This window comes from Labilibaculum sp. DW002, from assembly GCF_029029525.1.
In the GTDB taxonomy this organism is placed as follows: domain Bacteria; phylum Bacteroidota; class Bacteroidia; order Bacteroidales; family Marinifilaceae; genus Paralabilibaculum; species Paralabilibaculum antarcticum.
This window is the reverse complement of sequence record NZ_JAKJSC010000006.1, coordinates 115,343-173,013: the sequence shown is the minus strand read 5'-3', so window position 1 is coordinate 173,013 and position 57,671 is coordinate 115,343. Positions and strand designations below refer to the sequence as shown.

Here is a 57,671-nt window from a genome sequence, read left to right as displayed (position 1 = left end):
TTCTGCTTTTAATATTGCATGAGCACAGGATTCAAGTGTTGAACCTGTTGTAACCACATCATCAACCAATAAAATATGTTTGTTTTCCAATAAAGTTGGATCCATAAGTTCAAAGATACTCTCCACATTCTGCCAGCGCTCTAGTTTGTTTTTCTTCGTTTGCGAATCGGTATGAACCAAGCGAATCAAATTAGCTGTTTGAACAGGTTTTTGCATTGATTTACTTAGGCCTATTGCTACCAAATTAGCTTGATTATATCCTCTTATTTTTTCCTTTTTAGGATGAAGTGGTACAGGTATAATCAAATCAATATCTTTAAAAAATTCTGAATTTTTCAAACTTTCTCCAAAATGCCTTCCCAGTGCAATTCCAATTTCTTGCTTGTTATGGTATTTTAATTTGTGAATCAGATTTTGAAATTGGCTCCCTTTGCTAAAGGTATAATAGGATGCTGCATACTTAATTTTAACTCTTCCCCAGAACAATATGGAAACAGGGTTGTTTTTTTCCAAATGAAAATCGGTTTTTGGCAAATGGAACAAACACCTGGTACAAATACACACCTCACTTTTAAACAGGTAATTACTGCACGATTCACATAAACGTGGATAAAATAAATTTATGAATGCGCTGAACCATGTTGAAATAGAATGTTTTTTACTCATGGTGTTCGATTTGTAATATTTCCTCAATAAAAAGTTAACGCTAAATTAAAAGTTTGATAAGTTTCTTCTAATTCAAATCAGTTCAAACTGATCTATTTTTGTTGGTGTAATAGAATGATAGTTGGTTTGACGAATCATTATATCACTAAAAGTAATAAAATTAAGTTAATTATTAAGGAGAAAAAAGGCATTCAGTTATTGCTAATACGAACTCCCAGTATTAAAATTGAAAATACTAAAAACATGAAAAAATTTGTATTCCTTTTTGCAGTACTACTTGTTTTAGGTCTTGAAAGTAAGGCAATTAAAGTAGTAACACCTGAGGGTGACAAAGAAATGGAAACTGCTGAAATGGCAGCAATTAACACCACAAGTTTATCTGGAGTTGTTTTGGATACTGAAACAGGTGAAACTCTTGCTGGAGTTGCAATTCGTTTCGAGGGTTCTAATGAAACAGTTTATACTGATTTCGATGGAAATTTTAAAATTAGCAATGTAGTTCCAGGTAATTACAATGTATTATCGAACTATATTTCTTATACCGATAATAAGCTGAAAAATGTAAATGTAAGCGGAGTAAACAATGTAATCCGTTTGGTACTAAAAAAGGACTAATTAAGCGTAATGATTAAAAACGTAAGCGTAATATTAGGTATTTTATTTTGTCTGTTGACTAACCATTCTTTTTCACAAGCAATTGAAGAAATCGAAGGATTATATTATACTACTGCAGGAGATCTTTATACGGGAACCTATACTGAATTTTATGAAAGTGGTACCAAAAGAATCGAAATGAACTTGGAAGAGGGAAAACGTAATGGGAAAATTACCCTTTTTTTTGAAAACGAAGAGGTTCAGGAAGTTCGTTCTTATGTAGCAGGCTTAATGGATGGAATGTGGATTACTTGGAATGATAAATCTGTTAAAATTGCTGAGGCAAATTACAAAGGGAATAGGAAACATGGCAAGTGGTATATCTGGGACGATAATGGTGTTAAAAGATATGAGATGGAATACAGTGAAGGAGACAAAATTGGAACCTGGTACATTTGGGATGCCGATGGAAACTTAATAAAAGAACGGAAGTTTTAGTAAATTCAATAATAAAAGTTCAAAAAAGTCGCTTACTTAATAGTTAAGCGGCTTTTTTTATGCGATACCTTTTGCAATAATATTATGGATACCCGAGAATTGTTAATAATTTTGTATTAGAATCGTTAATATTGCAAAACGAAATTAATAGAGGAAGAAAGAATGAATTCACTTGTTAGCATATTCAAGAATATATTTAAAGGTTTGCTTGCCTTTTTCGTATTCCTGTACCTTGAATTTATTGGTTTCTTAAAACGAAATAAATATGGTGTAATGGGCACTATTGCTTTCCATATGGTCGTTATAATTATGCTATTGGCTTTTCAATTAAGCACGAAAACAAAATTTTTGGAGACGGAAATATTTATTGACATCCCTGCAGAGCTGGCAGAGCAATTCTTAAAAGAGGAGCAAGAAAAAATTGAAGAAGCAATTGAAGAAAAAAATTCAGAAATAAGTAAAAGTGTAGACGAACTTCTTCGTTCAATAGCCGTAAACCAAAATGTTAAAAAGTCCGATTCTGACCCGAGAAAGAATTTGGATAAAATGATTGATGACATCCGAAAAGATTTGGAGCAATATGGTTCTGATGATGCGGCAGAAGGTTCTGGTGATTTAAATGAGTTTAAAAAAGATAGTATTTCTGCAGAAGAGGCAAGGGAAAAACAAAAGCTTTTGGATTCATTAGAAAGTATCGAATACAGTGGTCCAAGTAGTGTATATTACAATTTAGAGGGTCGTCATAAAATTTATCTTCCTATTCCTGTATTTAAATGCGAAGGAGAAGGATTAATTGTGGTTAGAATCGTGGTAAATAGAGCCGGTAGAGTTATTCAATCGAAGGTTTTAGAAACTGAATCGGGCGTACAAGATGATTGTTTGTATGATGCTGCTTTACAGGCTTCAAAAAGGACAAGATTTAATGTTAGTACTAGTAGTCCTGAACAACAAACCGGTAAAATTTCTTATCAGTTTGTTAAGCAATAAATCTGTTTTTAATAAAGCATAAAAATAGATTATTGATTATTAACCAATAATATTTAAATTGGGAACTCGTTTTTATCAAAAAAAATAAATTCACTATGGCCTTTTTTTTAGCATACAAACTTCGTAAAGCTTCTGATACTCTTAGTCTTGAAAAGAAAAGAGATGGATTGAAAAATGACTTTGAAGAGTTTAAAGCTTTTTCTAAATCAGAGGAATTAAAGGAATTTAATGAATTAGAGACCTTTGTCTTGTCAGAAAACTTCAAGAAAAATCGAAAATCGATAGAAAGTAAAAGCTATAAAAAGAGCGATCTTTTTGCGGATGAAAAGAAATTTAAACGGTTTCAAAAGTCAAAACGATTCAAAACTTATTTTCGATTAAAAGATTCTTCTGAACTTTCAGCTTTCGAAATGACTAAAGAGTCAGAGGAGATTTCTCGATATCAAGAATTGGATAAGATTGTTCATGCTGCAGGTTTTAATAAAAAGGAACAAGCAGAGGAATTGAATGAATTCAAATTGATGAAGAATTCGCAACGAATTAAAGATTATTTCAAGTTTGAGAAATCGAAAGCGTTTAAAATTTATCAGGAAGTTGATGGTTCGAAAGATTTAAAAACCTATCTGGAATTGGAGGAAAAGATTGCCTCTGAAGAATTCCAAAAAGAGAAAAACTTTTTGTTGGATAAAAAGCGATTTGAAAAAACAGAAGAATTCGAAAAACTTCAGGAATATACAAGATTGAATGCTTCGGATAAGTTTAAAAAGTATTTTGCGCTTCAAAAGAAAAATTCTTTTGACGAACTAAAAAAATGGGAATTAAGCTTTTCGGAAGAATTTGATAACAAGCAGTTGGATTCTGAAAAGTGGATAAATAAATATTTTTGGGCAGATGAACTTTTAAATAAATCTTACAGTTTAGAATCTGACTTGCATATTTTTACGGATGGAAAGAATATTGAACATTCAGGTTCATCGATTGTTCTTCAAGCTCGAAAAGAAAAGAAAGAAGGTTTAATGTGGAATCCTAGCATGGGATTTGTTCCTAAGGAGTTTGATTACACATCTGCCATTATTAATACAGGAAAGTCATTTCGTCAAAAATATGGTCGTTTCGAGGCGAAAATTAAACTTTCAAACCCAAATCAAGTTGATCATTCATTCTGGATGGTATCCGACAAGAAAACACCGCATGTCGATGTTTTAAAGACCTCTCCTGATGGAAAATTACTCATGGGTAATTATTGGGGCAAGGACACTCAACCGAGCTTAAAACAGTTTAAAATAAAAGGTGTTGATACCTCGAAAGGATATTTTATTTATACTTTGGATTGGAGTCAAAATGAATTGGTTTGGAAAATAAATGATGTTGTAGTTAAGACACAAACAGAAGGAGTTCCACAGGAACCAATGTATTTGAATTTTAGTCTTGGTGTTACTAAAGAGCAACAAAGTGTTAACGCAGCCCTCGAAATAGATTGGGTTAGATGTTACAAAAAAACCGAATAAAAAAAGTGCCCTTTCTCAGGGCACTTTTTTAATTTAATGAGGTTCCTACATTAAATACACTAAAATAATTATCGATTGAATCGGCGAGTTGTGATTTTAAATCATCCAATTCTTCTTTTTCCATTTCGTCTTCATCCCAATAGGTAAGAATGATATTTAGGTAATCTTTAATTAGTGCAGGAGAAGTTTCTAAACCTAAATCCTCTCGTAGTAACAGATTGAATTCTGAAAACCAAAGCAATGCAATTTTATGCTCGTGCACGGTACCTTCTACAAATGAGCTTAAAGATTTAAACTCTAAAAATTTCTTAATGGTTCGTTCTGACGCCAAATAATACAATCTAGTACCCAATTCAAGGAACTCTTTCTGAAGTTTCTTAAAATTACTCTTACTCTTCTTTTCGCATAATATTTTCATGAAAAAAGCATTAATTCGAAGGAATTCTTCCCGTTTTTCATTGTTATTATTTGCAGAAGCAGGGATCTCAGAGCTTGTTTTTTCAACATCCTTTTCGCTGTTATCCCTTATGGTATTTTTCTTATCTTGAATAAAATAAGAAATTAGGAAAGCAAGTGCCGCTAGGGTAATAATCTGTAATATGATTGAGGCGATTTCCATGGTTAAGAGTTTTATTAATATGGTTAATATGGTTGAACGGTAGTAACAATCTAGTATTTAAAAATTTACGAAATATTATGTTCCTGCGCAAAACCTTGGTATCTGTTTTTATTTATCGTCTTATTTTCTAGATTAAACGATCCTTTTTCATGACTAAAATTCGATTTTAATTTTTTATAAATATAGTACTAAAATCAATAAAATCAGCAGGTTAAGATTTATGTTAAAAATAGCAAGTTTTTTTTTATAATTAAACGATTCAAGTTTTATTTCAGATATTAATTTGAGACCTATGTTAATTTAAGGGAAAGTCTGTAAAAAAAGCCGGTAATTATTACCGGCTTTTTTTAGATCTAAATTATTTTTTATTTCTAGAGAATAGATTGTAAAATCGATGCTCTATTTGAGTCGAAATTCTAAACATGACTGGTGCAACAATTAATGTTAAGAATGTTGCTACAGTTAATCCAAAGATTACTGTCCACGACATTGGTCCCCAGAAAGCCGTACTATCACTACCAAATGAAAGTTGTGGATCGAATTCAGTAAATAATGTTAGAAAGTTGAAGTTCATACCAACAGCTAAAGGCAATAAGCCTAATACCGTGGTAATAGCTGTAAGCAATACAGGACGTAAACGTGTTTTTCCTGCTTGAGCGATACAATCAATTTCTTGTTGCGGAGTCAGATATTTTCTTCCTTGTAAATCTGTATTAGCCTTTTTTTCTTTTCTAAGTAAATCGATATAATCGACCAGAACAATACCATTATTTACAACAATACCTGCGAGGGATATAATACCAATACCTGTCATTAAAATAACGAATGGCATTTGGAAAGTACCTAATCCAAGGAAAACACCAATAGTACTAAATAGTACGGTTATCATGATAATAAGTGGCTTAACTGCAGAGTTAAATTGAGTTACCAGAATCAGGGTTATCAATGCAAGTGCAATTAATAAAGCTTGTGTTAAAAAGGCCGATGTTTCTTCCTGTTCTTCCTGCTCTCCTGTTAGTTTGTGTGTATAACCTTTAGGCATTTCGAAATCGGCTAAGGCCTCTCTAATTTTTGTGTTGATTTCATTTGCGTTAAAGCCTTCTTCTACATTTGAATAAACCGTAACAACACGAGTATTCTCAATTCTATTGATTCTCTCATATGTAGAACCGTAGCTGTAAGTTGTGACTGCCGAGATTGGTAATTGAACCATTTGATTGCTTACCGGACTCATTACATTCAGTTTTTGATTCATAAGTGCAGGCACATCATATCGATATTTGTCGCTTAATCGAAGCATAATATCATATTCATCTTCTCCATCTTTAAATTTAGAAACTTCTAAACCATAAAGAGAATTACGAAGTGCACTGGCAACTTGATTTGTTGATAAGCCAAAACGACGAACTTTATCTCTATCAATATTGATTAGCATTTCTGGTTTACCTTGATCCAAATCTAATTTTAGTTCTTCAACACCAGGAATTCTTTCTTCGTCTAATTTTTGTTTTAAACGATTTGCCTGGATTAATAATTTCTCAAAATCATCACCCGAAACCTCTATGTTAATTGGATATCCAACAGGTGGGCCATCAGAGTTCTTTTCAATGAAAATTTTCGCCCCAACAAATCCTTTAAACTTACCAGTCAGTTCTTTCATTAATTCCGAAGTACTCACTCCACCCCTTTCTTTAAACTCAACAAAGGAGATTGTAGTTAAGGATTTGTTTGCTGCACGAGATGCTTCGAACATACCACCTTTACCAGAACCAACATTAGTTGCAACTGAACGGATAATATCATTATAAGGCTCAAGTGTTTTCTTAACAATTTTTTCAACTCTGCTTGAAACTTCATCTGTTTTATGAATATCAGTACCTAATGGTAATTCCATAGTCACATAAACCGATTTTGGATCGTTATCCGGGAAAGAAAACAACTGATGGATTTCCTCCAAAATAAAACATTATTGAACCAATCATTAATAAGAAGGTTGCAAGGAAAAACACTAATGGTCTAATTCCTTTAAGAGCATATCTTAGGGTCTTTTCGTATGAATTTTCTAATACAACCAAAAATGTTAGTTGAAACCAGCGCGCAAATGGTTTTAGTACCAATAAGTTTAAAAGTATTAGTAAACCAAGGCATGCCAATAGATTTGCCATTAAAAAGGTATCTAAACCTCCTGAAATTTTAAAGGCATAAAATGGAATAGAGGCGATTAAAAAAGCTCCTGAAATAATCCCAAATTTCTTTGCATCCATTTTTTTAGACACATCATCAATCTTAACAAAAGTTGCTGTAAATACTGGATTTAGAATTAAGGCAACAAAAAGTGATGATGTTAATACAATAATCAGGGTAATTGGTAAATATTTCATGAACTCACCCATGATTCCACCCCACATAAGAAGAGGGAAAAAGGCTGCTACAGTTGTTGCTGTTGATGAAATAATCGGTCCTGCAATCTCACTTACACCTTTTTTAGTTGCTTCAAGAGGCGAATAACCTTCTTCGTGGAGTCGATAAACATTCTCGACGACGACAATGGCATTATCTACCAACATACCCAAAGCAAGAATCAGAGAGAACAGAATCATCTGATTAATGGTATAACCCATTTGATTAAGTACGATGAAGGAAATAAACATCGACATTGGAATAGCTAAACCTGAAAATAAGGCATTTCTTAATCCCATAAATAAGTATAGAATAAGAATAACCAGGATCATACCCATGATAATAGAATTCTCCAAGTCGCTAATCATACCACGAACATCTTCCGAAGTATCGTTGGTAACTGTTACGGTTAATCCCTCTGGTAAAAATCCACTTTCTTTAAGCTCATCAATAATTTTATAAATCTGATCGGTAGCTGCAAGAAGGTTTTCTCCTGATTTTTTACTTAATGAAAGAGATACAACCGGGTTATTATTTAATCGGGAAATAGAAGAAAGTTCTTCATATCCATCTTCAACTTCAGCTACATCTTTAAGATAAACAACCTTATTGTTTGTTACTTTTACAATGGTATTTTCGATTTGTTCCATTGATGTGTAATCAGCAGATGTACGAATACTTCTTCTGGTTTTGTCGGTAATTAAAGTACCAGCACTCATGGTGACATTTTCGTCAGCAATTGCTGTTTCTATATCTTTAAAAGCAATACCATTGGCTTCCATCTTATGAAGATCAGCGTTGATTTTAATCTCACGTTCATCGATACCTTTAATATCTGCTTCGGAAACTTCACTTAGTGATTCAAACTTATCTTGTAATTCTTCGGCAAAATGCTTCAAATCATTCAAACCATAGTCACCTGATAAATTCACATTAAGAATAGGAAAATCGGCCATATCAATATCCTCAACAATAGGATCATTGGGCAAATCATCAGGTAATTCGCTTAATGCTTTATCAACCTTATCTTTTGTGTCTTGTAGTGCTTGTTTAACCTCGATATCAGTTTCGAACTCGACAATAATTAAACTCATATCTTCGTATGAAGCAGAAGATAACTTCTTGACATTCTTTAAAGATTTCAACTCTTTTTCGATAGGTCTTGTTACCAGATTTTCTATATCGACAGGTGAGTTACCTGGGTAAGGTGTAGAAATTGAAATATTAGGAATAACAACTTCCGGGAATAATTCCCTTGGCATACCGACGTATGAAAATAAGCCGTACAAACATAAAAGTGCAGTCAGAATAAATATGGAATTCTTATTCTTTAAGGCTGCGAAAGTCGGCTTAAACTGCCGAGTAATTTCATTACCAGCAGGTTTTGTATCTTTAATTTCATCCATTTTTAACAAAATTATTTGGTGCTAATTAAAGCTCCGTTTACGACTTGTGAAAAACCTTCTGTAATAATTAAATCACCTAAAGTCAGCCCTGATTCAATCATAGAAAGGTTGTTGTAAGTTTTAGAAACATCAACATATACTTTTTCAGCAAGCATTTTTCCATTTTCCTTTTTAGCAATGTATAAATAGTTACCCTTAAAATCTTTTTTAATGATGATAGAAGGCACTACCATAGCATCTAAAACCTCATAATCTTTAATTTTCATTACCGAAATTAGGTTCGGCTTGATCATATGATTCGCATTGTTAAGGTTAATTCTAATCTTAAAGCTTCTGTTAGCCGGATTGATCACATTACTTGTGCGATTAATTTTTGCCTTTGTTTGAAAGTTAATTGCTGGAAAATCTAATTGTGCATTACCACCTGCCTTAATTGCATTTAAAAAAGTTTCAGAAACATCACCTTCAACATAAACACGATTGATATTGACCAATTGAGCTAATGGGGTAGAAGGACCAGCCATCTCACCTTTTTTCTGATGAATTTCATCTACAATACCACTAAAAGGTGCTGTGATGATAGCCATTTCTTTTTGAGCATTTAGTGCTGCTAGATTATTTTCAAGCGCTTCTTTTTTCGCTTTTGCTTCTAAATATTCAACTTCAGAACCAATTTTCTGATTCCATAAACGTTCTTGTCTTTCGAAGAGGATCGAGCTCAATTCAAGATTCGTTTTTATTTCATCAATCTGTTGTTGAATCTGCGAAGTATTTAGTGTTCCTAAAATATCTCCTTTATTTACTTTTTGCCCTTCAACTACATTAATAGAAATAATATTACCTCCAGTTTCAGGAGTTATCGTAATGTTTTTATCTGCTTCAACATTACCTGTAATTTGAATATAGTGCTCAAATTTAGATGTGGTCAATTTCTTAACTACCACATTTATTTTCTCTTCGTCTTGATTTGTATTGCGAATTTCTAATTCTAAATCGGATATTTTTGCTTTTAAAGCAGAAAGTTCCGTTTTGTAATTCTTCAGCTGTTCTGCCTTATTTACGTCTTTCTCCGATTCTTTTGCTGAACAAGCAAAGAGTAATGGAATTATGCAGGCAATTAGTATCTTTTTCATTGTATATATTTTTGTAGGATGTTAGTATTATAATTTACCCAAGGCCTTTTTAAAGGCTATTTTTGAATAAAGCAGATTAAATGTTGAATTAATATATGCTGAATGTGAGTCTAGATATTGTTGCTCGTTCTCAGATAATTCGGTACTTGTTGAAATACCTTCATTAAACTTGATAAGCGTTTTATCGTAAATTCGTTTTGCAATTTCTACAGCAACAACATCATTTTCATATTTTTCTTGTGCACTTAATAAATTTGAGAAAGACAAGGTCAAATCCTTTTTAAGATTCTGCTCAGTCATGAGTTTTGTATTTTCCAAACTTCTATAATTTAGTTTTTCCTGATTTACCTTAGACCTTCTTTTACCTGCCGAGAATATTGGCATTTTTACCTGCAAACCTACTACCGATGATTTAAACCATGGAACCGATGATTTAAATACATTTGAATAATCGGTACTTGTATTTTTACCATAGTTATAAAAAGCTGAAATAGTTGGTAAATAACCTGCTTTTTCATTTTTAAGAACCAAATTTTGAGCTTTTAATTGGGTGTCAATAATGCGGTAGTCAATATGGTTTATCGATTGATAATCCCCTATAACTGGTTCTTCCGAACGTATCGGATCAACAAGTTCCTTAAGATTTTCCGCTAATTGAATATTTTCATCGATGTCCATTCCTATAGAAAATTTAAGAATGGTGAAAGACGTGTGGATAGCTCTTTTGGCATCAGCTAATTTGTTTTTAGTTTGGTTTAAATTCAAACGAATCTGGTCAACATCTAGTTCTTCTCTAAAACCATTTTGATAGTAAGCATCGGTTTCTTTCAAAAGTTTTTGATTGATCAACAAGTTCTCTTTTATTGTTTTGAAGTTTTCTTCTGCTACCAAAACATTAAAATAGGCTTGTGCAACATCATCTTTAATCTGTATTTCAGATTTTTCTTTTTGATCTTTCGATAATTGAACAAAAACTTTTGCTGCCATCGTTCCAACAATATAGGAACCATCGAAAATTTTCTGACTCACGCTTATGCTTGCTGTACTACCATATTGTTGACCAAATTTTACGGGAGTGTAGCTTCCAGCTTCACCACCAAAAAATTCGGCTGGTAAAAGAGATACGGCAACATCTAGGTTGTTATTGTAATCAAAAGAGGCATCAACCTGTGGTAAACCATCGGCGATTGTTTCCCAGACTTTCTTTTTAGCAATTTGCAAATCATAATCCGTTCCTTTTACCGAATATGAATTTTCCAAAGCATATTCCTGTGCTTCGGCTAAAGTAAATTTCTTAGGACCATCAGTTTGTGCTTTTGTAGTGAAACTGGAACCAAGAAAAATTACCATCAGTGTTAGTAGGATGTTTTTCATTGTATCTATTTGAATTTATTTTTAAAATATTCTATTCCTTTATTTGTACATATCCCATGCAGATGATATCGAGTAAGTTCAAAATGCATATCAATATTAAATACTTCCTCCTCAGTAAATACTTGATACTCCGTGCTTGATAGGTTTAAATAAAAACTAACAAAGTTCTTACTAATAAAATTGATATTCAGTTCTTCGCGATAAAAACCTTCTTCAATTCCTTTTTGTAAGTTAAATAGTATTTCATTTTGAAAGGCTTTTATTTTTTCATCTTTAAATTTAGCCCATATTTCAGGATAGTACTTTTTTAAATCGTAGTCCATTGAATCGCACTTTTGCTTAATTTTTTCATTTACAAATTTGAAAAATCCAAAATATTGCTCCAATGCATTCAGCTCTTTCAATTCATTTGATTTAAACGAAAATTCTGGATTTGCCATTTCCCACTCGCATGCTTGATTTATCAATTCCTTCTTATTAGGAAAAAATTGATATAGCGTTTTTTTGGATATGCCCATTTTTGCAGCGATATCATCCATCGTTACACTTTTAACACCAAATTGGAAAAACATTTCCCAACTGACCGCTAAAATTTTATTTTTTTGCTCACTCATAGTGCAAATATAAAGCAATAATAAACCAGAGAAACTTTTAAAGTGTTAAAAGTTTCCAATTTTGGATTAATATTTGTTTCAAGATTATTATGCTTGAAGGTATCTGTCTATTAATCATTAGTAAAAGTATAACTCAGAGTTGCAATATCTATTTACAAATAGGTAATTGGGATGATTTTATCGGTAAATGGAGATTAAATATTATAAATTGTTAAATAAACACTTGTGAATCTAATATCTTTGTAATAAATAAATTCATTATGAGAGCAATTATAACTGTACTATTAATTTTTTGCATTGGGCATATAAAAGCTCAACAATCAGGAAAGATTAGTTTGCAATCTACTCAATCTACGGAAAACATAAGATATTCCCAACCGGGTGACCAAAGGGTAAATTATTACAGTGCCTGGACTGAACGGGGAGCTAAAGTAGTTCCTTACGGAGAAATTCATTTAAGTGCTCTTGCTGTTAGTAGGTATGGGAATTATCCTAAAACGGAAATAAATTCTCAGTTATTACTATTTCCTTTTGCTCCAAATGTTGGGTTTAAGCATGAATGGTTGGGTGAAAATACCATTTTGTCTACGCAGCATACTGTATATTATCCAAGTTTAGGATTAAAATGGGCTAGGAACAGTGGCTTTAAGGATCAAATACCTGAATCTGCTACGATTCCACATATTTTTACTTTTAGAAATGAGCTAATTGTAAGTCGAATATTGAACCCACAGCCTAAAGATTGTTTTGTAAAAATCCCGGAATTAATTCTTACTGGAAGGTTGGGTTTCGATTTTTCTCTTTCTTCAGGAGATTCTCAATTACCCCTACTCGACTATCATTTTCTATACCATCGAACTGCTTCGTATCATAAAAGTCAAAAGCTTTATTTCATGGGATTAGAATTAGCCGGGAATGCTTACAAAAATTTTAACTTCTCAATTAATGCCGATTACTACTCTATTAATTTTAATGGAGAATGGGCAATGGAAAGTCAGGGGAAGATTCATTGGCATAGAGATTCGAGGTTTTCAGTATCGGGAGGTTACAAATTAGCATACGTAAATACCGATTTTGGGACTCAATTTGTTACCATGCCGGTTATAGATTTAGTATTTAAGTTGAGGCATCAATCGAGATTACAGAATGGATTGTTTAAAAAATAAGAAAGAGCCATTCATATTGAATGGCTCCCTTGTTTATTCATGATACAAACTCGTGTATAAGTATCGCTTAATATTTCGCTTGGGGGTTTTTTCAAATTCTTCAGGAAAAAGAATAATACGTGACACATTCATATAAGCCGGCAAATCTTTATTTAATATTTTTCTATCGCTTTCAAATGCTTCCTCAATTTCATTTTTAGTTAAACCTTCAGCATCGCAAACTTCATAGTCGGGATAAAGCAAAGCAATTAGTTTATGGTCCTTATCATCGGTGACAATGGATTCTTGTATAAAAGGTAGATTATTTAGACGGGATTCAATTTCTTCCGGGTAAATATTTTGTCCGGAGGGGCCCAAAAGCATATTTTTACTTCTACCTTTAATATATATCGTATCATCTTTGTCAATAATTCCAAGATCACCTGTTCCCAACCAGCCATCTTTACTTAGACATTCCTTTGTGGCTTCTTTATTTTTGAAATAACCCGACATCACATTATCACCCTTTACTTGTATTTCGCCTACTATATTTAAAGGGTCTTTAGAATCGATTCTTACCTGCATACGATCTACCACCTGGCCACAGGAATGAGGACGAAACTGTCCACTTGGACTATAACTAACCAATGGGCCACATTCGGTCATGCCATAACCAACAGTAAATGGAAATTCAATCTTCTTTAGAAAATCTTCAACCTCTTTACTTAGGGCTGCCCCTCCAATGATAACCTCAATAAATTCACCACCAAAAGTTTCTATAAGTGAGTTGCGTATCTTCTTATACACCTTTTTTTCTAGCAAAGGAACCTTCAACATGAGTTTTACACGTCGACTTTCTAAAGCTGGAAGAATACGTTTTTTATAAATTTTTTCCATAATTAATGGAACCAAACATATCAGTCGAGGTTTGACTTCCTGGAAAGCTTTTGTGATGAGTTGAGGAGTTGGAACCCGCGATAGAAAAATCACATGACAACCACAGCAAAATTCGGTAAGGAATTCGAACATGCAACCAAAAACATGTGCTAATGGTAGAAAAGAGACAACCTTATCTTGCGAGCGTAAATCGATATGATCGAAACCAATTTGAACATTGGAATACAGACAGCGGTAGCTAAGCATCACACCTTTTGAAAAACCGGAAGTTCCCGAAGTGTAGGAAAGTACTGCAATATCACTATTCTTTGGATCTGCGTAATCAAGTTGATCTTTATCTAATGTAGTTTTACTTGCCTTTTCGTCGGCTTTTTTAACTGCTTTTTCTAATTTTTCATTACACGCACACAGTATTTCAAAATCTCCCAAAGAAATAATTCCTTTCAATTTCTTGATTTTGGAATCATCAATTTTATTAAATAAATTTTCTGTTGAAAACAGTAAAGATGCTTCCGAATGGTTTATGATATGGTGAATATCGCCTGAATTAAAATCAGGTAGAATAGGAACAATTGTGGCACCATAAGTAATGGTGGCCAAATAAGTAACTGCCCAATTGTTTAGGTTACGACCTATAAGTGCAATTTTATCCCCTTTTTTAATATTAAGCTCTTCATAAAGTAGGTGAATCCATTGAATTTTTTCGGCTACTCCTTTAAATGTGATACTGTCTTTTTGATAGTTTGTAAAGGCTGTATGCTCCCAGTTATTTTGAATACTTTCCTCGATGGAACGAATTAACTTGTTTTGAATCATGTACTTACTAAATTGGTTGAAGGGATTAAAGATACTAATTCGATCAAAAAATCATAATTTAAAACCTAGTAAAATCAGGAGTAGTAGTAGTAAGTCTAATAAAATCAATCGTTTGCAAGCTGAAATTTAATCTTGAAAAAAGTAGCTAATTTAAATTGATTCACTTAAACAGGTATACAATTCAACTTTTTGCTCTTTACCTCTTAAGTGAATTTCTCCAATGTTTCTGGATTGATAGGATTGATCTGGAAGGTTCAATTTGGTGAGAAGGTATTTAGAGAAAAGAATATCAACACCCAGTTCATTACATTTAGATTGTATTCTAGCTGTTGTATTTAAAACATCACCCGAAAATGCAATGTCGCGTTTTATAACCCCAATTTCTCCAGCCATCACGTACCCATAATGCAATCCTGCTTTAAATTCAGGGATAACATTATAAGTTTCTTGGTAGTATTTGTTGTTGTCTATTAGTTTTCTTTTGATATCAAAGAAACAATTTAGGCAATTTGCATTTTCAGTTGCTTTTAAGGTAGGCCAACTAATTACAATTTCATCACCAACATATTGATATATTTCTCCTTTTGTTAGTAAAATACTCTTTGTAGCATCTCTATAAATATCTTTTAGAAAATGAAAGTATCGCTCTTCACCTAATTTTTCTGCTATTGTTGTAGATGAACGTAAGTCTAAGAACATAAAAACTCGTTCTTCTCTTTTTGGATGAAAATATTTACCGAGTAAAAAAGCACGAAACATACCAGGACCATATTTGTCGTTTACCAGTAAAATTATGTGCGTTCCAATAACTACAATAAGCCAGAATATAAAACTTTGCAACTGATCAAAATTAGCATGTTCTGCAATTATTATTTCCCAAATTTTAGCCGAGAATACCGGTAAATCCAATTGATTACTGGTTACATATAAAGTTGTAGGTATATCAACCATTAAGTAAATTACGAAATAGGAAAGGATAATACTTATAATGGTCCATCCGTAAGGTTCAGTACGAAGCCATTTTTCCCAAATAAAAACAATTCCACTGCCACCAAATATACCTGCTAGAATTCCAACTAGAATGCTTCCTTTAAAAGCGATCATTGGATCGATATGTGAAATGTCTACGTTTAAAGATCGTAGGTTAGCATAAATGTTAAAAAATTGAAATAACGAAATAAATGTCCAGGCTACAGTTATCCAAAATACTTTTAGAATTTGACTTTTTAATTTATAGGAAGTTGGAAAATATGTGAAGCTCATTTAGTATTAATTAATTTGATTACGATCATGATATTTTATCAATCAACTTTACAAGGGAAATTAAGAAGTTGATTAAGTAGATAAAAACAAGTGAAATATTGATGAAGTAGTTTTGTGTTTTTATCATTTAATGATAGGTAAGTTAGGTAATTATTGGGAATTCCACACGCTATTTATTTTATGATTTAATTCTGAATTGGATATTCTTTTGTCAAGAAATTAGACTAATCTTCTAATAATATTGACTTCCAGTTCATAATTGAATGCATTTTTATATTTTTGTAGCCTTGTGGTTGGTTTTGCTTTACAAGATCAACCTATATAATCTCATTAAGTCAGAATAAAAATGGAACAGAAAAGAATTAAGATCAAAGATCTGTTGGTTTCGAAGGAGTACGGCAGTGAAGTAAATGTTAAAGGATGGGTAAGAACCAAGCGTGGTAATAAGCAAATTAATTTTGTTGCTTTAAATGATGGTTCTACTATTAATAATATTCAGATCGTTGTTGATGTTCCTAATTTTAATGAGGACTTGTTGAAAAAGATTACAACGGGAGCAGCTATTTCTGTTCAAGGTAAGCTAATCGAATCAGCGGGAAGCGGGCAATCCGTAGAACTTGAAGCGACTACAATTGAAGTTTTAGGTGTTGCCGATCCTGAGAAATACCCATTGCAGCCTAAGAAACACTCTTTAGAATTTCTAAGAGAAAAGGCTCACTTGCGTTTTCGTACCAATACATTTTCGGCGGTATTCCGTATTCGTCATGCCATGGCATTTGCTGTGCATGAGTTTTTCAACAAAAAAGGATTCTTTTACATGCACACGCCACTTATCACAGGTTCTGATGCCGAGGGTGCTGGTGAAATGTTTAGAGTTTCAACGCTTGATGCTAAAAATCCACCTTTAAACGAGGATGGAACAATTAACTATAAAGAAGATTTCTTCGGAAAAGAGACAAATCTGACAGTTTCCGGTCAGTTAGAGGGTGAACTTGGAGCTATGGCTTTAGGTGAAATTTACACCTTTGGTCCTACTTTCCGTGCCGAGAATTCAAACACAACACGTCACCTTGCTGAATTCTGGATGATTGAGCCTGAAATGGCATTTTACGATCTAAAAGATAATATGGATTTGGCTGAGGAGTTTCTTAAGTATATGATTAAATATGCTTTGGATAACTGCATGACAGATCTTGAATTTTTGAGCAAGCGTTTGCAAGAAGAAGAAAAAGGTAAAAAAGCTGACGAGCGTTCAATGGAGTTAATTGAGAAGTTACGTTTTGTATTGGATAACGATTTTGTTCGTTTAACCTATACTGAGGCAATTGATATTCTTCGTAACTCTAAGCCAAATAAAAAGAAGAAATTCCAATATTTGATTGATGGCTGGGGAGCAGATCTTCAGTCGGAGCATGAAAGATACTTGGTTGAGAAAAAATTCGAAAAGCCAGTTATCCTGACTGATTATCCAAAAGAAATCAAATCGTTCTACATGAAACAGAATGATGATGGAAAGACTGTTGGTGCAATGGATATTCTATTCCCGGGTATTGGTGAAATTGTTGGTGGATCGCAGCGTGAAGAAGATTATGATAAACTAACAGCTCGCATGAAAGAGATGGGTGTTCCTGCTGAAGAAATGGATTGGTATCTTGATACGCGTCGTTTTGGATCGGCTACTCACTCTGGTTTCGGTTTAGGATTTGAGCGTATGATGTTATTCGTTACAGGTATGGGTAATATTCGCGACGTGATTCCTTTCCCACGTACACCTAAGAACGCTGAATTTTAAAAAAATATAACTGGGGACTACTTTAAATAACTCCTTTATTTTAGAATTATATAAGATCCAGTGAGACTATTCTCGCTGGTTTTTTTTTGTTTTTAACTCTCGTAGAATGATGCTTATTTCTGATCAAAGCACAATAAGGATTATGAACGTATTATTGGCTAATTTAAGATCTTTAGCTAGAAGTAGATCAAATTGCCTTAAAAGTGAGAAATAAGCCCGTAAAACGCGACTAAGCGCTTTCATTAGTGATGTTTTTATCTAAATGCCGTATTTCTATTAATAATATTTTATTAGGCAATTAAAACATAGAAAAGCCACCCAATCTAATTGGATGGCTTTTATGCTTTGATGAATGATGATGTAATCTATTCCAGTCTATTGATAATTTCTAAAGCTTTTGTCTTGTAGAAACTATTTCCTTGAGCAATTACATGAAATTGCTTAAGAGCTTTATCTTTTTCATTTGTCATGAGATAACAGAAGCCAAGATACCATTCAGATTGCTCAATGAATAAATTGTTCTTGTGCTTTATTACCCGAGTAAAGTTTTTATTTGCCTTAGAATATTCATTGATTTCAATATTCGAAATTCCTGAATAAAAATTACTCGTAATGTTTGTACTATCCTTATCCAATATTTGCTTGAATAAAGTCAGTGCTGTACGATAATCTTTCGATTCATAACTATTAACAGCGCTCATTAAGATGTTGTCAACTGTTGCATCTGCAGAACGAGTGTTTACCACAACATTATATGGCTTGTAGTAATTGCTAAATATTTGGTCGTTAGAGTAAGAAGATTTATCATTGAAGATATACATCAAACTTCCCAAACCAATAAGTAAAGCTAAAGATGCTGCTGCAATATTCCATTTTGTTAGAAATTTCAGCTTTCTCTTCTTGCTAGGATTGGTTGGTGTTTCAATAGCCTCTAGCTTACTTCTTAAATCCATAATATCTGTTTCCATTATGGCTTCGTCAATTTCTTGGTGAAGATCTAGTTCCATTTGAAGATCTGAGTCATCAAGCAAATTCTGCTCAAACTCCTTCAATTGTTCTTGATTTAGATCGCCGTCAAGAAAATCCTCGATACGGTCAAAATTCATTTCATCCATCATTATACTTCTTTAAATTCATTATCATTTTTAATACTCTCTATCAATGTTTGTTTACATTGATATTTCTTCTTCTTCGCATATTTCTCGCTTTTGTAGCCCATAATTTCGGCTATTTCCTTTAAGGAAGTTTTTTCAAGCGACAGCTGAAGAACTTTTTTACAATCAAGACCTAGAAGTTGGAAGTGCTTTTGATACAACCTATATCTTTCTGTTTGATCATAGGTTTGCGTTGCTTCATCCAATCTATTGTCTAAAATAGCATCCGAAGTAATTTCGTTGCTATTCTTTCTCTTTTCAAGTTGCTTTAGCCATAAAAGCCTGCAAATTGAATAGATGTATGTTTTAAAATTACAATTAAGAACCAGTGGTTCTTTTTTCATTTTACGATAGATAACGATAATCGCTTCTTGAAAAAGATCTCTTGCATCTTCTTCTTGGCCATTATTGTTTTCTATAAAATTGCGAATGCTTGGGAAGAACTTATTATAGATGTAATTTAATACATCATTGTTGCTCATGCTGATCCCCTCAAGTATCGCCTCCGTAGTGTAATCCATATTTCCTACCCCTTTATTCCTTTAATGGTTAAAAGGTAACCCACTAAAAGTGAAAAAAGTTTTAAAAAAACATACTTGATCATGTAAAAGACTGATTGAGTGATTGATAATGATATTAAAAAAAAGAATTTTTTTAATGTAAAAAATGAAATTTTAACATAAACTGATCCAATATACACTTTTCTTTGATATTTGGCTTTGCAAGAAGTGAAAATTATTTGACCAAATAATAATTGTTTGCGATTAATGATAGATTAAGATGTGTGAATGCAGATTTTAGGCAAAAAAAAAAGATCAGTTTTTCAAGTGAAAAACTGATCTTTTCGTGGGCGATATAGGATTCGAACCTATGACCCCTTGGGTGTAAACCAAGTGCTCTGAACCAACTGAGCTAATCGCCCGAGAATATGGTGTGTATGTTATACAATTGTGGGCGATATAGGATTCGAACCTATGACCCCTTGGGTGTAAACCAAGTGCTCTGAACCAACTGAGCTAATCGCCCTTTCCCTTAATTGCGATGCAAATATAGGAGGGAATTATTTTATACGCAAGCCCTAATCGAAAAAAAAACAAAAAAAGATCTTGAAAGCCCTTTGTTTTTGCCGAAAATCTCTACTTTTAGGACTCATAAAAATTTGATTAGATGGACAATAATTTAGAAAGTGACTGGAATAAACTTTTATATAAAATTTCTGAAGATTTTAATGTTGATGCTGATTTAAATGGCACATTGTTGCTAATTGGAATTCAAGAACGCGAAGAAGGCTTTAAAGAATCCTATTCAAAAGATGATAAAATGGCTCTTATTAATCTTGCAACATGTCGTCTGTTGATGAAATGGAACTATTATTCAATGGAGGGTTATGATGATGATAACTGGCCAATTTTCAAAAAGAATAAGATGATTCCTCCCTTTTCCAAGGATAAAGAAGAATTACTATTGAAGTCTTCAATTGTAGAATATTTCAAAGAGAATGACTATTTAGAAGTTTAAATTAGCTCACCAAAATTATATTAGAACAGATAGATATGAACAAATTACTTTACCTAGGCCTTGGTTTACTCTTAATATCTTGCCAGCCAAAATTGGAACTGGGTAAAAAAAATCGTATTGTTCAAATTGATACAGAATATGGCGCTATAAAAATTAAACTTTATGATGAGACTCCGGGGCATCGTGATAATTTCATTAAACTGGCACATAAGGAATTTTTTGATGGTACGCTTTTTCATCGAATAATTGATGGTTTTATGATTCAAGGTGGTGATCCGGATTCTAAAGGAGCAAAACCAGGTGAACATTTAGGTGAAGGTGGTCCGGGATATCAGATTCATGCAGAATTTGTTCCGGAGTTGTTTCATAAAAGAGGGGTTTTGGCTGCCGCACGCGAAGGAGATCAAAACAATCCTGAGAAAAAATCATCTGGATCTCAATTTTATATCGCCCAAGGGAAAGTTTATACTGTGGGCGAATTGGATACTTTGCAGATGAAAATGAATGGGAAGCTAAAAAGCTCTATTTTCAAAACGGTTCAAATGGAGAAAGCAGAATATCTTTCAAAATGCCAAATGGATGGAGAAATCGAAAAATTAAATGAAGCGATTGAGCAAATTAAAGTAGAAGTAGATTCTTTATTCGAAGAATCAAAAATCCGCTTGACGGAAGAACAGATAAAAGCCTATACTACTGTTGGAGGTATTCCACATTTGGACAGAAATTACACTGTTTTTGGTGAAGTAGTTGAAGGAATGGATTTGATCGATTCCATAGCCGGTGTTAAAACAGATGATTTTGATCGACCTTTGGACAATATTGAAATGAAGATTAAACTATTAAAATAGGATCTTGATTGGTTTAGAAAAGCTTCGTTATCAACGAAGCTTTTTTTTTGCTTAGCAAAATCGGTCTATTTATCTTAGACAAAATTTTAAAAATTGTGTAATGATTAGCAGTAAGAAATTCTTATTGGGAATATTATTCCTTTTTCTGGTAAAGTTTGGACTTGGACAAGCTACAAATTCCATCATTTTAATAGAAACCAATCTTGGCAATATTAAATTGATGCTTTACAAAGAGACGCCGAAGCATAGAAAGAACTTTCTTCAATTAATTGAAAACAAGCATTTCGATGGCACTTTGTTTTATCGAGTTATAAAAGGTTTTGTTGCGCAAGGCGGATCTCAAGACTCCAGAAATGCTGCCGCTGGAAAAATGATTGGTTATGGCGATTCAAATCGAACCATCGAATCAGAGTTTAACGATCGATTTTTTCATAAAAAAGGTGCGATCGCTGCTCCTCGAAAGCCCGATAAGGTAAATGTTTTTAAAGAATCGGATGTTTCTCAGTTTTACATTGCTCACGGTCGAGTTTTTTCTGACGAAGAATTGACCTTAATGGAGAAGGAGATAAATGTACCATTGAGAAAGAAGATTGTAAAGAAATATTTAACCAAGAGTAAAAGAGCTGTTTTGGATTCCTTAAAAAAGGCAAAAAAGGTTGATGAGTTTAGGACAATTGCAAAACAAATTAAAGGATCGATAGAATTTGAATACAGCAGTACCAATGAGAAACTAGAATTTTCCGAGGCAAGAAGAAAGGCCTATACTACTGTTGGTGGCGTGCCACATCTCGATAATAATTATACCGTTTTTGGCGAAGTAATTAGCGGTTTCGATGTTTTGGATAAAATTGCTAATCTAAAAACAGATGCTAACGATCGGCCTTACACGGATGTAAAAATGAAAGTAAAAATATTGAAGTATTAAGAGCTTTTGGCATTTAGCTATTATCATTTGGCTAATGAGAAAAAACTTTTTGTAACTTTGCCGCCTATTAGATTTCAAAAGATAAAGAACATGTTAGACAAAATAAAGAATTTACTTGAGGAGCTGAATGGATTTTCAGCAACGACACTAGAGGAAGTAGAGCAGTTCAGAATTAAACACCTGAGTAAAAAAGGAACAATTGCAGCTCTTTTTGGCGATTTTAAGAATGTGCCAAATGAAGAAAAGAAGGCTGTTGGACAACTTTTAAACCAGTTGAAAACAACTGCACTTGATAAGGTGAACGAATTGAAAGATAGTTTTACCAATTCTGATTTTGATAAGTCTGGTCTTGATTTAAGTCTTCCAGCTGATTCAGTTAAGCTTGGATCTCGTCACCCATTGTCATTGGTTAAAAACGAAATTATTGAGATTTTTGCGCGTTTAGGATTTACTATTTCTGAAGGACCGGAAATTGAAGATGATTGGCATAATTTCTCAGCATTAAATTTCCCGGAAGAACATCCGGCACGTGATATGCAGGATACTTTCTTTATCGAGAAAAACCCGGATATCTTATTGCGTACGCATACGTCATCTGTTCAGGCACATGATATGGCAGAAATGGAATTGCCGATTCGTTGTTTAACACCAGGTCGTGTATTTCGTAATGAAGCAATTTCTGCTCGTGCTCATTGTATTTTCCATCAAATTGAGTGTCTTTATATCGATGAGAATGTTTCTTTCGCTGACTTAAAGCAAACACTAAGCTATTTTGCTAAAGAATTCTTTGGTGAAAAAACAGAGATTCGTTTGCGTCCTTCATATTTCCCGTTTACTGAGCCTTCGGCTGAGGTAGATGTGACTTGTTCACTTTGTGGTGGTGATGGTTGTAATGTATGTAAGGGTACAGGTTGGTTAGAAATTTTAGGTTGTGGTATGGTAGATCCAAATGTTTTGGATTTAAATGGTATCGACAGTAAAAAATATACAGGCTTTGCACTTGGTATGGGTATTGAGCGTATTACTATGTTAAAATATGGTATTAAGGACCTTCGTTTGTTCTTTGAAAATGATATTCGTTTCTTAGAGCAGTTTACAGCAGCAGGATTCTAAACAAAAAGATTGATTATTATATGATATAGAGAGTGCCTTTCAATTTTGAAAGGCACTTTTATTTTTTTGTAAAGTACAGACGCACGGCCGTGCGTCTCTTCAAATACTATTCCTCATGATAAATAATCTCCGAAGTAACAGGAATTGCCTGTTTGTACAAAGCACTAACACCGCAATATTCTTCTTCAGATAATTTTACGGCTCTTTCAATTTTTTTATGAGGTAAATCGGTTCCAAAAAATTCAAAAACAATATGCATGTTTTTGTAATAGCTAGGTTGTTCCTCTGTTAGTTCACCTTCAACTGATACTTTGATGTCCTTCACATCAACACGCATTTTTTTTAGGATAAGCGCCATATCAATACCAGTACATCCAGCTAAAGCGGTCAACATTAGTTTTTTTGGACGAAAACCTCTGTCTTCGCCACCAACTTCTGTTCCTGCATCGGTTATCATTTTGTGTCCATCCATGTCTGTTTCGTAAGCCAGATTTCCCAACCACGACATTTCTACTTTATGCTTCATATTATTGTTGTTTTTAGTCTACTATAAGGCTTGTATAAGTAAAACTTAAATTTGTATATTTAAACCTGAATATAATTCGGTTTTGATTTATATTAAAAGTATAAAAAAGCCATCTAATCATCTAACTTTTCATGTAGCTTTTAAAAATATAAAAGCTCTGATTGAAAAAGAGTTGTTGAAATGGTAGTATTAGTTTCAGTTTTAATTTGAAGTGAATGAAGCAGAATCAAATTCTTCCAAATTGTAATCAATTAGCCGAGAAATTTGGCGAACGATTTCAGCATCTTCAGCGTGAGGATATGAATCTTTTGTTCTGGGACGAAGATGTACATTTCTTTAAGAGAGGAAGTGTGATCTACTCTGAGGGAGATTCAGCAAAGGGATGTTATTTTCTTTTCTCAGGAGTTTTAAAAGTTTTTAAAACAGGAATTGAAGGGAAAGAACAAATTATAAAATTTGCGAAACCAGGTAATTTAATTGGTTTTAGATCCGTATTAAGTAAGGAACGTGCTTGTACTTCAGCGAAGGTAATTGAAGATACCATTGTATGTTTTATACCAGGTAATGTACTTACCAAGTTAATACGTGAGAATTCAGACTTTGCGATGGAACTAATGGAAATTACTTGCAGAGAATTGGATGAAGCGAACGATTACATTACAGATATTGCTCAAAAAACGGTTCGTGAACGTTTAGCAGAGATTTTAGTGCATTTAGAGAGTACTTTCGGTCTAACAGAGGACAACACACTTAAAATTGCATTAACACGCGAAGAATTGGCCAATATGGTTGGTACAGCTACAGAATCGGTTATTCGTCTCTTATCAGAATTTAAATCAGATAAACTGATTGAATTGAACGGTCGAAAAATTAAAATTCTAAACAGTAAAGCACTTAAAAAGGTAGGCGGTATTTTGTAAACGCTACTTCTTAAAATATTTTATCCCCATCTGGTTTTCCAAATGGGGTTTTTATTTAAATACATTCTATTGATTAATATAAATCCTGTGTTTAGTCCATTCCAACAATTTTCCCTATTTTTAGCTTGACTATAATAAATTACTAACTACGATTCTACCTTGAAGAAAGATTTCCCCCATTTCCGCCAATTGGATGCCATGGATTGTGGCCCAACGTGTTTACGCATGATTGCTTCTCATTTTGGAAAGAATTTTAGTCTTCAATCTTTACGAGATAAATCGCACATTACCCGAGAAGGTGTTTCGATGTTGGGAATAGCCGATGCAGCGGAAAGTATTGGTTTGAAAACTATGGGTGTTCGAATTAGCTACAGGCAATTACAAGATGAAGCTACACTACCAGCTATTTGCCATTGGAATCAAGCGCACTTTGTAGTGGTTCATAAAATAGAGACGAAGAACAAAAGAACGATCGTACATGTAGCTGATCCAGCATCTGGATTATTAAAATTCACTAAGGAGGAGTTTATAAAAGCTTGGGCATCTACTAAAGTTGATGGCGAGGTAAAAGGTTTATGCTTGTTACTGGAACCAACACCAGATTTTTACAATCAAAGCGACGAGGATGTATCCAACAAAAAAAACATTGGCTTTTTATTAAAATATTTAAAACCATACAAAAAATTTCTTGTTCAGTTGGGCTTGGGAATGTTGTTTGGTTCTTTGTTACAGCTAATCTTCCCATTTTTAACCCAATCGGTTGTCGATGTGGGTATCAATACCAAGAACTTAAGTTTTATTACATTGGTTCTTATTGCGCAGTTGGTACTTTTCATTTCGCGTATATCGGTCGAGTTTATAAGATCGTGGATTCTTTTGCATATTTCTACTCGCATAAATATTTCCTTGATATCCGACTTTCTAATTAAGTTGATGAAGCTACCTATTGGTTTCTTCGATATTAAAATGATTGGTGACCTTTTACAGCGAATACAAGATCATACTCGTATTGAGAACTTCCTAACTTCATCTACTTTGAATATCCTATTCTCGATGGTGAATCTTCTAATTTTCGGAGTTGTGTTGGCTATTTATAATATGACCATTTTCGGTGTTTTCCTTTTGGGATCTGCACTCTATATTATCTGGATTAATCTCTTTCTTAAAAAACGTAGAGAATTAGATGGAAAGCGTTTTGCCCAACTTTCGAGCAATCAGAATTCTCTGGTGCAACTGATTACAGGTATGCAAGAGATTAAGCTGAATAATTGCGAAAAGCAGAAACGCTGGGAGTGGGAGAATATACAAGCAGAACTTTTCCAAGTGCGTACTAAGGGGCTTGCATTGAATCAATACCAAGTATCGGGTTCCGTATTTTTTAATGAGACCAAGAATATTGTTATCACTTTTTTAGCTGCACAAGCTGTTGTTAATGGTAGCATGACTTTGGGTATGATGCTGGCTGTACAGTATATACTGGGGCAATTAAATTCGCCTATTGACAATCTGGTTCAGTTTATTCATTCATGGCAGGATGCTAAAATCTCATTGGAACGTTTGGGTGAGATTCACGAGATGGATGATGAAGAAATTGAAAAAGATGAAAAGCTAATCGAATTACCTGAAGATAAGTCTATCCATATCGAGAAAGTAAGTTTCCAATACGAAGGACCACATTCTGAGATGGTATTGAATGAAGTCAATTTGAATGTAGCTAAAGGACAAACAACTGCTATTGTTGGTGCTTCAGGCTCTGGAAAGACAACTTTAATAAAGCTCATGTTAGGTTTTTATCCCGCAACGAAAGGAAAAATTAACTTAGGCGGTATATCTATTCAGAACTATAGCTCAGCTATGTGGCGACAAAACTGTGGTGTGGTTATGCAAGATGGTTTTATTTTCTCTGATACTATAGCAAAAAATATTGCAGTTGGAGATGAGATCATTGACAAGAAACGTCTTTTATATGCCGTTCAGGTAGCATGCATTCATGATTTTATAGATAGTCTTCCGCTTAGGTATAATACAAAGATCGGAGCTAATGGGCACGGGTTAAGTCAGGGGCAAAAGCAGAGAATACTGATTGCACGAGCTGTTTATAAAAATCCGGAATTCCTTTTCTTCGATGAGGCAACCAATGCGCTGGATGCCAATAATGAAAAAGCGATCATGGAAAATCTGGACGAGTTTAATCAAGGTAGAACGGTTGTGGTTGTAGCACATAGATTGAGTACAGTTCGAAATGCTGATAAAATTATCGTTTTAGATAAAGGTAAGATTGTTGAGTATGGAAATCATAAAGATCTGACTGAAATAAAAGGTCAATATTATGAGCTTGTTAAGAATCAATTGGAACTTGGGAGCTAATCGTGAATTAATAATTACGAATTAAAAATTCTATGAAATCAAATCTGGTAAAAGATAAGGCTTATGATTTTGCAGTTAGAATCATTAATTTATATAAGTATTTAAAGACTGAGAAACAGGAATATGTTTTATCGAAGCAAATATTGCGCTGTGGGACATCTGTTGGAGCGAATATCGAAGAAGCTATAGGTGGAATATCCAAAAAAGATTTTATTGCCAAATTGCAAATTTCTTATAAAGAGGCTAGAGAAGCACATTATTGGCTTAGGTTGTTACATGATACAGATTATATCGATAAAAAGATATTTGATTCGTTACGATTAGACTGTGAGGAAATTTTAAAAATTTTATCTAAAATACTAGAAACGTCCAAAACTAATTTGAGTAAATAGTTGAGGTAATTATTAATTACTCATTTTTAATTATTAATTCATGGATAATATTGAATTACGATCAGATGAAGTAAAGGAAATACTGCAAAGAATGCCGAATTGGATCATTCGTAGTGGCACAACTATGTTCTTTCTGATCATTTTATTAATTGTTGTGGGCAGTTGGTTTTTCCGTTATCCGGATATAATACATTCCAAATTGGTGCTGACAACCCTGAATCCACCTGCCGAATTGATTGCTCGATCATCCGGGCAGATTCAAAATCTGTATGTTGCAGATAATCAAGAGGTGAAAAAGGGAGAGCTGCTAGCCATTATAGAAAATCCAGCTGTTAATGATGATGTTTTTGTTTTAAAATCAAAAATGGAAGAATTTCATGAGCATCTTACTGGTGTGGATGGAATTAAGTCCAAATTGTTAGAAGGTGATTTTCGTTTGGGACAAATTCAATCGTACTACAATGGTTTTTTAAAGTCATATGTTGACTATCAACGTTTTTTTGATTTAGACTATTACGATCGCAAAATTGCTTCTTATCGAGATAAGATCAGTAAATACAATTTGTATTACGATCGGCAGTACCAACAAAAAGTTATTTCTGAAAGTGAATTGGAAATAGCTAAAAAGCAATTTATTCGTGATTCATCTTTGTTTGTTAGGGGTGTTATTTCCCAGTCTGACTTTCAAAATGCTCGTAAGAAATATCTAGAGCAAAGTTATGCATTCCATGGTTCTCGCTCTTCGCTGGCCTCTACTCAGATTAGCATTTCTGAGGTCAATCAGCAAATCATAGATTTGGAATTGAATAAAGAAAATGAAAGAAAGGAATTACAGAATCTACTCATTCAATCCTTCGATAATTTAAAGGCTCAGATTAATATTTGGGAACAAAAATATGTGCTCACAACACCTATTGATGGTAAGGTTAGTTTTAACCGTTTTTACAGCTCCAATCAAAATGTAAAGACGGGAGAGAGGGTTTTTACTGTTTTGCCTTCAGATTCTGCCAAAATAGTTGCTAGGGTTGAATTAGGAGTACAAGGAGCTGGTAAGGTTAAAATCGGGCAAAGGGTGAATATAAAATTAGATAATTATCCTTATCTTGAATATGGCATGTTGGAAGGAACCATAAGATCTATTTCAAAAGTTCCAGAAGACCAGAAATATAGTTTGGACGTTGATTTTCCTAATGGTTTGGTAACAAACTACGATATTGAGCTCGAATTTGCTCAGCAAATTGAGGGGCAAGCAGAAATTATAACAGAAGATTTTAGATTGCTTCAACGTATTTTTAATCCAATTAGAGCGCTTTTAAAAGAACGTTTATAGTTTTTCCTTTTATTTAAGCTTAATTATTTTTAATTTGAGATAATCATAATTTTACTCAAATAAATTCTCGTATGCAAAAGCTTGCTGTTGGTATAGATATTGGTGGAACGAACACGGTCTTCGGATTGGTTGACAAGGAAGGGAATTGCCTTGTTCAAGACTCCATTTTTACCAAACAGTTTGATAATTTTGATGATTTTGTAAAAGTTCTAGCCGAAAAAATAAAATCCTTATCTAAAAAGTTACACTTTAAATTTGAATTGATAGGTGCAGGAGTTGGAGCTCCAAATGCAAATTATCGCGATAATAGTATAGAAGAAGCTTCTAATCTTCCTTGGAAAGGAAAACTTCAATTGGGTGATCTCTTAAAAAGGGAATTGAATATACCAGTTTACGTCACCAATGATGCTAATGCTGCTGCTGTTGCCGAAATGATTTTTGGTGGTGCTATTGGAATGAAACATTTTATGGTTTTAACACTCGGTACAGGTCTAGGATCTGGGATTGTTATTGATGGTGAATTGCTATATGGATATTCTGGCTTTGCAGGTGAATTGGGGCACGTAATTGTTCGCCCAGAAGGTCGTCATTGTGGTTGCGGACGATTGGGTTGTTTGGAGACCTACGTTTCTGCTACAGGGATTAAAAGAACAGTTAGCAAACTTTTTGCTAAACATCATGATAAAAGCGAATTGCGTAACCTTCCTTTTAATAAAATGAGTGCTAGGCGCCTAGCTGATGCTGCTTATGCTGGTGATAAAATTGCATTGGAGTCTTTTGAATTTACTGGAAGAATTTTAGGTTTAGCTTTGGCAAATGTTGTTGCTCTAAATAATCCTGAAGTTATATTTCTTTCAGGTGGCTTGGCAAAGGCTGGAGATTTAATTCTAAAACCTACCCAGTATCATATGGATGATAATTTACTTTCTGTTTTAAAGGGTAAAACCAAAGTTGAGCTAAGTAAAATACAAGGGAATTCGGGATTATTGGGTGCTGCAGCTTTGGTATGGAAAGTTCTTGAATAATTAGTAGATTTGATCTTCTTCATCAAATGACTAGTTATAAGAATTACATGAGAGCGTTACAACTACTATTTTACTTCCTTTTTTTAATTCCCATAAATTCTTTATTGGCACAAAAGGCGGTAAGGCCTTTTCAAACTCACAATCAAAGTCCTGTTGTTCATTTTTTTGGATTGCCAACTAATCCTGGAGGAATTGTTTTAGAGAAAGGGGAATTTTATATTGGCAATTATTTTAATATTGCCAACAATGCAACGAGTGCAAAAAAGAAAGGTGAGGCCATATACTTAGATGGTGAAATGTATAGAAATGAGCTCCAGTTTTCCTACGGATTTTTATCTAAATTGGAGTTGGGTATTTCCATTCCAATGGTTAGACACTCTACAGGAGTAATGGATTCTTTTATAAGTGATTGGCACGAAACCTTTAACTTACCTGAAAAATCTCGAAGGATTATGCCAACTTATAACCTAAATTATTTTTTTTTAGAAAACGAAAGTTTCGTTTTTAATATGAATGAAAGTAAATTAAGTGTTGGCGATATTTCTGTTTCATTATGTACACCGATTTTTGGAGGGAAAAATCATAAGTTAGCTTTACGCTCTTTTCTTAAATTAGCAACTGGAAAAAAAGAAACTCTGGTTGGAAGTGGAACGAATGATTTTGGTGTTCAGTTAACGGGTACTATTAAACCTATTATTGAAAGAGGACAGTTTGCTTGGTTTTATTCTTTGGGCTATTTAAGAGTTGGTACAGGTGCTGTTTTGGACTATAAAATTTCCAGAAACGTGAGTTTTGGAAGCATTGGTTTCTCTCACAACTTAAACAATAAATGGTTTCTTAAATCGCAATTCGATTTCCATACTAGTTTTTACAAAGATTCCGAAACTAAGCAGTTAGGATATGCTTCAGGGCAATTGGTATTAGGCTTGGATTATTTGTTGACTGAAAAATTAGTATTGACAGGTGCATTTATAGAAGATATAATCGTAAACACTGCGCCAGATTTCACATTGCAATTCGGTGTGTCTTATCATTTTAAATAGATAAATATGAGTATTATAGGAAATATCATTTGGATAATTTTTGGAGGAATTTTTATCTTTCTGGAATATATTATTTGTGGGTTATTAATGTGTTTAACCATAGTTGGGATACCCTTTGGGCTGAAAATCATTCAGTTATCAGTGCTTGGATTAGCCCCATTTGGACAAAGGGTTGAATACAATGAGCATGCAGGTGGTTGCCTAAGCATCATTCTAAACATCATCTGGATTTTTATTGGAGGATTGTGGATTGCCTTAACGCACGTGTTGTTTGCCTTGTTGTTTGCAATTACAATTATCGGGATTCCTTTTGCTGCGCAGCACATAAAATTAGCTGGTTATGCACTAACACCTTTTGGGAAAAGTATTCGGTAGTTAAAGCCTTTAAATGGACGGTTTGTATAAAAAGAAAAATCCCAACCGAGAGGTCAGGATCTTCACAAAATACTTAAACAACAAACACTAACATAAACGTTCCTTAACGCGTATGACAACAAAAGTGAATAAAATTTTTGGAATATGAAAACTTTTAAAAAGATATAAGACCCAAATTATCAAATATTTCCGTCGAAATCGTTTGTGTTGGCCTTATTTATTTTCGATATAAATACCAAATGGTCTTTTTTACCTTTTCAAAATAAAAATTGCTCCACGTGGAACGTCAAAATATTCATTTCGAAGTCATTTTCAAGCAGTTTACTATAATTGGCGAATAAAAAGAGTTTATATTTGCCATTTTTAATCCAATAATTACACAAATTTTGAATCCATTAAAGAAGCTTGCTGGCGAAACAGTTATTTATGGTCTTAGTTCCATCTTAGGAAGATTACTTAACTGGTTACTGGTACCACTATACACCAATGTGTTTTTTCCAGAAGAATACGGAGTTGTTACTAATTTAATGTCATACGTTGCCATTTTTCTGGTTATACTTACATATGGAATGGAGACAGGATATTTCCGATTTGTTAGTAAAGAGAAGGATTCATCGATTGTATTTTCTACTGGTTTTATTTCGTTGTTAGCAACAACAGGTTTATTCTGGTTACTGATTTTTACTTTTCTAAGTCCTTTAGCAGGACATTTAAATGCCAGCGAAAACAAAGAATTTGTTGTTTTATTGGCTTTAACTTTGGGTTTTGATGCCATTACCGCCTTACCATTTGCCAAATTACGACAAGAAAATAGGGCGATGCGATATGCTGGACTAAAATTAATTAACATCTTCTCCAATCTTGGTATTAATCTATTTTTCTTATTGTTATGTCCTTGGATTCATGAAAATTACGCTTCTATCCCAATAACTAAAATCTGGAATCCCGATTTTGGCATTGGTTATATATTTGTAGCATTTTTTGTTTCAAGTTTGTTGAATTTAGTATTGTTACTTCCTGATTTCTATCGAATTAAGCTTAGGTTTGATGGCAAGTTGTTACGGAAAGTATTAAAGTTTTCTGCTCCTATATTGGTCGTAAGTATTTGTGGAATGCTAAATATCAATTTGGATAAATTGGCTATGCCTGAATTGATTCCAGCAGATCAAAATCCAATGTATCAAACGGGCATCTATGGTGCGAATTACAAGTTAGCCGTTATCATGACTCTTTTTATTCAGGCTTTTAGATATGCTTTTGAGCCTTTCTTTTTTGCGCAAGCTAAAGAGAGTAACTCGAAACAGGTTTATGCTGGTGTATTAAAATATTTTGTGATTTTTGGTTTGCTAATTTTCCTAGGAGTAATGTTCTATTTGGATATCGTAAAAATATTAATCGACTCGTCCTATCATGAAGGGCTTGGAATTGTTCCATTTGTATTACTTGCCAACTTGTTCTTTGGAATTTTCTTCTCCTTATCTTTATGGTATAAACTAACCGATAAAACCCGATATGGAGCTTATATTGCTATTGTTGGTTCTGTTATTACAATTGTATTGAATATCGTACTTGTTCCTCGAATTGGATATTATGGAGCGGCTTATGCTGTATTGGCATGCTTCGTTACAATGACAGTTGTTTCCTATATTCTTGGACAAAAGCATTATCCAGTCCCTTATGATCTAAAAAGAATTTTATTTTACATGACATTTGCCATGATGCTTTTTTGGGTGAGTACTTGTATTGAGATGGATAATCAATGGTTGAAAATGGCTGCCAAAACACCTCTTTTAGTCCTATTTTTATTGGTGCTTATTCAAACAGAGAAGCTGTGGTTACCATTGGGCAGATTGCTTGGCATAAACAGGAAATTAAACTAAGCATTAGTAAATCACAATCTTTCATAAGAGATTTGAAAAATGTATCTTAGCGATTCCAAAAAATAAAAATAGCTACAATACATATGAAAGTAAAAATCGTTAACAAATCGAAACACGATCTACCAAAATACAGTACTGAATTATCTGCTGGAATGGATCTTAGAGCAAACCTAGATGAGTCAATTGTATTAAAATCTTTAGAGCGTAGAATTATTCCAACAGGTTTATTTATTGAATTACCAGCTGGTTTCGAAGCGCAAATTCGCCCTCGTTCAGGCATGGCTTTTAAAGAAGGAATTACAGTTTTAAACAGTCCAGGTACGATTGATGCTGATTATCGAGGCGAAATAGGTGTTATTTTAGCAAATCTTTCAAATAATGATGTTGAAATTAAAGATGGCGATCGAGTTTGTCAAATGGTGGTAGCAGCTCACGAAACTGTGAATTGGGAACCTGTTGAAGACCTAGAGGCATCAGAACGCGGAGCAGGTGGTTTTGGACATACCGGTAAGGCTTAATGCGTTAAAATATATTAAATCGGATCAAAACTAATTCCAAAACAGTACATTTGATTCGTTTTTTACCTAATTTAGAATTACACTACTAATCTATACTACAAATGAAAATTATTGTTCCAATGGCTGGAATGGGGAAACGTATGCGTCCTCATACTTTAACTGTACCAAAACCTCTTATACCGATTGCAGGAAAACCGATTGTTCAGCGTTTAGTTGAGGAAATTGCAAAGGTATCTGATGAGGCAATTGATGAAATAGCTTACATTATTGGTGATTTTGGCAAGGAAGTTGAAGAACAGTTGGTTGTAATTGCAGAACAAATTGGTGCTAAGGCAAGCATTTATTATCAGAAAGAAGCATTGGGTACAGCTCATGCAATTTATTGTGCAGCACCATCTTTATCCGATAAGGTTGTAGTTGCTTTCGCAGATACTTTATTCAAAGCAGACTTTGTTTTAGATGCAGATGCAGATAGTGTTATTTGGGTACAACAAGTTGAGGATCCTTCGGCTTTTGGAGTTGTTAAAATTGACGACAAAAACAACATTACTGATTTTGTTGAGAAGCCTAAAGAGTTTGTATCAGACTTGGCAATTATTGGGATTTACTATTTTAAAGATGGTGATAACCTAAGAGACGAATTAAAATACTTAATGGACAATGAAGTAATTGTAAATGGAGAATACCAACTTACAGATGCTTTGGAGAACATGAAAAACAAAGGACTAAGCTTTAAGCCTGGTCAAGTGATTGAGTGGATGGATTGTGGTAATAAAGACGCAACAGTTCATACCAATCAAAGAATATTGGAATATCACCGAGAGGATGAATTAGTTTGTTCAACTTCAAATGCTGTTAATTCCATTATTATTCCTCCTTGTTATATTGGGGAGAATGTAAAAATTGAAAATTCAGTAATTGGACCTCACGTTTCAGTAGGAGCCAATACAGTAGTTAGTAATACTTTGGTTCGTAATTCTATTATTCAACGAAATTCAAACCTGGAGAATCTGAATCTTGAAAATTCAATGATTGGTAATCATGTTGAAATTCAAGGCGATGTATCTGAGTTGAATGTTGGTGATTTTGCGAGCTTTTCAAAATAAAGATGGATGAAGGTGGGACGTAAATTTTGGATAGGAATTCTTTTAATAAGCATGATGGCTGCTCCAGTTTCGGCTGGTGAAATAGTGCCAGGTGCAAAAAAGGATAAGCTACAGAAAGAACTTAAATTAACTGAACAGCAAAAATTAGAATTTGATTTTGCTTTTACCGAAGCAACAAAGGCTGTTTTACTGGGGGAGTTAGAAAAAGGGGTTTCTTTGTATGCTTCATGCTTAAAAATCGACCCATCGAGTGCTGTCGTTCATTATGAATTGGCCAACATTTATCTGAGTCAAGAGAACTATAACAACGCCTTAGAGTTAGCTCGAAGTGCTGTTGCATTGCAACCTCATAATTTGTGGTATCAAATTCAATTGGCGAACATTTACCAAAAAAAGGGTATGATAGATCATGCTTGTAAGGTCTATGGTGAGCTGGTTGAATTGCATCCTGAGCGTAACGATTTTTATTATTTGCAAGCTAGCCTTTATGCTTCAGTTGAGAAGTTTGAAGAAGCAATTGAGGCTTATAATCGTTTGGAAAAAAGGATTGGTGTTCAAGAGGGAATTTCATTGGAGAAAGAACGTTTATATATTGCTTTAGGAAATCGTAAAATGGCTTATGCTGAACTTCAGAAGCTAATAAAGAAATATCCATATCGAGCAGAGTTTTATGGAATGTTAGCTGATTTATATTTGGCCGATAAAGAGGAGGATAAGGCATTTAAACAATACCAGGAAATCCTTAAAATTGATCCAGACAATGGTTTAGTTCATTTCTATTTAGCTAATTTTTACCGCCAAAAGGGCGATGTTGAAAAGAGAAATAGCGCTTTATCCAAAGCATTTGAAAAAACAGAAATAGATTCAGATCAAAAAATACAATTCCTAATCTCTATTCTTATGAACGGAGAAAAGGATAGTATGTCTGATGAGTTTTTAAAAGAGTTGTTGGATAAATTAGTTGCAATTCATCCTGGTGAAGTAAGAGTGCATGCTTTGTATGCTGATTTTCTGAAAAGAAGAAATGACAATGAAGGTGCAAGGTTTCACTTAAGAAAGGTGCTTGAGGAAGAGAAAACCAACTATGTGGTGTGGGAGGAATTATTATTAATTAATAATGCTTTATTGGATTTTGAGAGCATGTACAATGAAAGTACAGAAGCCTTAAAATACTTCCCTAGTCAGCCATTATTATACATTTTTAGAGGTGTTTCTGCAGCTCAAAAAGAAGATTATAAAACTGCAATTGAAAGCTTAGAAGAAGGATCGGCATACATAGGTGAAAATTTGGCTTTGAAGATTCAGTTCCAGACTTATTTGGGAGATGCTTATTATCAAATGGGAAAAGCGGAAAAAGCTTTCAAAGCTTATGATGAAGTTTTACTTTTTGATTCGAACAATGTAATTGTGTTAAACAATTATAGTTATTATCTTTCGGTTAAAGGCGTGAACCTCGAAAAAGCAAAGAAGATGAGCTCTTTATGTGTGAAGTTGGAAGCTGAAAATTCGACTTATTTAGATACTCACGGATGGGTTCTTTACCGTTTAGGTGAATTTACTGAAGCTAAAAAAGTATTGGAGAAATCATTGGAGTTTGGAGGTGGAGAATCTGCCGTTATTGTTGAGCATTACGGTGATATTCTTTATCGTTTAGGTGATGAAGAAAAGGCTCTAGAAGAGTGGAAAAAAGCAATTGAGATAGGTGACGGGTCGGAGTATTTGGCTGAGAAAATAAAGACAGGAACAATTCCTGCAGAGACGGATAAAAATGAGCAATAGAATATATTCAAAAATTGTATTGAGGGCTTTGATCATTATCATTGCCCTTTTTCAGTTTTCATGTAAATCATTTTATGAATTAGGTGTAGAAAAAGCCAGACCAATGTCTGATAATAAACTCTACAATAGTTTGCAGGATAGTAGCCTTCATTATTCAAGTTTTTACGTGAAGAAGTTTTCGGCAAGCTTTACCGCAGATGGCATAAAGAAGAGTTTTAAGGGCTCAATGAAAATCCAAAAAGATAGTCTGATATTGATAACAATAAATGCAGTCGGAGGTATTGAAGTAGCTAGATTGTTGGTAACGCCAGATTCTGTTAAAATGCTTGATAGAATGAAGAAGCGTTATTTTGTTGATGATTTTAGTTTCTTTTCCGATAAGTTAAACATGGATCTGGATTTTAATTCTTTTCAAAGCATCCTTACCAATTCTATTTTTAGTGTGGTTAATAATGAGAAGGAAAAGGCTTTTAAACGAACTTTTGACGGTAAAATAGTAGAAAATAAATATGTTTTTATATCCGAAAAAGCGAGGAAGATAGATCGTAAATTAAAAAAAGATAAGATTCGTAAATTAAATCGATTTGGCTATCAACGCTTTGATATCGACCCATCTTTAATGAGAATTACAGATGTTCTGGTGAAAGAGTTTGATGATGCTAGAAATATATCCATTAAGTATCGAGATTTTAAGCCTTTTGAAAATAAGAAGTTTCCTCAACGCCTAAGTTTTGAGGTTAAGGATCCAAAACATTTATTATCTTGTAACGTTAAGTTTAACAAGATAAGTTTTGATGAAAAATTAAGATTTTCATTTAGAATCTCAGACAAATACGAAAGAATTTATCCATAAAACATATATGGGCAATAATAGATTAATTATCAGCAAAATATACTACATTGTTTTTGTACTACTGTTATTCATTTCGGTAGACATGCATGCTCAAACCAGTATTTCTACCCTTAAAAAAAGGAAAGAGCAAAATGCGAAAGACATTGCTTATACTAATACTCTATTAAAGAATACTTTAAAAACCAAAAGTGTAAGTCTTGGCCAGTTAAATCTGTTAAATCAAAGAATTAAGGCTAGACAAGCACTTCTAAAATCAATAGAAAATGAGATTTCTTACATGGGATCTCAGATTGATAAAACGAATAAAGAAGTAAAAACTCTAGAGAGTGAGTTGCTTAAATTAAAGGATCAATACGCCAAGGTGATATTGTATGCGTACAAGCAAAAGAATTCATACGAAAAGTTGATGTTTTTGCTTTCTTCGAAAGATTTTAATCAGGCCTATAAGAGGTACAAATATTTGCAACAATTTTCAGAATACAGCCGAAAGCAAGGCAAAACAATAGCTCTTAAAAGGGAGAGCTTAGAGGTTAAATTGAACAGCTTGAACTTGGCGAAAAAGGAAAAACTGGTTCTTTTATCAGAAAAAACAAAAGAGAACAATAGTTTAACACAAGAAAAATCGCAGCAAGCGGCAATTGTTTCTAAGCTAAAGAAAAAAGAAAAGCAATTAAGAAACGACCTGAGAAAGCAACAGCAGTATTCAAAAAAATTAGAGAAGGAAATTCAACGAATTATTGCTCGCGCAGCGAAGTTGGCTTCTAAGAAAAAAACGGGAACAGGTAAATTTGGTTTAACGCCAGAAGAGAAAGTTTTATCGGCCTCCTTCGATAAAAATAAAGGTAAATTGCCTTGGCCAACGAAAACAGGCTTCATCTCAGAAAAATTTGGCGAGCACAAACATGCAGTACTTAAGCATGTTAACGTTCGAAACGATGGTGTTAACATTACGACTGATGCCAAGTCAGAATGTCGATCTATTTTTAAAGGTGAAGTAACGCATATCTTATCCATGCCAGGCTTGAATAATGTAATAATTATTCGTCATGGAGAATTCTTTTCGGTGTATTCGAACTTGTCTAGTGTAGTCGTTAAAAAAGGAGATACAGTTACTGCGAAAGAGAAAATTGGAGTTGTTTACACAGATCAAGCGCAAAGTCAAACGGTTCTAAAATTCCAGTTGTGGAAAGGCAGTACTAAGCTAAACCCTTCTTTGTGGTTGTATCGTAATTGATTCTTTTTACGTAAGATATTGGTATGGAGACCAGTCAAGACATTTTCATTGAAAAATTAGATCGATTTATTCGAAAATACTATCAAAATCAGCTTCTAAGAGGTTCGCTTTTGGGTATTATTCTTGCATTTTCCTACTTTATAATTATTTCCTATTCTGAATATTTACTTTACTTCTCGGTTCCCTTTCGAACCTTTTTAGCCATCTTTTCTTGTGTGTTTTTCGGAATCCTTCTTTTCCGTCTTATTTTATTACCACTGGTTGGATTGTTACGAATTGGCAAAAGAATTTCTTATCGACAAGCAATTGGGATTATAACAAATCATTTTCCTGAAGTACAGGATCGCTTGGTGAATACTTTAGAGCTTACTGAATTATCAGAGAAAAATGGAACGCTTAATAATTCACTTTTGGTTGCAAGTATTAACCAAAGAATAGAATCCATTCGATTAATTCCATTTCGAAAAGCCATTTCATTTAAGTCTAATATCAGCTTTGTAAAATACTTGCTAATTATCGCGATTGCTATTGTATCTGGTTATATTTTTATGCCTGATATGTATTCTGCTAGCACAAATAGGTTAGTGCATTTCAGACAAGAATATAGCCCGCCTGCTGACTTTAAATTTGTGATGGATACATCATTAATGAAAGTAGTTAGAGGCTCAGATTTTAATTTAAAAGTAGCAACAGAGGGAAAATATGTTCCAGCTGATGTTTACCTTATCTATGGTGGAAATCAATTTTTACTGAAAAAGGAAAAAGGGAATACTTTTTCTTATGCCTTTAGAAACTTAAATTCAGATGTGTCTTTTTATTTAAAGGCAGGTAAAGTCATTTCGAAAACCTATCAGATTGAACTCCTATCTAAGCCCGGAATTAACGCATTTAATTTACTGATTAAGGCTCCTGCATATACAAATATCCCTTCCAAAAAGGAAGAAAGTTTAGGAGATGTTAGCGTGCCAGAAGGCTCTTTGCTGCAATGGTCTTTTGAAGCTGACGATGCTAGTAATATTCAAATGTTTCTGAAAGATTCTGTGCGCTTAATCAATTCTAAAAAGGCATCTCTAAACTATCAATTTTCAAAGGAGATAAGACAAAAAACCTCTTATCGAATCTATCTCGACAATGATCATTTTAAGAATTTACAATATGCCAATTATAAAATAGATGTAATTCCTGATTTGTATCCACAAATAAATGTGTCTTCCTTGCAAGATTCTGTTCTAACATCAGGTTATTATTTTAAAGGTATCATTAAGGATGATTATGCTTTTTCAAAATTGCGCTTTTGTTATATTTTGAACGACCAAATTCCCGTTTACATTCCAATATCGATTAATCGAAAATTGAGTTCGCAAGAGTTTTATTTTGCTTTCGATTTTACGAGTGTTGATTTTTCCGAAGGAAGTCAAATCCAGTATTATTTCGAAGTTTTTGATAATGATGCTGTGAACAGTCCTAAAATGACACGTTCTCAACAATATTCTTTTTTAATTCCAGATTCGAAACAGTTGTATGATTTAAATACGACCATTCAAGATAGCATTGCCAATCAAATTGAACAAGGAATTGATTTGAGTCAATCGATACAAGATGACATTAAGCGTATGCAAAAAAATCTTCTTGACGGTATGGGAGATAAATGGCAACAGCAACAAATGTTTCAAGAAATTGAAGAAAAGAAGAAAAATTTAGACCAATTATTAAATCAGATAAAAAATGAGAATGGGAAGAAAAATCAATTGATGAATTCAATGGGTAAAAAAGATTCTCTTCTTCTTGAAAAACAAAAACAGATCGATCAGCTTCTGGAAAATGTGATGGATGATGATTTGAAAAAATTATTCGAAGAATTCAATAAATTGGCCGAAGAATTCAAACCAGAAGAATTAAATAAGCTTGGAAACAAAATTCAGATGTCTTTCGACGATTTTCAGAAACAAATGGATCGCAACCTTAGTTTGTTGGAACGTTATGATATTGAGATACGTATGAATCAAATCGCCGATAGAATTGAGAAATTAGCTGATCATCAAGACGAAATCAGTACCCTAGCCAAGAAAGAGGGCGAAAAAATGAAATCTCAGCAACTTGAGGATAAGAAAAAATGGGACGATTTACAAAATGACTTAAAAAAATTATTAGAAAAGAATTCTGGTATTAATGACCCATATCAATTTGATGATTCTTCAGATGATGTTCAGGAAATTTCAGAGAAAATGAAAGAAACTGAAAATCTATTGGAGAATGGAAAAAATTCTAAGGCGACAAAAAATATGAAGGGTACTTCAAAAATGCAAAAAGCCCTTTCTCAAAAATTAAAGAATAATCTTGCACAATCGGTAGGAGCACAATTAAGTGTTGACATTGACAATTTAATTCGTTTAATGAATAATTTGATAGATTTCTCTTTTCAACAGGAAGATCTAATAACAGATTACAAAAGGATAGATTATCGAAATCCTTTGTTTGTAAAAATGATTGAGCAGCAAGCTGTCTTAAAAGAGGAATATATTTTAATTCAGGATTCCTTACTTTCTTTATCTTCTCATTCTCCTCAAGTGGCAGCTTTAATAGGAAACAGAATTTTTGACATTAGCGATTACTTAGATCAAATATTAGAGTTCGCGAATAATAGAAGAAAAGTTCAGGCCAATATTGCACAACAAAAATCGATGACTGAAATTAATGAGTTAGCAGTTTTCTTATCGGAGGCATTGAAGCAATTGATGGAACAAATGGCTAACGGAATGCCGGGGAGTCAGATGGGGGATAAGAAAGGTAATCAACCTTCCTTTTCTGGTATGAAGTCGCAACAGGAATCTTTAAAAAAGATGCTTGAACAGATGATTCAGGAAATGAAAGATGGAAATGGAAAACCAGGTTCAAAAGAGAAGCTAGGCAAGTTTTTGCAAAAACAGGAAATGTTTCAGCAAAATTTGCGTGAAATTCTTCAAAAAGGAGGGATTGGAGATGAAAGCGAGAATATATTACGTGAAATAATGAAAATGATTGATAAAACGGAAGTAGAAGTATCAAATTTTTCTATAAATTCGAATACTCTTAAAAGACAAAATAGAATTATTTCGCGTTTGTTAAAGGCCGAAAACGCCCAGAGGGAAAAAGATTTTGATAAAAAAAGAGAAAGTAAATCGGGGCAAAGTCATAAATTGAGTAACCCTAAAGCAATATTTAAGTATAAAAGAGTACGAACAGATTTTGAAGGCGTTTTCAATGACTCTTATGTAAAGATGTTCGATTATTATAACAAATTGTATTTGGACTACATGATTAATATTAACAATGACTAAATCTGAAAAATTGCTAATCTTTCCATCCGAATTAGAGAACATAACTAGAGTAGAAAAACTCATCGACGACATTTCATCATCTCACAATTTAAGTGCTGAGATATATGGAAAAATCTCTGTTGCCATAATCGAGGCTGTTAACAATGCAATCTTGCATGGGAACCAATTAGATATTTCTAAAAAAGTAAAGATAGAATACGATATTGACGACGAAGCAATTAGCTTTTTAATTGAAGATGAAGGGAAAGGTTTTGATTTTGCAAGCATACCTGATCCAACACTTCCTGAAAATCTTGAAAAAACACATGGTCGTGGTATCTTTTTAATGAACCACTTGGCTGATGACATTGAATTTAATGAAAATGGTGCATTGGTTGAAATGAAATTTAGATTAGTATAAATGTTGATTACATATGATTCGTGTGAAACTAGTATTCCCGCGATTGATCAAGAGCGTATAAGCAATTGGGTCAATCGCGTTGTTGTTAATAATGGTTTCGAAATAGGGGAGATTAATTATTATTTTTGTTCTGATGATTATTTGTTAGAGATGAATCGTGAACATTTAAATCACGATTATTTTACAGATATCATTACGTTTGACTACACTATTGCGGATATCATATCAGGAGATTTATTTATTTCTGTTGATACCGTTCGTGATAATGCCAAAGACTATCAAGTTGATTTCTTTGAAGAGCTACATAGAGTGATAGTGCATGGCGTACTTCACTTGCTTGGGATTGATGATAAGTGTGATGAGGATCAGGAAATAATGACCCAAAAGGAAGATGAATCATTAGCTTTACTTTCCAAGATTCATTAAGTTTGTGAAATTTTTTTAATCTATCAAACTGAATTATAGCGATTTAACGCTTTGTGGCGTTTTGTATTTTATTGATATTCAGTATTGTAGATAAAATAATTATCTTTGTAGATAGATAAAGAATTACGAATATATATATCTTTTATTATATGTTAGCTAAATATGATGTAATAGTAGTTGGTGCTGGTCATGCAGGTTGTGAGGCAGCAACTGCAGCTGCCAATCTGGGATCCTCAGTGCTTTTAATCACTATGGATATGAATAAGATCGCTCAAATGTCTTGTAATCCTGCTATAGGTGGTATTGCTAAAGGGCAAATTGTAAGAGAGATTGATGCACTAGGGGGCTACACTGGTATTGTAACCGATAGATCATCCATTCAATTTAGAATGCTAAACCGTTCCAAAGGACCAGCTATGTGGAGTCCACGAGCTCAGTGTGACCGTATGGTGTTTTCTGCAGAGTGGAGAACAGTTGTAGAAAATACAGATAATCTGGATATGTGGCAGGATGCTGTCGTGGGACTTTTGTTTGAAGGGGAGAAAGTTGTTGGTGTTAAAACAAAGCTTGGGATCGATATTAAATCTAAGACAGTTGTTTTAACCAATGGAACATTCCTTAATGGCTTAATGCACGTTGGTCGTAAGCAGGAAATGGGGGGCCGTTCTTCAGAGCCAGCTTCATTAGGAATTAGTGAGCAGTTAAAATCTATTGGTTTCGAAGTCGGTAGAATGAAAACAGGAACACCTGCTCGTTTAGACGGAAGAAGTATTGATTTCTCAGTAATGAAACGTCAGGATGGGGAAGAGGATTTTCATCGTTTTTCATATTTAGATAATCATGTTGATAAGGAGTTGATTCAACGTCCTTGTTATATTACTTATACAAACCCTGAAGTTCATTCAGAACTTGAACTGGGTTTTGAAGAATCACCAATGTACGATGGAACCATTCAGAGTACAGGTCCACGTTATTGTCCGAGTATTGAATCGAAGCTCACAACCTTTGCCGAGAAAAAAGAACACCTTTTGTTTCTTGAACCGGAAGGAGAAACAACACGTGAGTATTACATCAATGGTTTTTCTTCTAGTTTGGCTTGGGACATTCAGTTGAATGGATTAAAAAAAGTTCCTGGCTTAGAAAATGTCAAAATGTATCGTCCGGGATATGCTATTGAATACGATTATTTTGCTCCAACACAACTGCATCATACATTAGAAACAAAGCTGATTGAGAATCTATATTTTGCAGGTCAGATAAATGGAACTACGGGATATGAGGAAGCTGGAGCTCAAGGAATGCTTGCCGGAATAAATGCAAGTTTGAAAGTTCAGAATCGTGATGCTTTTACGTTAAAAAGGGATGAAGCTTATATCGGTGTTTTAATTGATGATCTTGTAACAAAAGGAGTGGACGAGCCTTACCGAATGTTTACCTCTCGTGCCGAATATAGAATTCTATTGCGTCAGGATGATGCTGATGTAAGGTTGACACCAAAAGCATTTAAGCTTGGTTTGGTGGAGCAAAAGCGTATTGATTTATTAGAAGAGAAGATTGCTTATAGAGATAAATTAGTTACCTTTTGTAAAGAGTTTAGCTGTAAACCAAAATTCTTAAATCCTGTTTTAGAAAAATTAGGAACTTCACCTTTGAAGCAAGGAGTTAAATTACATGATATAATTTTACGTCCTCAGGTAACGATTTTAGATTTAGTAGAAGATGTTCTACCTTTGAAAGAAATTGTAGAATCTATTCCAAATAGGAGGGAAGAAATTGTGGAAGCGGCAGAAGTCTTGATCAAGTATGCTGGTTATATCGAAAGAGAGAAATTGATTGCTGATAAGTTAACAAGATTAGAAAGGATTGTAATAACAGATCGTTTTGATTATACGACACTGCAGTCATTATCTACTGAAGCACGTCAAAAATTAGATAAAATTAAGCCTGAAACTATTGGACAAGCATCGCGTATTCCAGGAGTTTCTCCTAGTGATATAAACGTTCTTTTAGTCCTTATGGGGAGGTGATGTTCCACGTGGAACTAAGGAGTATTTTAAAAAAGTTTACTCCTTAAAACGCCCGAAATTGCCTTTTTGCTTTCGCAAAAGATGATTTCGGGCGTTTTGGGAAGCAATAAAGGCTTAAATCAGTAATCATTCAGAAGAAACAATAATAGAAAAGAGATGGCAAATAAAAATTTTTCAATAGCAGGAAATGTAATTGATGTTATTTCTCGTGAAATACGAAAGGCAGAAGTGAAAGTGGAGGATGGTGTAATTGTAAGTATTACTCCTAAGGAATCTGTTCCGGATTGTTATATTCTTCCAGGCTTGGTTGATTCACATGTACATATTGAAAGTTCTCTTTTAATACCAAGCCGATTTGCAGACTTAGTTGTAAGAAAAGGAACTTTAGGAGTTGTTACGGATCCTCATGAAATAGCAAATGTATTAGGAGAGATTGGAATTGACTTCATGATTAATGATGCCAGGAAGACACCCTTGGAAATTCGATTTGGAGTGCCATCTTGTGTTCCTGCAACGCCATTCGAAACTTCGGGTTTTAAGTTAGGAGCAAATAAGGTTGAAAGTTTGTTGAAGAGAGAAGAAGTGGTTTGTTTGGCAGAGGTAATGGATTACCCCGGTGTTATAAATGAAGATTTGGAGGTGATGAAGAAAATTGTTGCCACAAAGAAGTTAGGGAAGAAAATTGATGGTCACGCTCCAGGTGTAAAAGGGGACGACTTGCGGAAATATGTCGCAGCAGGAGTTTCAGCAGATCATGAATGTTCAAATATGGAAGAAGCTCTGGAGAAGCTTAATTTGGGAATGAAGATACAAATTAGAGAGGGAAGCGCAGCAAAGGATTTTGAAGCTTTATATTCTTTAATTGATTCTCATCCTGAAAAAGTCATGTTATGTACAGATGATACTCATCCTGATGATTTATTTGAAAGAGGTCATATTAATTACCTTATTAAAAAAGGACTTAAAAAAGGACTTGATTTGTTTTCATTGCTTCGGGCTGCCAGCTATAATCCAATTCATCATTATGGTCTAAATTTGGGTTTGCTTCAGGTGGGTGATGCCGCAGATTTTATCGTAATTGATAATCTTGATTCTTTTTCGGTTGAACAGGCTTATCGAAAAGGGGAATGCATTTATAAAGACAAGGAAGTTTTATTTGAGGTAAATAATGAGATCATTCTAAATAATTTTAGTCGTAAGCCAATTCAATTATCCGATATTCGAGTAGAACCACAAAATGGAAAAATTCGAACGATGCTGGTAAAGGATGGTGATTTGATTACGGATTCAATTTTGTGTGAGCCAAAGATTCAGGATTCAAATGTTATATCTGATGTGGAGAATGATTTGCTGAAAATGGTTGTGATGAGTCGTTACGATAATGGAAAACCTGTGGTCGGATTTGCTAAAGGCTTTGGATATAAAAAAGGGGCTATTGCAGAAAGCATAGCACATGATAGCCATAACATTATTGCTGTAGGAACAAGTGATGAAAACTTATTACAGGCGATTAATACTTTAATAGAAATAAAGGGAGGGATTGTTGCATCAAATGAAGGCAGAACTGAAAGTGTCAATTTAGAAGTAGCCGGTTTAATGTCTAATAAAACAGGAGAGGATCTAATTAAAGATTACGAAGTTTTAAGTGATTTTGCCTCTGGTTTTGGATCGAATTTTCATTCCCCTTTTATGACGCTAGCATTTATGTCTTTGTTGGTAATTCCAAAGTTAAAATTATCGGATAAAGGCTTATTTGACGTAAATCAATTTAAAGTGGTTAATCTTTTTTCAGAAGAGTAAGCTATCTTAGAGGAAAATTATAATCTGTGATAAAAAACAAAAATATAGATCATTTAAAGTCTCTGGTTTCAGCTTTGCCTGAAGAGCCAGGCGTATATCAATACTTTGATGAGAACAATACGATTATATATGTAGGAAAAGCAAAGCGACTCAAAAGAAGAGTTGCTTCCTATTTTAATAAAGTTCACGATTCAGCGAAAACCAATATCATGGTTCGGAAAATTGTGGATATAAAACACATTGTTGTAGAGACGGAAGAGGATGCGTTATTATTAGAGAATAATCTGATAAAAAAACACCAACCTCGTTACAATGTTCTTTTAAAGGATGACAAATCATTTCCTTGGATTTGTATTAAGAAAGAAGCTTATCCAAGGGTACAGGTAACACGTCATTTGGTGAAAGATGGTTCGGAATATTTCGGTCCCTATACAAGTGTTAAGATGGTTCGAATTTTGATGGATATGATTCGTTCTTTATATCAATTGCGAACGTGTAACTTGCGATTAACAGATGAAGGCATTAGCGATTTAAAGTTTAAAGTTTGTTTAGAATACCATATCGGTAATTGTAAGGCGCCATGTGTAGGGAAGGAGAGCAGAGAAAACTATGAGCAAACGATTCAAGATATTCGTAATATTTTAAAAGGTAATATTGGAACTGTTACTTCTCATTTAAAGGAAAAGATACAAATTCTTGCTGCTGATTTTAAATTTGAGGAAGCTCATATCATTAAAGAAAAACTTGAACTACTAGCAAAATATCAAAGTAAATCTACCATTGTAAATCCCTCAATTAATAATATTGATATTTATTCAATTCTAGATGATGAGAATTTTGCTTACGTTAATTTCTTGAAAGTTGTAAATGGTGCCATCATCCAAGCACACACAATCGAGATGAAGAAAAAGCTGGATGAATCGAAAGAAGATTTATTGGCTTTGGCAATAACCGAAATTCGTCAGAAAATATTTAGTACTGCAAAAGAGATATTGGTTCCATTTGAATTGGATTTGCCAATTCAGAATATACGTTTTATAGTTCCTCAACGTGGTGACAAGCGAAAATTACTTGACCTTTCGCTTCGGAATGTGAAATATTACCGTCTCGAGAAGTTAAAGAAGGGTGATAAATCATTAAAACAGTCCCATTCTGATAGAATTGTTCAAACTATGAAAACTGATTTGCGCCTAAAGGATGCACCAGTACATATTGAATGTTTTGATAATTCTAATATTCAAGGAACACACCCGGTTGCATCTTGTGTTGTATTTAGGAACGCGCGACCATTCAAAAAAGACTATCGCCATTTTAATATTAAGACCGTTGTTGGAGCAAATGATTTTGCTTCCATGGAAGAAATTATTTACAGAAGATATCGAAGATTACTTGAAGAAGGAAAGAGCTTACCACAATTGATTTTAATTGATGGTGGAAAAGGACAGTTGGGTGCAGCTTTAAATAGTTTAGATAAGCTAGATCTTAGAGGAAAGATATCGGTTATTGGTATTGCTAAAAAATTGGAGGAGATCTATTTTCCCGGTGATCCATATCCATTGTATTTGGATAAGAATTCAGAAACCCTTAAAACCATTCAACATCTGCGAAATGAATCGCACCGTTTTGCAATTACTTTCCATCGACAAAAACGGTCAAAAGCGTTTATTAGCTCAGAATTGGACAAAATTGAAGGAATTGGACCAAAATCAGTTCAGAAGTTAATCCAAAGGTTTAAGTCGGTAGATAATGTGAGGATTGCCACAATCGCAGAACTGGAAACAGAATTAGGAAAATCTAAGGCCTTAACTGTCTATAAATATTTCAATTAACCAGTTTAGTTAATTGAAAAGTTTATGTGAAAATGTCTTCTAAGAAGTGACGAAATTTTCTAAAAAAGTGCATTAATTAACTGATTTTCATCTAAATTATTAAAGTATTCATCTAAATCGAGTCCTTTAAGTGTCTTTAAAACAGTGTTTTTGTTGTGTTTGTTGTCCTGAAGTAAGTTTTCAAAGGATTTTATTTGATCAAATTGGATGCAATTACCATCAAGTTCAACTTTTTGAATCAGTCCTTTCTCAATTTTAAGTTTTACCTCTAAAATATTACCGCCAGGAAAATTCGAAAGTTTCTCAAAACTATAATTAGGAGAGTAGCCATAGTTCCATTCCCAATTATTATATTTTTCTGTCATGAGCACTTCTATCTTTTCTTTATCAGAATTATTTAGTTCAAATGCTTTGGCATCAGGAAAATTGGATCGAAGCTCCTCAATAATCAGTTTACTAAAAGCATCGAGCGATAGAGGAGAGGATAGGTGATCACTGATGTTAGTTACACGACTTCTAATCGATCGAACACCTCTGTCCTTAAACTTGAGTGGATTTACCTTTAAGAGGCTATTTAAGCGGTTCAAATCGCTTGAAAAAAGCATGGTGCCATGTTGCATTACTTTGCTTCTGTAAATATGAGATGCATTGCCTGAGAACTTCATTCCATCAATTGTCAGATCACTTTTCCCTTCAAATTTTGCATTTACGCTTAGCTTTTGTAGGGTATCAATAATTGGCTGACTGTATTTCTGAAAATCTACCAACTTGCCTTTTTCACCTTTCTTGATAAAGCAGTAATTTAAATTTCCTTCATCATGAAAAACCGTTCCACCTCCCGAGAGCCTTCTCACAACTGGAATGTTTTCTTCCTCTGTTTTTTCCAGGTTAATTTCAGCTAAGGTATTTTGATGTTTTCCAACGATTAGAGCAGGGCAGTTGGAATACAAAAAAAAGAAATCCTCTTCATAATTTTTTAAAAGATATTCCTCCGTTGCTAAATTGAAAGCTGGTTGATGCGATGAACTGATAAAATATAACATATTGGTCTTGCTTGTTTTTTTGATATACAAATATGATTATTATTTGCGAATTATCTTAATTTAGATTGAATTTCAATAGGGTGCTTTGAAAGCTTTTCCCAAGTTAGTTATCCGTTAGGTATCAAAGGGAAAAGCTTATATTTGAGAGAATTTCAAAATGTTATTTTAATAAATATTTAGTTATGCGAGTTGTGATTCAGAGAGTTACGGAAGCGTCAGTGCGAGTGGATTCTGAAATTATTGGTCAAATTAAAAAAGGATTGATGGTTTTGGTGGGTATTGAGAATGAAGATTGCTTGGATGATGCAGAATGGCTCAGTAAAAAAATCTGTAATCTTCGAATTTTCGATGATGAAGATGAGGTAATGAATAAATCTTTGATAGATGTAGATGGAGACATTCTGGCAATCAGTCAGTTTACGCTGCATGCTAAAACTAAAAAGGGAAATCGACCATCATATATCGCAGCAGCAAAACCAGAGGTTTCAATACCTCTTTATGAAAATTTTGTTGCCTGTTTGGAAAAGGTATCTGGAAAAAAAGTCGAAACTGGAATGTTTGGTGCCGAAATGGAGGTTTCTTTAACTAACGATGGTCCAGTTACCATTGTAATGGATACTAAAAACAAAGAATAAGCTATGAATCAGATCGGAATAAAGGAAGCTCAAGAAATGGTCGATCAATGGATCAAAAAATATGGCGTTCGCTATTTTAATGAACTAACCAATATGGCTATTTTAACCGAAGAAGTAGGTGAGGTGGCTCGTATTGTTTCTCGTAAATATGGCGAGCAATCTTTCAAGGAAAGTGATAAAAAAGTTGATTTAGCAGATGAAATGGCCGATGTTTTATGGGTTTTAATGTGTTTGGCAAATCAGACGGGAGTCGATTTAAATGAAGCTTTTCAAAAAAATATAGAGAAGAAATCACAGAGAGATAAGACGCGTCACCTAAAAAATGATAAACTCAAGTAATTATCCTTGCACCTGGAGTGTGGTTAGAGTGCTAAAATAATGTTTTATTGAGATCTGATTTAATAGAGGTATATCAAATCATTTGAAGCACAAATTAATCAATATATTTATTAGTTTTGTGTTCATGTTTTCAAATTAATATGATCATTCTATCATAAAGCATCTAAATGAAGCTAAGCTTATACCTATCTCTATTTTTTCTTCCATTTTTCTCTTTATCACAAACTAATACGGACTTTGATTCGATATTTGCTAGGGGAGAACAGTACCTGCATACCAATTTCGATTCTTGTTTAAATAGTATTGAGTATCTTAAAAAACTCCCTGACTTAAACGATCTCCAAAAAATTAGAATTGAGTTTTTGGAGGCCAATGCAAAATGTCAACAACAAAGCATAGATACTACAATACTAATTCTTACGAATTGTTTGGAAGAGATTAACCACACTTATCCTGAGAATATAGTGGTTAGGGCAAAAATATTAATGCTTTTGGGTAGTATAAAGTCATCAAACTCTAATGTTGATGAAGGAATACCGGAACTACTAGAAGCTTTAGAATTATTAAAAAAATTTGAAAATAAAGATCTGAAGCATTATTGCATACTTAAAATAACCGAAGCACATCGGGTAAAAAAACAGTTTAAAATTGGCTTCGATTTACTTTACGATTTACTAAAAGAAAGTGGCTTATCGGTTCGTAATAGGTGCAATTTATATGGACGCTTGGCTTCCTTTTATGAAGAATGTATAACAGGTGAAAGTGAATACAACATACCAAATTTTAATCGCCTTGATTCAATATTTAAATACACCAGCCTATCTGCCCAAATTGCCGAGCAGTATAACTTAAAGAGTTTAAAAGCATCTTCTTACAACCAGTTGGGGCATTTTATGATGCATTATAGATTGGAGCCGGATACTGCAGTTTTTTACTTGAGACGTGCTGCACAAACTTTTAAAGAGCTTGATGATTACCCTAATTATGTGAACGTTAGTAATAATCTTACCTGTGCTTATCAGAAAAAAGGGCAATTTCAGAAAGCCATAACAACAGGCAAGCAATTATTAGGCATAAGAAAAGGAGAGGAGTATCCTCAAATTTATCGCAAGACTTATCAATATTTATCCGATTCGTACGACTCTATAGGCGATTATCATTTGGCTAAAAAATACCTGGAAAAAGTATACTTTGTAGAGAAAAGCCTATTTAAGAGTTACTTAGATAAAGAAGTTACTGCCTTAACAACAAAATACAATTACGAGTTAAAGGAAGCTCAACTTTCAGAAGAAAGACATAAAGGGCATTTTAGGTTGACTTTATTTATTGGGATTTTTCTGATTACCATTACTTTATTGATCGTAGCCATTGTGATTAATCGATTGCGAAAAATGGTGTTTTTGCAAAAGCAAAATCAGATGAAAAATAAGAATGCCATTTTGCAAAATAACATTATTCATCATAACAAAACACTTACAATGAATGCTTTGCGTTTTGTTCAGAATGATAATTTACTAAATGAGATATCGCAGCGAGTAGGAGCTATGGAGTACCTTAAAAAAGCGGACTTAAAGGAGGCAATCCAAAAATTGATTTCTGAAATTAGAGTGAGCAAAAAGAATGAGGTTTGGAGCGATTTTGAAAAGAGTTTCAAAGAAGTTCATATCGATTTTTATAAAAATCTGGCAAAAGACCATTCTACATTAAGCTCGAAGGAACTACGCTTGTCAGCCTTTTTAAAGCTCAACCTCAGCAGCAAAGAGATTGCAGCCATTAACGGCACCTCTCTCCGTTCTGTTGAAACCGCCAGACACCGCTTGCGGAAAAAACTAAATGTGCCCGAAGAAACAGAATTAAACAGCTTCTTTCAGCAATTTTAGATTTTTTATCCTTACATCTTAAATTTTTCCTCCTCGTTTCTAGAGCTTAGTCGAAGGAAGGAGGAGTACCCGTCCCGAAAACTTCCGGGATTACGAGGGGTAGATAATTTAAAATTATAAGTATAGTCAACTTCCAAGCTATACTCACAAAAACCACCACGCTTAAAACCTGACAGGTTTACTTAAAAAACGCCTTCTGTTTTATAAAAACGTCCAAAAAGGGGGTACGTCACTTCTACTACATTTGCTTTAATATGCATGTTGCCAGTGTTCTGTATGTTTAATTTTTATGAGCCTAAGTCAACAATATTTTCACCTCGTAAATTAGATTTGTATTGTAAATTTTACCCCAAAGACACGCACATTTAAACACTAAACAATAATTAATATGAGTGTTAATATCAAATTGCTAAAACAGATTATTATACTAAGTATAGTTTCTGTTATTGTATTTAGTTGTTCAAAAGATGAAACAGAAATTACATCAAATATCGACGTTATTTATTCGATAGGAGGTCTTGGAGATTCTTATGTTGATAATATTTTTAAAGGAGTGGTTCAGGCAAAATATGACTATCAGCTATCTGTAAATCATTTATTCCCCGAAAATATTAGCGAAGTAGAGTTTATGATTGATAGTATAATTACCACAGATTATAATAGACTATTAATTCTAGGAGATGTTGCCTATGCCGACATTATGGATAAGCACTCAAATGAATTTTTAAATGAGGATATTCTATTACTTGATGGGAGCACTGATGCTGATATTTGGTCTGTAGGCTTTTCGTTCTATGGTGCTGCATATTTAGCTGGATTAACTGCGGCCGAAATTAATTTATGCGATACCGCAGCATTTATTGCCGGCATGCCACTGCCTACCTTAAAGGATTGTTATAATGGCTTTTCCGATGGGTTTTTAGCCAATGGAGGGAAACATGTTTCTCTTAATTATTTAGATTCGGGAGTGAGTGGCTTTTCCATGATGGAAGAGGCTGAAAATTTAACTAGAAGTTTAATTGATGATGTCGATTTGGTTGTAGCAGCAGCAGGAGGTTCAAATTTAGGAATTTTCAATGTAATTCGTGAAAATCCAAAAACTCTTGCAATTGGGATTGATACAGATCAGTCGCATTATGCACCCAAATCTATAATTGGTTCCATAACAAAGAATATCGACAATCTTGTTTTAAACTGTATTCAAAAGTATCAGGATGAAGGTTATTCTACCGGACATACAGTTTATAATTTAGAATCCTCATATACTGGATTTCTTCTTAATTCTTATTTTGAGAATAGCTTGAATGGTATAGTTACAAATGGAAAGGATGAAGCTATCAGAAAGGAGAATGAATATCTGGAACAGAAATAATACTAAACACCATTTATCTTAACACCTATGAAACATTATATCTACTTATTATTAATTCTAATGCTTTGTTTTTCGTGCGAAAATAAAGAGGATATAGATGAGGACTTAAATACATTAGAATCTTCGTTTAAAGTCGCCGTATTTATGCCTCTTTCAGGATCTATGCAAAGCAATTGGGAGAGAAGCCTGGAGTGGGTTCAGACAACAATAAATGAAAATAACGGCGTAGCAGGTAAAAAAATTGATTTGGAATGGTTTGATTCTCAGGCCGAAGATATTGATGATTTAGCAGAAAGGATAGCAAAGGATACCAGTTTTATTGCTGCTATTGGCCCATTTACTTCTGCTAACGCTTTTAAATCAATACCTTATTTTATAAAAAATAAGAAACCTCTTTTTATTCCAACAGCTTCATCCAGTGAAATAACCACTGCTTATGTGGGTAAAGATTATATATGGAGATTTGTAGAATCAGATATCTCTCAATGTAAAAACCTGGTTTTATTAGCAAAAGAAAAGAATGTTAAATCCATAGCTCTTGTAACAGGAGACGATCAGTATGGCATGTCATTTTACAACTGGTTTGGATTTTATGCTGCAGAAATTGGCATAGAGGTTACAAGAGTTGAACAATATAATTCCGAACAAACAGATATAAGCAATGAAATGCAATCGGCCCTCAGTTCTAAGCCTGATTTAATTGTGTGTATTCCTTCAAATATAGATCAGGCCGTGGAAATGGCAAAAAATTGGAAAAGTGATTCGAATAATTGTCAGTTTTTGTTTTCTGATTTGGCCTATATGCCTCAATTACTTGATATATTGGGTGAAGACGCAGAGGGGATTGAAGGAACAGTCTGTATTCCTGATCCGAAAAGTGGATTTGAAATAGAATATGAAATTAAATACGGGGAAAAACCTCTTCTGGCATCTGCTCAGCTTTACGATGCACTAATGCTATTGGCTTATGGTATCGAAAAATCGGGAGGAGAAGGTGGTGAAAAATTAAACGATTCCATTAAGAAAGTTGTAAGCGGCAGAGGTGAGTCTGCATTTTGGGATGATCAGTCAATTGTCGAAACTCTAGCAAATATTAAAAGTGGATTATCGCCAGATATAATGGGCGCTAGTAGTTCTTTGGAATATGATAATGATTTTTTCCTTGATATTTTGTATTCGACTTATGCTCATTGGCAAGTTAATTTGGGCAATTTTGTTAGTCTGAATTACTATTCAGATAAAGGAGATAAAAGATACTCTAATACATCTGCATCCTGGAGAACTTACGCCAGTCAAATAGATGATTTACAATCGGGAGAATCTTACGATTTACCTGAAAAAAAGGATTTAAAAGTTTTACTGATTGCATCATCTAAAAGCTGGAAAAATTATCGCCACCAAGCTGATGTATTGGCAATGTATCAGCACTTAAAAGCAAATGGAGTCTCTGATGATGATATTGTTCTTATTCTAGAAGATGATATTGCATTTCACGATAAAAACAAAAATCAGGGTTCTATTATGGTTGAAAACGAAGGCAATAACTTATATGAAAATATCGAGATTGATTATTTTCTAAAAGATATAAATGCTGATATGATTTTTGATATTTTATCAGGGAATATAAGTAAAGATACCCCAATAGTTCTGGAGGCCACTAAACAGTCTAACATTCTTTTCTATAATGCAGGACATGGTTTCCCCGAAGGTCTCAGGATCGATGCAATTAACCAACAGTTTATTAGTCCAGAAGAATTTAAGGCAGGTCTTAGCTCGTTTAATAATAAGGGAAACTTTCGTCGCATGTTAATTATTCTCGAATCGTGCTATAGCGGATTAATGGGAGAGGTGATTGATTTTGAATCTCCTATACTTTGCATAACTGCAGCAAATAAGTTTGAGGTTTCAAAGGCAATTAAATACTCTAATTATTTAAATGTTTGGCTGTCAGATAATTTTTCAAGCCATTTTTTGAGCGAGGTGATAAACAGCCCTGATATTTCGTTTTCTGATCTGTATACAAATCTAAACCAGAAGGTAAATGGTTCTCATGTTGGGGTTTATAATGAAGAACATTATGGGAATATGCCTCATTTACAGATTTCTGAATTTTTTAATCCATAATACATTTACTAGTTATGAAGAAAATCGTTATTGCATTAATTGCACTTATTGCATTTAGTGCTTGTGAAAAAACAAATTATGTCGATAGCCCACCTCAATTGCAGTTTACTGTACTTGATGAAAATGGAGTTTTGGTAGAAGATGCTTCGGTAACTTTATTTACAACCTACGATGCTTGGTATAATATAGAGGATAGCGAGGAAAATATGATTGCGACTACCGACAGTACAGGAACTTGTTTGTTTACCGATCTACAAGAGGTTTATTATTTTTTTAATGTGGAAAAGGGAGAAGAATTAACGAATTCTACTAGCAATTCTTCAATGGAAAAACCACTACAAAAGGGTGTTATTACAAATATTTCAGTTATTCTTAAATATGATTAGTTATGTTGAAAAAGTTATGTTTTTTATTGGGGGTTACTCTTTTGGTATCATGTAGTGAAAAAGATGAATTTTCTGATCCGAGTTTAGAGAATGTTAATGCAATTTCAGCTAAACTTAATGAGAATGTTTTATTGCTTCATAATAGTAAATTAGCCAATTCCAATGGAGATGAAGGAATGGCTTATGACGAGGAAACAGGAGTGATGCAAATGTCATTAGAATCGGTTGAAATGGCAGAGTATAAAATTGAGAATACATCAATTTTATCTGTTGATTTAGATACGCTTGCAGTTTTAAGAAAAGTTGCCAAGGTTGATACGATTGGCGACATAATTAATGTACATACTGAAGAAACAGATTTTGAAGAAGTTTTTAGAGATGCTGATTTTGAATTGGTATCGGATATGACTGAAGACGTTGATCTTAAAACAGCATCTACCATACAAGAGATAAATGAAGCACTGAGAGATGGAAATAAAATTCATCCGGCGCGTGTGATTTATCATATGCCTGAAGGGAGAATTGTTCGTTCTGTTTTTAATGACGAACAGATAGATGGGGTTGAAATGTTTGGAAATACAAAAAAAACAATCTCTATCAATTTTAGTAAAAAAATTGAAAATTATACTCTGTTTGAGAAGAGTGAACAGATAACTAATGAGGAAACTGGAGAATCTTATTCTGAAAAAAGTGGAATTTATCTCACCAGTGGAGAAATTAATTATGGTGCCGATTTTAGTCTTAAAACAAAAGTGAAATGGTTTAAACTAAGAAAGTTTGAATTTTCAGTAAGTCCACATGTTTTTGCAGAGGCCAATTTTTTAATGAGATATGCCAAATCTTATACACGGGAAGACGAGATAAAATTAATGAATAATGTATTTAAAAGAACATTTATCTATTATGTTGGTGCTTGTGTATTGGCAATAACAGTTGATACAGATATTATGGCTGCATATAAAGTTGAGAGTAATGGGTTTTTGCAATGTACAGCAGGTTTCAATGCAAGTATCAGTTCTAAATTTGGGGCAAAATACAAGAGGAAAAAAGGTTGGAGTGCCATAAATGAGTTTGAATTTAATAAAGAGCTTTATACACCTCAGTTTATGGGTGAAGTAAATGCGAATTTAAGAGCTGAAATATTCCCTCGAACTAAAGCTAAAATTTGCGGAGTTAACGGAATAACTATTGATATGGTTCCTTACGTTAATACGGAGATACATGGAAGCTTTTTGAATACAAAGGTTGATGGATCTGTTGAAATGAGCATGGGACTAGATGCAAGAATAAATGCGAAGGTTAAAATAGCAAAGAAAAATTTAGGCGGATTTGAAAAGGAATATCAAATTGTTAAGCCAATAGTTCTTTTTGACGAGACCTATAGTAATTAGAAAAATATATCTATTAATCAGATCAAGATTTATAAGTATAAATTTTCAAAACAATAAAGAATTACGTTTTTAGTTAGATAGTAA

Annotated in this window: 49 protein-coding genes and 2 tRNA genes (1 of these 51 cut by a window edge); 36 read left to right on the top strand and 15 right to left on the bottom strand. The window is 33.6% G+C overall.

The window, feature by feature from the left end; genetic code table 11:
- A protein-coding gene (locus tag L3049_RS18210; protein ID WP_275111255.1) for a ComF family protein crosses the window boundary here: on the bottom strand, positions 1-513 show its 5' portion. The gene continues 39 nt to the left of window position 1, outside the view; the window shows 513 of its 552 coding nt (coding positions 1-513); its start codon is at positions 511-513; the stop codon falls past the left edge of the window.
- A gap of 396 nt (positions 514-909) precedes the next feature.
- Between L3049_RS18210 and L3049_RS18205 the strand changes: the two genes are divergently transcribed.
- From L3049_RS18205 to L3049_RS18190, 4 genes are all read left to right on the top strand, one after another.
- Positions 910-1,281: a carboxypeptidase-like regulatory domain-containing protein gene (locus L3049_RS18205; RefSeq protein ID WP_275111254.1), complete on the top strand. Its 372-nt coding sequence runs from the start codon at positions 910-912 to the stop codon at positions 1,279-1,281.
- Positions 1,282-1,290: 9 nt separating this feature from the next.
- Positions 1,291-1,758, top strand: a complete 468-nt coding sequence (locus tag L3049_RS18200) for a toxin-antitoxin system YwqK family antitoxin (protein WP_275111253.1) — start codon at positions 1,291-1,293, stop codon at positions 1,756-1,758.
- Positions 1,759-1,920: 162 nt separating this feature from the next.
- A complete protein-coding gene (locus tag L3049_RS18195; protein ID WP_275111252.1) occupies positions 1,921-2,745 on the top strand; it encodes an energy transducer TonB family protein in 825 nt (274 codons plus the stop codon).
- A gap of 95 nt (positions 2,746-2,840) precedes the next feature.
- A complete protein-coding gene (locus tag L3049_RS18190; RefSeq protein ID WP_275111251.1) occupies positions 2,841-4,253 on the top strand; it encodes a glycoside hydrolase family 16 protein in 1,413 nt (470 codons plus the stop codon).
- 28 nt (positions 4,254-4,281) lie between these two features.
- Here the strand turns inward: L3049_RS18190 and L3049_RS18185 are convergent, their stop codons facing one another.
- The 6 genes from L3049_RS18185 to L3049_RS18160 form a co-directional block, all read right to left on the bottom strand.
- The gene (locus tag L3049_RS18185; protein WP_275111250.1) at positions 4,282-4,872 is read right to left on the bottom strand and encodes a hypothetical protein; all 591 of its coding nucleotides are present in this window, start codon (positions 4,870-4,872) and stop codon (positions 4,282-4,284) included.
- A 358-nt stretch (positions 4,873-5,230) separates the two neighbouring features.
- Positions 5,231-6,766 (bottom strand): efflux RND transporter permease subunit, encoded by a 1,536-nt coding sequence (locus L3049_RS18180; protein WP_275111249.1) that lies wholly within the window; start codon positions 6,764-6,766, stop codon positions 5,231-5,233.
- A gap of 25 nt (positions 6,767-6,791) precedes the next feature.
- Positions 6,792-8,678, bottom strand: coding sequence for an efflux RND transporter permease subunit (locus tag L3049_RS18175; RefSeq protein ID WP_275111248.1), 1,887 nt, complete (start codon positions 8,676-8,678; stop codon positions 6,792-6,794).
- A gap of 11 nt (positions 8,679-8,689) precedes the next feature.
- Positions 8,690-9,811 carry an efflux RND transporter periplasmic adaptor subunit gene (locus tag L3049_RS18170; protein WP_275111247.1) on the bottom strand — a complete coding sequence of 374 codons (1,122 nt, stop codon included), beginning with the start codon at positions 9,809-9,811 and terminating at the stop codon, positions 8,690-8,692.
- A gap of 27 nt (positions 9,812-9,838) precedes the next feature.
- Positions 9,839-11,185 (bottom strand): TolC family protein, encoded by a 1,347-nt coding sequence (locus L3049_RS18165; RefSeq protein WP_275111246.1) that lies wholly within the window; start codon positions 11,183-11,185, stop codon positions 9,839-9,841.
- A gap of 5 nt (positions 11,186-11,190) precedes the next feature.
- Entirely contained in the window at positions 11,191-11,799 is a 609-nt protein-coding gene (locus L3049_RS18160; RefSeq protein ID WP_275111245.1) for a TetR/AcrR family transcriptional regulator, read from the bottom strand.
- Between the two features lie 260 nt (positions 11,800-12,059).
- Between L3049_RS18160 and L3049_RS18155 the strand changes: the two genes are divergently transcribed.
- Positions 12,060-12,965: a hypothetical protein gene (locus tag L3049_RS18155; RefSeq protein WP_275111244.1), complete on the top strand. Its 906-nt coding sequence runs from the start codon at positions 12,060-12,062 to the stop codon at positions 12,963-12,965.
- A 33-nt stretch (positions 12,966-12,998) separates the two neighbouring features.
- Here L3049_RS18155 and L3049_RS18150 read toward each other — a convergent pair whose 3' ends face one another.
- The gene (locus L3049_RS18150) at positions 12,999-14,657 is read right to left on the bottom strand and encodes an AMP-binding protein (RefSeq protein ID WP_275111243.1); all 1,659 of its coding nucleotides are present in this window, start codon (positions 14,655-14,657) and stop codon (positions 12,999-13,001) included.
- A 150-nt stretch (positions 14,658-14,807) separates the two neighbouring features.
- Positions 14,808-15,920 (bottom strand): adenylate/guanylate cyclase domain-containing protein, encoded by a 1,113-nt coding sequence (locus L3049_RS18145; RefSeq protein WP_275111242.1) that lies wholly within the window; start codon positions 15,918-15,920, stop codon positions 14,808-14,810.
- A 346-nt stretch (positions 15,921-16,266) separates the two neighbouring features.
- Here L3049_RS18145 and asnS point away from each other — a divergent pair, with 346 nt between their 5' ends.
- The gene (asnS, locus tag L3049_RS18140; protein WP_275111241.1) at positions 16,267-17,712 is read left to right on the top strand and encodes an asparagine--tRNA ligase; all 1,446 of its coding nucleotides are present in this window, start codon (positions 16,267-16,269) and stop codon (positions 17,710-17,712) included.
- Between the two features lie 365 nt (positions 17,713-18,077).
- Here the strand turns inward: asnS and L3049_RS18135 are convergent, their stop codons facing one another.
- From L3049_RS18135 to L3049_RS18120, 4 genes are all read right to left on the bottom strand, one after another.
- Positions 18,078-18,827, bottom strand: coding sequence for a tetratricopeptide repeat protein (locus L3049_RS18135; RefSeq protein WP_275111240.1), 750 nt, complete (start codon positions 18,825-18,827; stop codon positions 18,078-18,080).
- A 2-nt stretch (positions 18,828-18,829) separates the two neighbouring features.
- On the bottom strand, positions 18,830-19,387 hold the full coding sequence (locus tag L3049_RS18130) for an RNA polymerase sigma factor (RefSeq protein WP_275111239.1): 558 nt from the start codon (positions 19,385-19,387) through the stop codon (positions 18,830-18,832).
- 326 nt (positions 19,388-19,713) lie between these two features.
- A tRNA-Val gene (locus L3049_RS18125) sits at positions 19,714-19,788 on the bottom strand.
- Positions 19,789-19,817: 29 nt separating this feature from the next.
- Positions 19,818-19,892: transfer RNA gene (locus L3049_RS18120), tRNA-Val, on the bottom strand.
- Positions 19,893-20,033: 141 nt separating this feature from the next.
- Between L3049_RS18120 and L3049_RS18115 the strand changes: the two genes are divergently transcribed.
- From L3049_RS18115 to pheS, 4 genes are all read left to right on the top strand, one after another.
- Positions 20,034-20,384 (top strand): hypothetical protein, encoded by a 351-nt coding sequence (locus L3049_RS18115; RefSeq protein ID WP_275111238.1) that lies wholly within the window; start codon positions 20,034-20,036, stop codon positions 20,382-20,384.
- A 35-nt stretch (positions 20,385-20,419) separates the two neighbouring features.
- Complete coding sequence (locus L3049_RS18110; RefSeq protein WP_275111237.1) at positions 20,420-21,232, top strand: peptidylprolyl isomerase; 813 nt, start codon at positions 20,420-20,422, stop codon at positions 21,230-21,232.
- Between the two features lie 100 nt (positions 21,233-21,332).
- Positions 21,333-22,157: a peptidylprolyl isomerase gene (locus L3049_RS18105; protein ID WP_275111236.1), complete on the top strand. Its 825-nt coding sequence runs from the start codon at positions 21,333-21,335 to the stop codon at positions 22,155-22,157.
- A 90-nt stretch (positions 22,158-22,247) separates the two neighbouring features.
- On the top strand, positions 22,248-23,270 hold the full coding sequence (gene pheS, locus L3049_RS18100; protein ID WP_275111235.1) for a phenylalanine--tRNA ligase subunit alpha: 1,023 nt from the start codon (positions 22,248-22,250) through the stop codon (positions 23,268-23,270).
- A 106-nt stretch (positions 23,271-23,376) separates the two neighbouring features.
- Here pheS and L3049_RS18095 read toward each other — a convergent pair whose 3' ends face one another.
- A complete protein-coding gene (locus tag L3049_RS18095) occupies positions 23,377-23,796 on the bottom strand; it encodes an OsmC family protein (RefSeq protein WP_275111234.1) in 420 nt (139 codons plus the stop codon).
- A gap of 215 nt (positions 23,797-24,011) precedes the next feature.
- On the opposite strand from L3049_RS18095, the gene L3049_RS18090 reads away from it, so the two are divergent.
- The 19 genes from L3049_RS18090 (at position 24,012) to uvrC (ending at position 48,417) form a co-directional block, all read left to right on the top strand.
- Complete coding sequence (locus tag L3049_RS18090; protein WP_275111233.1) at positions 24,012-24,716, top strand: Crp/Fnr family transcriptional regulator; 705 nt, start codon at positions 24,012-24,014, stop codon at positions 24,714-24,716.
- A 159-nt stretch (positions 24,717-24,875) separates the two neighbouring features.
- Complete coding sequence (locus tag L3049_RS18085) at positions 24,876-27,083, top strand: peptidase domain-containing ABC transporter (protein WP_275111232.1); 2,208 nt, start codon at positions 24,876-24,878, stop codon at positions 27,081-27,083.
- Positions 27,084-27,115: 32 nt separating this feature from the next.
- The gene (locus tag L3049_RS18080) at positions 27,116-27,475 is read left to right on the top strand and encodes a four helix bundle protein (protein ID WP_275111231.1); all 360 of its coding nucleotides are present in this window, start codon (positions 27,116-27,118) and stop codon (positions 27,473-27,475) included.
- A 40-nt stretch (positions 27,476-27,515) separates the two neighbouring features.
- Positions 27,516-28,805 (top strand): HlyD family secretion protein, encoded by a 1,290-nt coding sequence (locus tag L3049_RS18075; RefSeq protein ID WP_275111230.1) that lies wholly within the window; start codon positions 27,516-27,518, stop codon positions 28,803-28,805.
- 71 nt (positions 28,806-28,876) lie between these two features.
- Positions 28,877-29,830 (top strand): ROK family protein, encoded by a 954-nt coding sequence (locus tag L3049_RS18070; protein ID WP_275111229.1) that lies wholly within the window; start codon positions 28,877-28,879, stop codon positions 29,828-29,830.
- A gap of 47 nt (positions 29,831-29,877) precedes the next feature.
- Positions 29,878-30,873 (top strand): DUF3187 family protein, encoded by a 996-nt coding sequence (locus L3049_RS18065; protein ID WP_275111228.1) that lies wholly within the window; start codon positions 29,878-29,880, stop codon positions 30,871-30,873.
- 6 nt (positions 30,874-30,879) lie between these two features.
- Positions 30,880-31,248, top strand: coding sequence for a YccF domain-containing protein (locus tag L3049_RS18060; protein WP_275111227.1), 369 nt, complete (start codon positions 30,880-30,882; stop codon positions 31,246-31,248).
- 386 nt (positions 31,249-31,634) lie between these two features.
- On the top strand, positions 31,635-33,128 hold the full coding sequence (locus tag L3049_RS18055; protein WP_275111226.1) for a lipopolysaccharide biosynthesis protein: 1,494 nt from the start codon (positions 31,635-31,637) through the stop codon (positions 33,126-33,128).
- A gap of 83 nt (positions 33,129-33,211) precedes the next feature.
- Positions 33,212-33,646: a dUTP diphosphatase gene (dut, locus tag L3049_RS18050; protein WP_275111225.1), complete on the top strand. Its 435-nt coding sequence runs from the start codon at positions 33,212-33,214 to the stop codon at positions 33,644-33,646.
- Between the two features lie 101 nt (positions 33,647-33,747).
- Positions 33,748-34,752, top strand: coding sequence for a sugar phosphate nucleotidyltransferase (locus L3049_RS18045; RefSeq protein ID WP_275111224.1), 1,005 nt, complete (start codon positions 33,748-33,750; stop codon positions 34,750-34,752).
- Positions 34,753-34,764: 12 nt separating this feature from the next.
- Entirely contained in the window at positions 34,765-36,531 is a 1,767-nt protein-coding gene (locus tag L3049_RS18040) for a tetratricopeptide repeat protein (protein ID WP_275111223.1), read from the top strand.
- Entirely contained in the window at positions 36,521-37,384 is an 864-nt protein-coding gene (gene lolB1 / locus L3049_RS18035) for a lipoprotein insertase outer membrane protein LolB1 (RefSeq protein ID WP_275111222.1), read from the top strand. Before L3049_RS18040 ends, lolB1 begins: the two co-directional genes overlap by 11 nt.
- A gap of 7 nt (positions 37,385-37,391) precedes the next feature.
- Positions 37,392-38,618 carry a murein hydrolase activator EnvC family protein gene (locus tag L3049_RS18030; RefSeq protein WP_275111221.1) on the top strand — a complete coding sequence of 409 codons (1,227 nt, stop codon included), beginning with the start codon at positions 37,392-37,394 and terminating at the stop codon, positions 38,616-38,618.
- A gap of 23 nt (positions 38,619-38,641) precedes the next feature.
- The gene (locus tag L3049_RS18025) at positions 38,642-41,935 is read left to right on the top strand and encodes a DUF4175 family protein (RefSeq protein WP_275111220.1); all 3,294 of its coding nucleotides are present in this window, start codon (positions 38,642-38,644) and stop codon (positions 41,933-41,935) included.
- Positions 41,928-42,335 (top strand): ATP-binding protein, encoded by a 408-nt coding sequence (locus tag L3049_RS18020; protein WP_275111219.1) that lies wholly within the window; start codon positions 41,928-41,930, stop codon positions 42,333-42,335. Before L3049_RS18025 ends, L3049_RS18020 begins: the two co-directional genes overlap by 8 nt.
- Positions 42,336-42,761, top strand: a complete 426-nt coding sequence (gene ybeY / locus L3049_RS18015) for an rRNA maturation RNase YbeY (RefSeq protein ID WP_275111218.1) — start codon at positions 42,336-42,338, stop codon at positions 42,759-42,761.
- A 149-nt stretch (positions 42,762-42,910) separates the two neighbouring features.
- Positions 42,911-44,788: a tRNA uridine-5-carboxymethylaminomethyl(34) synthesis enzyme MnmG gene (mnmG, locus tag L3049_RS18010; RefSeq protein WP_275111217.1), complete on the top strand. Its 1,878-nt coding sequence runs from the start codon at positions 42,911-42,913 to the stop codon at positions 44,786-44,788.
- 156 nt (positions 44,789-44,944) lie between these two features.
- Complete coding sequence (ade, locus tag L3049_RS18005) at positions 44,945-46,588, top strand: adenine deaminase (RefSeq protein WP_275111216.1); 1,644 nt, start codon at positions 44,945-44,947, stop codon at positions 46,586-46,588.
- A gap of 26 nt (positions 46,589-46,614) precedes the next feature.
- Positions 46,615-48,417 carry an excinuclease ABC subunit UvrC gene (gene uvrC, locus L3049_RS18000; protein WP_275111215.1) on the top strand — a complete coding sequence of 601 codons (1,803 nt, stop codon included), beginning with the start codon at positions 46,615-46,617 and terminating at the stop codon, positions 48,415-48,417.
- 59 nt (positions 48,418-48,476) lie between these two features.
- On the opposite strand, the gene lplA is transcribed toward uvrC, so the two are convergent.
- On the bottom strand, positions 48,477-49,460 hold the full coding sequence (gene lplA / locus L3049_RS17995) for a lipoate--protein ligase (protein ID WP_275111214.1): 984 nt from the start codon (positions 49,458-49,460) through the stop codon (positions 48,477-48,479).
- Between the two features lie 182 nt (positions 49,461-49,642).
- Here lplA and dtd point away from each other — a divergent pair, with 182 nt between their 5' ends.
- From dtd to L3049_RS17960, 7 genes are all read left to right on the top strand, one after another.
- Entirely contained in the window at positions 49,643-50,095 is a 453-nt protein-coding gene (gene dtd / locus L3049_RS17990) for a D-aminoacyl-tRNA deacylase (RefSeq protein ID WP_275111213.1), read from the top strand.
- Positions 50,096-50,098: 3 nt separating this feature from the next.
- Positions 50,099-50,434, top strand: coding sequence for a nucleotide pyrophosphohydrolase (locus L3049_RS17985; RefSeq protein ID WP_275111212.1), 336 nt, complete (start codon positions 50,099-50,101; stop codon positions 50,432-50,434).
- A 167-nt stretch (positions 50,435-50,601) separates the two neighbouring features.
- Complete coding sequence (locus L3049_RS17980; protein ID WP_275111211.1) at positions 50,602-52,314, top strand: hypothetical protein; 1,713 nt, start codon at positions 50,602-50,604, stop codon at positions 52,312-52,314.
- Positions 52,315-52,702: 388 nt separating this feature from the next.
- Positions 52,703-53,686: a BMP family ABC transporter substrate-binding protein gene (locus tag L3049_RS17975; protein WP_275111210.1), complete on the top strand. Its 984-nt coding sequence runs from the start codon at positions 52,703-52,705 to the stop codon at positions 53,684-53,686.
- A 27-nt stretch (positions 53,687-53,713) separates the two neighbouring features.
- A complete protein-coding gene (locus tag L3049_RS17970) occupies positions 53,714-55,810 on the top strand; it encodes a C13 family peptidase (protein ID WP_275111209.1) in 2,097 nt (698 codons plus the stop codon).
- Positions 55,811-55,824: 14 nt separating this feature from the next.
- Positions 55,825-56,196 (top strand): hypothetical protein, encoded by a 372-nt coding sequence (locus L3049_RS17965; protein ID WP_275111208.1) that lies wholly within the window; start codon positions 55,825-55,827, stop codon positions 56,194-56,196.
- 2 nt (positions 56,197-56,198) lie between these two features.
- Entirely contained in the window at positions 56,199-57,587 is a 1,389-nt protein-coding gene (locus L3049_RS17960; protein ID WP_275111207.1) for a hypothetical protein, read from the top strand.
- The last annotated feature ends 84 nt before the right edge of the window (positions 57,588-57,671 follow it).

Bases quoted from the DNA above. Each gene is read 5' to 3' on its own strand.
- L3049_RS18205 (WP_275111254.1), top strand. From the start codon at position 910: ATGAAAAAATTTGTATTCCTTTTTGCAGTACTACTTGTTTTAGGTCTT.
- L3049_RS18200 (WP_275111253.1), top strand. From the start codon at position 1,291: ATGATTAAAAACGTAAGCGTAATATTAGGTATTTTATTTTGTCTGTTG.
- L3049_RS18195 (WP_275111252.1), top strand. From the start codon at position 1,921: ATGAATTCACTTGTTAGCATATTCAAGAATATATTTAAAGGTTTGCTT.
- L3049_RS18190 (WP_275111251.1), top strand. From the start codon at position 2,841: ATGGCCTTTTTTTTAGCATACAAACTTCGTAAAGCTTCTGATACTCTT.
- L3049_RS18185 (WP_275111250.1), bottom strand. From the start codon at position 4,872: ATGGAAATCGCCTCAATCATATTACAGATTATTACCCTAGCGGCACTT.
- L3049_RS18180 (WP_275111249.1), bottom strand. From the start codon at position 6,766: ATGGAATTACCATTAGGTACTGATATTCATAAAACAGATGAAGTTTCA.
- L3049_RS18175 (WP_275111248.1), bottom strand. From the start codon at position 8,678: ATGGATGAAATTAAAGATACAAAACCTGCTGGTAATGAAATTACTCGG.
- L3049_RS18170 (WP_275111247.1), bottom strand. From the start codon at position 9,811: ATGAAAAAGATACTAATTGCCTGCATAATTCCATTACTCTTTGCTTGT.
- L3049_RS18165 (WP_275111246.1), bottom strand. From the start codon at position 11,185: ATGAAAAACATCCTACTAACACTGATGGTAATTTTTCTTGGTTCCAGT.
- L3049_RS18160 (WP_275111245.1), bottom strand. From the start codon at position 11,799: ATGAGTGAGCAAAAAAATAAAATTTTAGCGGTCAGTTGGGAAATGTTT.
- L3049_RS18155 (WP_275111244.1), top strand. From the start codon at position 12,060: ATGAGAGCAATTATAACTGTACTATTAATTTTTTGCATTGGGCATATA.
- L3049_RS18150 (WP_275111243.1), bottom strand. From the start codon at position 14,657: ATGATTCAAAACAAGTTAATTCGTTCCATCGAGGAAAGTATTCAAAAT.
- L3049_RS18145 (WP_275111242.1), bottom strand. From the start codon at position 15,920: ATGAGCTTCACATATTTTCCAACTTCCTATAAATTAAAAAGTCAAATT.
- asnS (WP_275111241.1), top strand. From the start codon at position 16,267: ATGGAACAGAAAAGAATTAAGATCAAAGATCTGTTGGTTTCGAAGGAG.
- L3049_RS18135 (WP_275111240.1), bottom strand. From the start codon at position 18,827: ATGGATGAAATGAATTTTGACCGTATCGAGGATTTTCTTGACGGCGAT.
- L3049_RS18130 (WP_275111239.1), bottom strand. From the start codon at position 19,387: ATGGATTACACTACGGAGGCGATACTTGAGGGGATCAGCATGAGCAAC.
- L3049_RS18115 (WP_275111238.1), top strand. From the start codon at position 20,034: ATGGACAATAATTTAGAAAGTGACTGGAATAAACTTTTATATAAAATT.
- L3049_RS18110 (WP_275111237.1), top strand. From the start codon at position 20,420: ATGAACAAATTACTTTACCTAGGCCTTGGTTTACTCTTAATATCTTGC.
- L3049_RS18105 (WP_275111236.1), top strand. From the start codon at position 21,333: ATGATTAGCAGTAAGAAATTCTTATTGGGAATATTATTCCTTTTTCTG.
- pheS (WP_275111235.1), top strand. From the start codon at position 22,248: ATGTTAGACAAAATAAAGAATTTACTTGAGGAGCTGAATGGATTTTCA.
- L3049_RS18095 (WP_275111234.1), bottom strand. From the start codon at position 23,796: ATGAAGCATAAAGTAGAAATGTCGTGGTTGGGAAATCTGGCTTACGAA.
- L3049_RS18090 (WP_275111233.1), top strand. From the start codon at position 24,012: ATGAAGCAGAATCAAATTCTTCCAAATTGTAATCAATTAGCCGAGAAA.
- L3049_RS18080 (WP_275111231.1), top strand. From the start codon at position 27,116: ATGAAATCAAATCTGGTAAAAGATAAGGCTTATGATTTTGCAGTTAGA.
- L3049_RS18075 (WP_275111230.1), top strand. From the start codon at position 27,516: ATGGATAATATTGAATTACGATCAGATGAAGTAAAGGAAATACTGCAA.
- L3049_RS18070 (WP_275111229.1), top strand. From the start codon at position 28,877: ATGCAAAAGCTTGCTGTTGGTATAGATATTGGTGGAACGAACACGGTC.
- L3049_RS18065 (WP_275111228.1), top strand. From the start codon at position 29,878: ATGAGAGCGTTACAACTACTATTTTACTTCCTTTTTTTAATTCCCATA.
- L3049_RS18060 (WP_275111227.1), top strand. From the start codon at position 30,880: ATGAGTATTATAGGAAATATCATTTGGATAATTTTTGGAGGAATTTTT.
- dut (WP_275111225.1), top strand. From the start codon at position 33,212: ATGAAAGTAAAAATCGTTAACAAATCGAAACACGATCTACCAAAATAC.
- L3049_RS18045 (WP_275111224.1), top strand. From the start codon at position 33,748: ATGAAAATTATTGTTCCAATGGCTGGAATGGGGAAACGTATGCGTCCT.
- lolB1 (WP_275111222.1), top strand. From the start codon at position 36,521: ATGAGCAATAGAATATATTCAAAAATTGTATTGAGGGCTTTGATCATT.
- L3049_RS18030 (WP_275111221.1), top strand. From the start codon at position 37,392: ATGGGCAATAATAGATTAATTATCAGCAAAATATACTACATTGTTTTT.
- L3049_RS18025 (WP_275111220.1), top strand. From the start codon at position 38,642: ATGGAGACCAGTCAAGACATTTTCATTGAAAAATTAGATCGATTTATT.
- L3049_RS18020 (WP_275111219.1), top strand. From the start codon at position 41,928: ATGACTAAATCTGAAAAATTGCTAATCTTTCCATCCGAATTAGAGAAC.
- ybeY (WP_275111218.1), top strand. From the start codon at position 42,336: ATGTTGATTACATATGATTCGTGTGAAACTAGTATTCCCGCGATTGAT.
- mnmG (WP_275111217.1), top strand. From the start codon at position 42,911: ATGTTAGCTAAATATGATGTAATAGTAGTTGGTGCTGGTCATGCAGGT.
- ade (WP_275111216.1), top strand. From the start codon at position 44,945: ATGGCAAATAAAAATTTTTCAATAGCAGGAAATGTAATTGATGTTATT.
- lplA (WP_275111214.1), bottom strand. From the start codon at position 49,460: ATGTTATATTTTATCAGTTCATCGCATCAACCAGCTTTCAATTTAGCA.
- dtd (WP_275111213.1), top strand. From the start codon at position 49,643: ATGCGAGTTGTGATTCAGAGAGTTACGGAAGCGTCAGTGCGAGTGGAT.
- L3049_RS17985 (WP_275111212.1), top strand. From the start codon at position 50,099: ATGAATCAGATCGGAATAAAGGAAGCTCAAGAAATGGTCGATCAATGG.
- L3049_RS17980 (WP_275111211.1), top strand. From the start codon at position 50,602: ATGAAGCTAAGCTTATACCTATCTCTATTTTTTCTTCCATTTTTCTCT.
- L3049_RS17975 (WP_275111210.1), top strand. From the start codon at position 52,703: ATGAGTGTTAATATCAAATTGCTAAAACAGATTATTATACTAAGTATA.
- L3049_RS17970 (WP_275111209.1), top strand. From the start codon at position 53,714: ATGAAACATTATATCTACTTATTATTAATTCTAATGCTTTGTTTTTCG.
- L3049_RS17965 (WP_275111208.1), top strand. From the start codon at position 55,825: ATGAAGAAAATCGTTATTGCATTAATTGCACTTATTGCATTTAGTGCT.
- L3049_RS17960 (WP_275111207.1), top strand. From the start codon at position 56,199: ATGTTGAAAAAGTTATGTTTTTTATTGGGGGTTACTCTTTTGGTATCA.